This is a genomic window from Arenimonas metalli CF5-1, assembly GCF_000747155.1.
GTDB lineage: Bacteria > Pseudomonadota > Gammaproteobacteria > Xanthomonadales > Xanthomonadaceae > Arenimonas > Arenimonas metalli.
The window spans coordinates 1-57,671 of the sequence record NZ_AVCK01000044.1 but is presented as its reverse complement, the minus strand read 5'-3'; the positions used below and the strand labels follow the sequence as shown (position 1 = coordinate 57,671).

Genomic DNA, 57,671 nt, shown 5'->3' with positions numbered 1-57,671 from the left:
GCCCGTTCTACCTGGACAAGCCGTTCGATACAGAGCCGGGCTGGGCGGTCGCCAGCATCAATCTGGACCTTGCTGCTCTACTGAAGAGGGCAAAACGCAACATAAAATAGGACATTGCCTCGGACATGTTCGTGGAAAAGAAAGGCATAAATGTCTGTTTTAAAAAGCAAATAAGAAGATTTGTAGATAGACATTTCTAGGCCCATAATCCGGGGATGACTACACCCATCCTCCGAATCGAAACCGAACGCTTTGGCCCCTTCACGTTCCAAGTTGGGGTCGACCTGACCGCTATCGCCGTTCCTATGGTGCGGGCCGAAGATGCTTGGCGCCGGTTCAGCGCCTCCCCGCTGGCTCGGGTAGCCAACCAACTGCAGCGAGAGGTCCTGGTCCAATCCGTATTCGGTACAAACACCATTGAGGGCGCCAATCTCACTGAAGAGGAGACAGGGCGAGCTCTCGACCTCGATCCGGCAACGGTCCAAGCCGAGCAGGAGGTTCGGGTCAGGAACATTAAGGCTGCCTATGACCTCGCCGTAGCTTCCTCCGAAGATCCAGATTGGCGCTTCTCCGTCAACTACATTCGAGCCGTGCACTCAGAGATCTGTCGTGATCTCCCGCATCCTGATAATCGGCCTGGACTCCTTCGCGATAATCCAAAGGAACGGCCCACGTTCGTCGGTGACGTAGAGCATGGTGGACGGTACAAGCCGCCCCAAAACGGAAGGGACATCTCACGGTTGCTGGATGGATTGGTCAGCTGGCATCAAGATCTTGTTGATGCCGGAATATCCCCCTTGCTGCGCGCGCCTCTGGTGCATCTTTACTACGAGCTGATTCATCCGTTCTGGGACGGAAATGGCCGTGTAGGTCGCGTTCTCGAAGCAACTTTGCTGCGTCACGCAGGCTACAAGTACGCCCCCTTTGCGTTGGCAAAATATTACCAAGAGCATATCCACGAGTATTTCACCCTGTTCAATGCAGTGCGCAGGGCTGAGGAAAAGAAAGAAGAGTTCCCCAACACTACTTTCGTCGCATTCCATCTCGACGGGCTTCGCATCGTCATTGACCGGTTACATGATCGCGTCAACGAGATGGTCGGGATGCTTCTATTTGATGCTGTCGTCAGGCAGCACTTGGACAACAAGCAAATCAACCCGCGGCAATACGCTATCGTCAGACACGTCATTGAGCATGGTCGCCCATTGCCACTGACCGCCATGCGGGGGGATCCCCGTTACCAAGCCATGTATCTGAAGAAGACGGACAAGACTCGCCAAAGAGACCTTAAGCGGATCTTGGAGCTCGGCCTGCTGCGGGCTGATGGTCAGGGGCAGCTTTGGCCCGCCTTTACCGGAGTGCTCGGGGGCGGGAAATGAGGCCTCGGAACCCACAAAAAGAGACGCCCGCTTGTGGCGGGCGTCGGGCCGGAGATGCTATCTCCAGCGGGGTTAGGCCCATAGTGTCGCCTCTAGGCGTCGCCGGAGTCAATAGCGATCTGCCGGCTATTCAGGAGGCGGCATGACCCGGGTCATTGCCTATGTAGACGGCTTCAACCTGTACTTTGGATTGAAGAACTCTGGCTATAAACGACTCTACTGGCTGGATGCCAGAGCTCTTTCGACCAACCTGTTGAAGGAAGGTCAAACATTGTCTGCAGTCCACTACTTCACCGCACGTATCCGAGACAACGGAAAGAACCAAGAAGATCAGAAGCGTCAGAACACTTACATTGAAGCTCTGCAGTGTAGCGGCGCTCAGTGCCAGTTCGGACACTATCTTGAGAAGACAAGAACGTGCAGAAAGTGCCAGGCGAGTTGGCCGGACTACGAAGAAAAGATGACAGACGTGAACATTGCCATCCAAATGATGGCGGATGCCTTTGACGACGCTTTCGATACTGCGCTTGTTATTTCTGGCGATAGCGACCTTACAACGCCAATCCAAAAGATTCGCGAGAGATACCCGTCAAAACGAGTCATCATCGCATTTCCTCCGAAGAGACATTCTTCCGAACTCAAAAGAGTGGCGAATGGCCACCTAACGATTGGCGAAGACAAGTTGCGAGCAAGTCAATTTCCGGAGCAACTGACGAAGCCTGACGGCTTTGTCCTGTCGCGCCCAACAACATGGAAGTAACGATGCCCATTCGATCGCCAAAGAAACTTATTGAGGTTGCACTGCCATTGGCGGATATCAACGCCGAAGCCTCGTTGCGAAAGAGAAAAGCTCCATCGGGCTATCCGACTGCGCTACACAAGTGGTGGGCTCAGCGCCCACCCGCCGCGGCGCGCGCGGTGCTTTTTGCTCAGCTCGTCAACGACCCCGGGTATGAGTCCGGCCAAGGATTTCAACGGGGAATGAACAAGAAGGACGCTGCGCGTGAGCGAGAGCGGCTTTTTGAAATTATTCGGAAATTGGTCCTCTGGGAAAATACTAACGATCAAACGATCCTCAGGGCCGCACGCGAAGAGATACGACGCAGTTGGCAAGAAACGTGTCGTTTAAACGCGAGGCATCCGAACGCCACCGAACTTTTCAACCCGGAGAACCTCCCGGCTTTCTACGACCCGTTTGGAGGTAGTGGATCGATCCCGCTCGAGGCGCAACGCCTGGGCCTGGACTCACACGCATCCGATCTAAATCCGGTTGCGGTCGTACTCAACAAGGCAATGATTGAGATCCCGCCAAAGTTCGCAGGCCGCCCAGCCGTTGGGCCTCTGCCTCGGAACAAGGAGGCAACCGAACGCCGTACGCGAGAAATGCACGAGGACTGGTCAGGTGGCAAGGGGCTAGCCGAGGATATTCGGCGCTACGGGCACTGGATCAGGGACGAGGCGGAAAGGCGAATTGGACACCTATATCCCAGGATCAGAATAACTAAAGAGATGGCAGAGGCTAGGTCAGACCTAAAGTCGCTGGCTGGCCAGAATCTAACAATCGTAGCTTGGCTGTGGGCGCGCACAGTGAAGAGTCCGAACCCTGCGTACACGGAAGTCCAAGTACCACTGGCGTCAACGTTCTTGCTTTCCACTAAGCCAGGCAAAGAGGCATGGGTTCAGCCAGTAACAACTGGAGGCACCTACCGTTTTGAGGTCCGTACAGCTATCGCCGGTCACGGCAAGCCACCGGTTGGGGCGAAAGGGGGGACGAAAGTTTCTCAAGGCTCGTTCCGGTGCCTCATGTCGGATACGCCTATAAAGTATGAGTATGTGGATGAAGAAGCGAATGCTGGGCGCATGGGCGCAAGGCTGATGGCAATCGTTGCTGAAGGAAGCCGCGGCAGGGTCTACCTAGACCCGACCGATGACATGGAGGCTATCGCAAAATCGGCGGCACCGGGCTGGGCGCCAGACACGCCTTGCCGTGGAACTTTTGCCAGTAATGCGCTTGGCCGTAGATATGGTTTCAACGTCTTCGGCGATTACTTCACTGCACGCCAGTTGGTCGCGCTCTCCACACTCTCAGATCTAGTAAGTGAAGCAGGCGACCAAATCCGATCTGATGCGGTGAATGCAGGAATGCCAGATGACGGGGTCGGACTTGAGGCCGGCGGAACTGGCGCAACCGCATATGCAGAGGGTGTCGCCACCTACCTCGCCTTTGCGGCAAGCCGGGCGTACGACTATGGATGTTCAATTTCAACCTGGCGACCAAAAGACAGTGCTATGCGCTCCGGTATGTCCAAGCAAGCTGTGCCTATGACTTGGGACTTCGCAGAGGGCAATCCATTCGGAGAGTCGAGTGCTGGCTTTGTCGAGTGCGCGAACGTTGTCTCGAAAGTGGTTGCGACGTCCTTAGCACCCTTCGACAGCAGTCCGGGGCACGCCATGCAGCGAAACGCCGCAGGTGCCTTCCCCGATGGATGGCGAAAAATGCCTGTCATAAGCACCGATCCACCGTACTACGACAATATCGGTTATGCGGATCTTTCGGACTTCTTCTATGTTTGTATGCGAAGAATCCTTCGTGGTCAGTTCCCTGGCTTGTTCTCAACCTTAGTTGTGCCAAAAGCGGAAGAGCTAGTGGCGACCCCGTATCGTCATGGCGGGAAAAAGGAGGCTGAGAAGTTTTTTCTCGATGGCATGACTGACGCCATGCATCAGATTGCGGACGCATCACACCCTGCGTACCCGATAACCATCTACTACGCGTTCAAGCAATCTGAAACCAAGAGCAAAGGCACGGCTTCTACAGGCTGGGAGACTTTTCTGGCCGCGGTCATCCGGGCCGGACTTTCGATCTCGGGAACGTGGCCAATGCAAACTGAAGGTGACAATCGACAGGTTGGCGTCGGCAGTAACGCGCTAGCGTCGAGCATCATCCTTGTGTGTAGGCCAAGGCCAAAGGAAGCTATTTCGGTATCTCGCAAGGAATTTCTGCGGGAGCTCAAGGGTGAGCTTGAGGATGCACTTGTGGCGATGCTCGGCGGAGAAGGAAATCTATCCCCAATTGCGCCGGTTGATTTGGCCCAGGCTGCAATTGGACCGGGAATGGGTGTCTTCTCCAGATACTCAGCTGTATTGGAAGCGAACGGCGAGCCAATGTCAGTTCACACTGCGCTGACACTGATTAACAAGCAGGTCGATGAGGTTCTAGGCGGCGAAACGTTTGACGCTGGAACTAACTTCTGTCTTGGCTGGTTCCAGGATTTCGGATGGTCCGCAGGTGAGTTCGGAACAGCAAATACGCTAGCCCAGGCAAAAGCCACCTCTGTCCTTGCAGTGGAGCAGGCTGGAGTGATCACGGCGAAGGGCGGAAAGGTGAAGCTGTTGAGGCCTGCCGACTATCCCGCTGGTTGGGATCCGCAACACGACAATAGGACTCCCGCGTGGGAGGCTTTGCATCAGCTTGTGCGCGCGTTGAGCCAAGGTGGAGAAGCGGCAGCCGGCGCACTCTTGGCCCGCATGCCGGAAAGAAGCAGCGATATTCGACGACTGGCATTTTGGTTATATACGCTGTGTGAGCGAAAAGGCTGGGCAGAGGATGCGCGCGGATACAACGAACTTGTTGCCACGTGGCATGCGATCGAAGCCGCGTCTCATGATCTGGGACAACTGGGCGCACAATCTAGATTGGATATCTGAAACTGGTAGTCCAGCCAATCGAATGGGGTGAGATATGGTTGCCAAGAAGCAGGCCGAACGAAAGCACGAGGTGCGTGCGCAGCTTCAGAACGTCGAGCTGGTAAAGGCGAAGTCGTCTCTGCGGCTTGAGATATTCGCGAAAAAGGAAAAGCTTGGCGAACTTGAGGTCGGTCGTGGTGCCATTTACTGGTACGGAGCAAACCGGCAGAAAAGTAAGCGCATCAACTGGTCAACATTCGCCAGGATGATGGATGAGCTGGCCTACGGCGATAAAGCCTGATGCATGTCGAGCACGCACTAATCGACTGTCAGTTGGCATAACGAGATACGGAACCGACACCTATGACCCTGAAGCCGTGGCGCGAGATCGCCATTCCCCATGAAGACGTCCTCAAAGGAACGTTTCAACAGGCGGAGTTCGCAGCCGACATCACTCGCGTTCAGGCGCGAACCGCCACAGCGGAGTACCAAGATCCAGCGCTGTTCTTCCGGAGGACCTTCATTACCGAAGGCATGAGCCTGCTTCTCGACTCCGTGGTTCGCCGACTCAATGGGCAGGGCGGAGATCCGGTCATTCAGTTGCAGACTGCGTTCGGCGGTGGCAAGACGCACACCATGCTGGCTGTACTTCACCTATCGGCTGGCGAGGCGCCCGCGCGCGACCTCGAGGGCATTCCAGCGATCCTGGACAAGGCCGGGGTGCAAGACCTCCCCATGGCAACAGTCGTGGTGCTGGACGGCAACCAGCTGGCGCCGAACCAGCCACGCAAGGTCGAAGGCCATGAGATCCGCACTCTCTGGGGCGAACTGGCCTGGCAGCTCGGCAAGGCAGAGGGCTACGCGCTCATCGCCGAATCGGATCGCGCCGGTACCTCTCCCGGCAAAGATGTCCTGGCTGACCTGATCCGCAAGTACGCGCCATGCGTCATCCTGGTGGATGAGTTGGTGGCCTATATCCGTCAGTTCGAGCCCGGCAAGACCCTGGCCGGCGGCACCTACGACTCCAACTTGTCCTTCATTCAGGCCCTGACTGAGGCGCTCAAGGCGGTACCCAATGCCCTGATGCTGGCCTCCTTGCCTGAGTCTGAGCGTGAGGCCGGCAGTGACCGTGGCGTGGCGGCCCTGAAGACGCTCGAGCATTACTTCGGCCGCGTGCAGGCCATCTGGAAGCCGGTGGGCACGGAGGAAGCTTTCGAGATCGTCCGCCGCCGCCTCTTCGCGGAGATCCGGGACCGATCCGCCGCCGATGAGGTCTGCCGAGCGTTTGCGGACCTCTACGTGCAGCACGGAGGAGACCTTCCGAGTGAGACTCAAGAGGGGCAGTACCTCGCGCGGATGCAGAGCGCCTACCCGATTCATCCGGAGTACTTCGAGCGCCTCTACAAGGACTGGTCGTCCCTGCCCAGCTTCCAGCGGACCCGCGGCGTCCTGAAGCTCATGGCCAAGGTGATCCACCGGCTCTGGCAGGACGGCAACCAGGACCTCCTGCTCATGCCGGGCAGCACGCCCTTGTACGACGCCACGGTCCGGGCCGAGATGCTCAATTACCTCCCCCCGGGCTGGGATCCCGTCCTGGAGCGGGACGTCGACGGCGACCGCTCCGAGCCAGTGGACATTGAGCAGCGCGAACCAAAGTTCGGCTCCATCCAGGCCTGTCGTCGGACCGCCCGGTCCATCTTCTTGGGCAGCGCCCCGACCTCCGTCAACCAGATGACCCAGGGCCTGGAAACCGAGCGGATCCTGCTGGGCTGTCTGCAGCCAGGCCAGGCGCCCTACGTGTACCGGGATGCCTTGAGCCGCCTCGAAACCCGCCTCACCTACCTCAACAAGGGCAACGGCCGCTGGTGGCTGGACGTCCGGCCCAACCTGCGCCGTGAGATGGAAGACCGCAAACGCCGGTTCAAGGACGACGAAGATGTTATCCCCGCCATCCGCGAAACTCTTCAGCGGGTTATCGGCGGCGGCCCCTTGGACGCGACGCATATCTTCACGCCCAGCATCGACATACCCGACGACTGGGCGCTTCGCCTGGTCGTACTGCCGCCACGGGCGACCCATGCCCGAACCGGCGGCAGCCAAGCCATCTCGGCGGCCTTGGCCCTTCTGCGGAACCGGGGCGAACAACCGCGCCAGAAGCAGAACCGCCTCGTCTTCCTGGCGGCCGAAACGGACCAGCTTGGTCACCTGATGGACACCATGCGGACCCTGCTGGCCTGGAAGAGCATCGTCATAGACGTAAGGGACAACAGAATCACCCTCGACAACCTGCAGGCCAAACAGGCTGAGCAGAACGGGAACCAGGTCCAGGAGGCGGCCTATCGCCTGGTCAAGGAAACCTACCGCTGGCTGCTGACGCCGTTCCAGCAGGCGCAGGCCGGCGGCGGCGTGGGCGAGATCGAGTGGGAGTCGCTGCCGCTGAACCCCGCGGCCCAGAACATGACCAAGGAGATCGAGGGGGTCCTGCAAGACAACGAGCTCGTGATCTCCGAGTGGGCCCCCATCCACCTCAACCGGCTCTTGAAAGCTTGGTTCTGGAAGAACGCCGAGCCGGATTGCTCGGCAGCCGATCTGTGGCAGAAGTCCTGCAATTACCTCTATTTCCCGCGACTCCGGAAGTCGACCGTGGTGCAGAACGCGATCGCCGCCGGCGCCGCCAGCCGAGACTTTTTCGGGCTCGCGTACGGCAAGGAAGCCGGCGAGTATCGTGGGTTCACGTTTGGGAAGAACACGACACCCATGATGGACTCGCTGTTGCTGGTTGAGCCGGATCATGCTGCTGCCTATCAGGCGCAGCTTGATGCGGTCCAGGCGGCCGCGATCTCTGCGACCCCGCCAGGAACAACGCTCCCCACGCCCGGCACCCCTGGAGTTGGGCCTAGTCAAACGCCGCCTGTGTCGGCAACACCGGCCTCCAAGCCCAAGCACTTCTATGCAACCGTGGAACTTGACCCGGTCAAGGCCTCCTTGCAGTTCTCGAACATCGTCAACGAGGTTGTCGAGCTGTTTACCGCAGCGCCAGGCACCCGTGTCCGCATCAAGGTCGATATTGACGTTCTCAGCAATACCGGCTTCGAGGACGGCACTGTTCGCGCAGCAAAGGAAAACACGAAGACGCTGAAGTTTGACTCATCCGAGTTCGAGTGACTTCAAGTGATGAAATGGCTCGACAAGGGGATTGACGCATGAGCGACGCAGCCGAAACGAACACGCAGCTCGAAAAGGCGCTAATGGAAGTCGCCATTGAAAGCTGGCGACTCTCGAAGCTATTCATCCGAGCAATATCCAAGCTCGATGCGGGGGATGGCAGCAAGTACGCCAGTCAGCTCCGATACTTCCAAAAGCGCATAGAAGAAAGTCTCGAATCAGGCGGCCTCCGACTGGTGAATCTTGAGGGTCAGCCCTTTGACGCTGGCATGGCTGCGTCCGCCCTGAATGGCGGAGATTTCGGACCCGACGACGTGCTCATCGTGGATCAGATGGTCGAGCCAATCGTCATGGGGAAAGATGGCCTCAAGAAGGAAGGCACCGTTATGCTCAGGAAGGTGGTCGCATGAAGTACGTCGGCATTGATCTTGGAACCACCAACAGCGCCATCTGCTCATTCGATGGAGAAAACGTCCGGCTGTACAAGAGCCAGGACCAGCACGACGTTACGCCGTCGGCGATCTTCATCGATAAGCGCGGAAACAAATACATCGGCTCTCGCGCATACAACAACGCCGCGAAGAATCCGGATAACGCCGCCACCCTGTTCAAGCGCCTGATGGGTACCAGCACGCCCGTGAAACTCCCGGCCGTGAACTTGGTCATGACGCCGGAAGACTGCTCGGCTGAAGTGCTTCGGATGCTGTTTAGCTACTTGCCCGAAGAAATTAGGAATAGTGGCGAGACCGGCACCGTGATCACGGTCCCCGCCGCCTTCAATCAAATGCAGAAGGACGCAACCATGTCCGCCGCCGATGCGGCCGGCATTGGTCGCGTTGCGCTAATGCAGGAACCGGTGGCCGCAGTCATGAGTGTGATGCGCCAACGGAAGAACGACGGGATGTTCCTCGTCTACGATCTTGGCGGCGGAACCCTGGACGTCGCGTTGGCAGAGTGCGTCTCCGGTCGAGTCAGTCTGTTGGCGCACGGCGGCATTGCCATGTGTGGCGGGCGCGACTTCGATCGGATGCTCTTCGACAACGTTGTCAAACCGTGGCTTCTGAGAAAGTTCAAGCTTCCCGAAGAAATTGCTACGGATCCCAACTATCGTTCGCTCCTGCGGATGGCCACATGGGCGGCAGAGAAGGCAAAAATCGAACTTTCCCAAAAGGAATCGACTGTCATCAGTCTGCCGGAGACCGAACTGGGTGTTCGAGACTTGGCTGGCGAAGAGATCTACCTCGATATCCCGCTTGATCGAGCAACCTTTGACGAGCTGATTGCACCAAAGCTCGCTGAATCAGTTACGGCCACCAGGGAAACGATGGAGAAGGCCGGTCTAAGTCCACACGATATCGAACGCGTTGTTTTTGTGGGTGGTCCAACCCACTACAAGCCACTAAGGGACAAGGTCGCTTTCGAACTTGGCGTCGCGGCTTCCACCGAAGTGAATCCGATGACCGCGGTTGCCGAGGGCGCCGCCGTGTTCGCCGAATCAATCGACTGGTCCTCCATGGGCCGTGGACGAAAGTCATCCCGTGGCCAGTTGAGTGCAGGCGGTTCTCTGGATGTTTCGTTTAGCTACATAGCCAGAACGCCTGACTCGAAAGCAAAACTGGTAGTCAAGGTGGCCGGGAGCGTGGCATCGGGGTCCGAGTTCCAGGTCGACAGTCTGGACACCGGTTGGTCTTCGGGCCGAATACCGCTCAAGGATGGCGCAGGCATCGACTTGATGCTTTCGAAGCCCGGCGAGAACACTTTCAAGGTATTCGTTTTTGATAAGAGTGGCGGCCCAATCGCTCTTGGCGAAGACAAGATTGTTATCTCCCGGACCGCGGCCAGCATCGACGCTATCCCGGCCTCTCATTCGATCTCGGTTGAGGCACGCGACAAGATTGGCGGCCGCTTGGTGCTCGACTTCCTGGTTAGAGAGGGCGATCAGCTGCCAAAGAAAGGAAAGAAAACTTTCAAGGCAGAGGAATCGTTGAAAGCAGGCAGTGCCGGTTCGATCAAGTTCAAGCTTTGGGAAGGCGAGATTGCCGATCCGATAACGAGCAACCGGCCGATTGGCATGTTTGAGATCAAGGGGGCCGACTTCGAGGACGGCGTGATCGCCGCCGGGGCGGACTTGATTTGCGAGTACGAAGTGTTGGACTCCGGAAACATTGTCCTGGAGATCACTGTTCCATCGATCGGGGGCTCATTCCACAGCGGGCGGAACTTCTATTCCCGCCAGGATGGGCAGATCGACTACTCAGATGCATCGAAGTTGGTAATTGAGCAGGCTAACCAGGCCATAGCCCGCTTGGACGATATGGCATCCAAGGTTGAGGACGAAAGGCTTGACCAAGCGCGGGAGCGCCTGGAACAAGCGGCTGCCGTAACCCCGGGCGAGTCGGATCCGGAAACCACCAAGCAGGCAATGGATGATGTCCAGGAAGCGAAGCGGCTGCTGGCAATGGCCAGAAAAGAGCATCTGAAGGTGATGCGAAAGATGGAGCTAGACCACGTCGTTGGATTCTTCGATGAGGTTGTAAGACAGCATGCCAGGCCGACGGAAGAGACTACGTTCGACAATCTTGCAAAAACAGCTCAACGATCAATCGACAACAACAGCGGCGAGTTCGAAGCTCACCTTGATGATCTCCGGCACAAGAACTTCCAGATTCTCTGGCGTCAGGACTGGTTCGTGATCGACAGATTCAAAGGCCTCGCCCAGAGCCCCCACTTGTTCCAGGGTGGAGCCGAGCATGCCCAGCTCGTCGCTATGGGCCTTGAGGCACTGAAGCTAAACGACATTGATAAGTTGCGGGACGTCGTATCGCATCTGAACTCGATCCGGATCGGATCGCCAAGTGAGGACGACATGATATCCGGCGCCAACATCGTTAGGAGTTGACCGATGGCACTGGAGCCTTGGCTTCCGAGCGGGTACCTGCTTCCGGATGGAGCCTGCATCCAAGCGGTCAGGTTCGAGGGCAACGGCTGGCAGATAGTTGCGACCAGAGGAGGTGGCGCGGCGTTGATCGTCAAACCGGAATTGGCCGACCGTTGGGCCAACTCCAGACTAATCGCTGGCGGCGAACTGGCCCCATTCTCATTCGGCGAGAAGTCGCTTGTGTCGCTATCTTGTGGTCCGAGCCAGATTCTTTGTCCAGTGTCTGACGGAAAGTCGCCGGACTCGAAGAGCGAAGCGCTGGCGTTCGCACAAGCGCTCCGCGCGACTCGGGAGATCGATCAAGATGCAGCGCTGCAGGATGCCATTTACGTTGAGAAGATCAGCCGGCTGTTGCCAACGTATAGCATCAGCTCAAAAGTCGAAGATGACTTTGTACTAGGGTACTGGCTGACTGGTGGGGCACACGTCTCCGCACGGTCCTTCCGGCGTATGCGCCAGATGCTCAGTTGGCTCGGCGCCTCAAACCTGAGGGATGTGATCGAGGCTGGGGGCTTCAAGGTTGACGAAGCGCTCCCAAGGAGCCCTGCCCAAACGACTTCCGGGGGTTCATCGGGCGCTCAATCTCCCGAAGAAGACTCGCCAACGGACGCTCAGGAACAGCAAGCTGGCGAAAGGGTGTTCGAGCTTCCAGGTCGACCAGCCCTGGCCAGTTTCTTCAATGAACATATTGTCCATATCGTCCTAAATCGCGAACGATACAGCGCGCTAGGCATTGAATTTCCATCGGCACTGGTTCTCCATGGTCCGCCGGGCTGTGGAAAAACCTTTGCAGTAGAGAAGCTGATCGAGTTCCTCGGTTGGCCGAGCTTCTCGATTGACGCCTCCAGTGTTGCGAGCCCCTACATTCACGACACCAGCAAGAAGGTGGCGGAAGTGTTTGAGAAAGCCATGCAGAACGCACCATCGGTTCTGGTGATTGATGAAATGGAGGCCTTCCTCGCAGATCGTGAGATGGGTTCCGGGCATCATCGTGTCGAGGAGGTCGCTGAGTTCCTTAGGCGCATTCCGGAGGCTGCAAAGAATGAGGTACTCATCATCGCCATGACGAACCGAGTCGAAATGATCGATCCGGCCATCTTGCGGCGCGGCCGGTTCGACCATGTCATTCAGGTTGGTTTCGCCAGCGAAGACGAGATTGTTTCACTTCTTGAAAAACTGCTTTCTTCCATTCCAACGGCCGATGACGTGGTGGCTGGTCCCTTGGCCAAGGCACTAGCCGGCCGACCGCTGTCGGATGTTGCGTTCGTTGTCAGAGAGGGCGCGCGACTGGCCGCGAGAGCCGGCAAGAGCGAACTGGACAATAGCAGCCTGGTCACAGCATTGAACTCCGCGCCAGCGCGATCACGGGAGGGCTCAAATGTGCCAACCAGGAGAATTGGCTTCGTATAGCCCTGACGGGACTGTGGTGATAAGCCAGCTGATCTGCAGCAGCGGCTAGCCTAAATAATGCGATTGCTCTAATCAGGGGAACATCGGTGGCTGGGGAAGACGAGAATTCAAAGAAGGGGGACGGCAAGGGCTTTGCTGCTCTCTCCACGCTTGTATCCAACGTAGACACGTCATTGCCACCCACGGCCAAACCAGTTCCTACAAAGGAACCTGTTTCCAGCGCGAGCGCTAGGCAGCCGACGTCATCGGAGGCCACGAAGGCAAAGCCCCAACCACATCCAACTCAGAAAAATACTTACCAAGGTCCTCAGGACGCGTCTTCTGGCGGGTCGGTCGCCAAGTGGGTCCTCGGCATAGCAGCCGTGATTGGTGTGTTCTGGATAATCGGGGAAGCAGACAACAGCCGCCCGACGCGATCATACGACGGTAACTCTTCGGCGCCACCTCAGACACTATCGTCTTTAGTGGAGACGAAACCCCCTGTGGGTCAGAGCCTTGTCTTCACGAACGCACAGATCAACTATTGCTTGGCGGAGGAGATCCGCATGAACAGTGCGGAGGCGGTGCTAGACAACCGGAATGGCAGCGACGTTGATCTGTTCAACGGCATGGTGGCCGATTACAACAGTCGTTGCGGCAATTTCCGCTATCGCAGCGGCGCGCTAGAACGCGCGCGTCGAGAAGTTGAGTCGTATCGACTGCAGCTTGACGCCGCCGGCAGGAGCCGCTTCATGCCAGCGCCATCCGCGGCAGTAGATGCAACGCAGTCTTGGGGTCGAAACCCTTCATTCGATCCGACGATACGAGACATTCAAAGCAATCTTCGTCGGCTCGGATACGACGCAGGCGTAGCCGATGGGGTAATGGGTGCTCGGACGCGCTCGGCCATTATGGCTTTTCAAAGGGATTCGGGTATTGCACCCGACGGCCTACCAACGGCCAACTTACTAGGAAAACTAAGTACTACGGCAAACGCGACTTCAACAGCGCCTGCCTCAGTGCCCAGGTCTGTCGACACTTCGCCGCAAGCCTCTGCACCCACCACCAGCTCAGCTTGGGTATCTTCCCCTGCGGAGGACGTTCAACCAAAAGTGTCGAAAAGCGATCCAAAAAACCTGGAGCTATGCATGTCAGGACGTTATCCGTCTCTGTGCAAGCACGGATTGCTGACTCCGGGAGAAGCAGAGCAGGTCGCGTCTGCTGAGCGTCGAGCAAACTTCCAGACATGCTCTTCTGGAAATTACCCATCTCTGTGTAAGCGATCCCTACTCACGGAAAACGAAGCCCGCCAAGTTGAATCGGCGGAGCGGCGAGCAAATTTCCAAACCTGCATTTCCGGTAACTATCCATCACTGTGCAAGCAACATCTGCTTGCACCAGATGAAAAAATGCAAGTGGCTGATGCAGAGGCGAAAGCAAACTTTAGGACATGCATCTCCGGAAACTATCCATCGCTCTGCAAGCATCATCTTCTAACGGCGGATCAAGCTGCGCAGGTTTCCAATTCGGAGTACCGCGCCAATCTTCAGACGTGTCTATCGGGGAACTATCGGTCCTTATGCAAGCATGCGCTACTCACGCCGACGGATGCTGCGAGCGTCGCAGAGGCCGAACGTCGGGTAAATGTAAGGCGATGAATTGAAGGGACGCATGGGCCGTAGCGGAGTCGAGACAATGACAGACGTGACTATTTTCCAATGTGGCATGTTTAAATCAAGCGCACTCTCAACCCGTCAAAATCGCGGAGTGACTCCGGCAAGCATCTCAATTGACCAGGGGGCAGAACCGCTCCCCGCTCCGGGATCTGGGCGCGATTCGAAAATAGTTTTTTAGGAGTGATATGGGCATAGCAATTTGCTTTGCGTGCGGGTCAGAGAAAGCGAGCGCGCTCCTGCCGTGCGAGGGGTGCGGCAGGACGCCCCGAACCAGCAGCGAGCTCGCAATGTCCCTGGCGCTATCGGAGCACCTTTCGTCGAAGCCGCAATTGGCAAAGTACAGCCATGAACTTCGGAATCAATTGACGCTTTCGGTCCAACCGGCAACGTTAGTCCAGGCTCAGATTGCCCTGAAAGATCCTCAGCTTGTGGCAATGCTTGAGGTCAGACCGAATGACGACGCCCCAAAAAAAGTGGCGGCGTCTGTGGCGCCTGCCGGTACAGCTAAGGCGAACGGCGCTTCCGAGAGTAGCCTGACTGAAGGCGCGAGACTAAGAACAAAGTTGGCGTCAACTGTTTTGCATCAGAACGCTTTCGCACTGCTCGGAGTAAGCACTCGCGACGACCGACGTCGAATTGTTGCAATGGCTGAAGAAAAATCCCTGACGCTTGACCACGATGCCTGCCACAAGGCCAGGTCAGACTTGACTAACCCGCGAAACAGACTCAGTTGTGAGATCGCTTGGCTGCCTGGCGTCTCTCCGAAGAAAGCATCGCAGTTGGTTGACGGCATTCTCCAAGATCCGATGGGCCTCAGGGAGGACTTAAGCCTTCCCGCGCTCGCGCATCTAAACGTGCTGGCGTCCGTCTTCGAATCAGTAGATGCAGCCCACGATGCCGAAGATCTGGCGGACTTCATCCATGTGTTTGCGACCTTGACGGAGGAGCTGGATCCGGACGAAGTTCTTAGGGACATCAATGAAGACCGCGTAGTTGCTGGATTCCCTGAAGTCCGGGCTTTAGACCAGGTCGAGGCAGAGCTCGTCCAGCGCAAGCGTTACTACCGAAGCGCCATTAAGGATGCACTCAACAGACTTCCTCCGAAGACGCTGGTTAAGGTCATGACGCAAGCAGTAGACATGGCTACCTCCGGCGGAGATGAACATGCGCCCGAGCTGATCGATGATCTTGTAGACAGCTATGAGGTGGAAACGAAGGATTTTCTCGAGAAAGAAGAGGAGAACGTTCATAAGCTCATCAAGGCTACCCGCGATGCCGCCAAGTCTGGCGAGGCAGGCATTAAAGGCTACATTGACAAATTGGAGCTGGTTACTCGTAACTGGGACAGCGTCGCACAGCCAATCCAGCTCAGCTCCAAGGCGCGAGGCATGGAGCATGAGGCGAGTCTCGGCCTCGGATACGAGATCCGTAGTCTTGCTATCGATCTGTTCAATAAGCACGACATGATCAATCAGTCCCAGAGACTGATGAACCTACTTCAGGAACTTTTCGCGGAAATCCCTGACATCACTGAGCGAGTTGAGCAGGATGTCGATGCACTTGCGGACATATTTCATAAGCGTAAGCAGTCCGCTGCTCAAAGGGCGGAGTGGGACAGGGAGATTACCTACAGCGCAGAAATTGGTGTGATCTTCAAGGACACACTGAGCATTTCACCCAGTGGAGTCTCTTGGAAAGGCGTGAGCTTCCCCTTGGACGCAATCACTCGGGTTCGGTGGGGCGGGGTCAGCCACTCCGTTAATGGAATTCCCACCGGAACCACCTACACGATTGCTTTTGGTGATGGGCGTTCTGATGTGGTCGTTGAGCTGAAGAAAGAACAGATATATAGCACGTTCATCGACAAGCTTTGGCGAGCCGTCTGCGTCCGGTTGTTAGGTCAGGTACTTGAACTTGTGAAAGCCGGACGAACCATTCAGTTTGGCGAGTCAGTACTTCATGACGACGGAATTACATTGGTGAAGCACAAGTTCTTCGGAGCAAACGAGAACGTCAAGTGCTCTTGGGAGCAGATCCAGATCTGGAATGCGGATGGTTCCTTCTGCATTGGTTCGACGGAAGATAAAAAGACGAACGTCGCGCTTTCCTACATACACAACGCGAACACACACATTCTTGAACAGGTCCTTCGGATGGCGTTCAAGAAGCCAGGGCTGCGCCGACTGAGCGAGCTTCTGGACTGATCTGGTCGATTACGGCCTGGAGATTCAGCGATGGGTTTTCTATCAAACCTTTTTGGAGGCAACAAGGAAGACAAGGCTTTGCGCGAAGTATTCGCGCATATCAACCGCATTATTGATGACGAAAAGTACCAACTGGAGATAATCCATCCAGCAATGAAGGCAATCCTTGAGGCGGCTCCTGCTTACGACAAGGATCCGGATGGTACGGGTCCCTTCGGGTATACGGAAACCAATCCAATCCCGGTAAACGGCCCGATCGGTCAGTTGGCCTATCTCTCCAGGCTCGAAACAGTATCAGGCCAGCGGATCATGTTCCATCGGCTGGGAGCCATTGGCAACGTGGATGTTTTTGAGGCCGTTACGTTCAACGGTGGCGAGTGGTTCATCTTTTTTGTCGATTTCTACCATCCTAGGCGGTCACGGATCGCGCCAGACGGCTTCGGGTTCACCAAGGAGCTTGCTCAGTTCTCTGGCTTCCATAACTTCTGTGCTGACTTCCCTTACGACTTCATGGACAAGAAGGCGTCCGAACAGGAGTCAGGCCTTAGCTTGGCCTATATCGCGTTGAGCAAGGTGACTGGTCAAATTGAAAGCCGGGTCTTCAACCGCCCTCTTGCTCACAAGGCCAAGTTGGAGCTAGTTAAGAGTCGATTGTCTAGCCACCAAACATAGTTCCATGCCAATGGTCAGCTTGCCCACATCTCTTTAGGAGCAGGAATATGTCAAGAAGTGGAGCGGTGCTTCTGTGCGTCGGACTCGCTGTAGCTTCACTTGGCGTCGCTGCCCAGGGACGAGTTGAGAAGCCCCAAAGTACGTTGCGGCCATCCGAGACAAGCGCCGAGCAAGTTAAGCAATGCCTTCAGATTGCTCGGGAGATCGCCGAGCTATCAGATGCCGCAGATGCCGCGCGCGCGAGCGGGGATGTCAATTCCTTCAATGCTACGGTGGATCCCTATAACGCTGCCACGTCGCGTTGGAACGCGAGTTGTACTAGGCCGTACAACCCCGCGGATATGGTCCGAGCGGAGAATCAGGCTGGCTACCGACTGTGCCAATACACCCAGTCGCCCTGCCTGACCGAGACCGAGCGAGGCGAGATACTGCTGGAAGAAAAGCGGCAGCTTCAACAGGTTCAGAAGAGGGGCCAGTAGTTGATAGATTGGCAATTCTGAAAGTATCGAAGGGCAGTTAGTGTGCGAGTTAGGAGGAGCGGAATTATGAAAGTTGTTATTGCGGTAGTTCTAATGTTGCTGTGCGGCACGACTTTCGCTGCTGACTATGACGTTTCCGTTACCCGTAAGGGTTCCAACCTCTACAAGGTGGATGGAAAGGAAATGTACGTCCACACACGGTACTGCTACGAATACGTCTACAGCGAAGACTCGATGCTTCGGATGTCAGGTTCTAGTGGAAAGATCATCTTCCTTGATGAAGGTGAAAGTTGTGACGTGAAGGCCGTGTTTGGAGCAAGCGATGCGTCCCCAGGAAAGTACGATGTCACCGTAAGCCGAGAAGACGATGATTGGTACGAGGTCTTTGGAACCGATACTTTTATCAAGACCAGCTTATGCTTGAACTTGGCGTTGGGCGAGAGCGCTATTCTGAAGCTGAACGCGGGTGGATTCGGAACCCTGTTCTTTATCGACAGCGATGATCAGTGTTCAGTTGATGGCATCTATTCCAAGTTGCGTCTCTAAGTACGATGATCGTGTCACATGATGCTTGCGCCGGCGGACTAGGGCGCAGCCCAGCGTTCCCAGCGAAAGAGAGAGGCTCGGGACAACTACTGAATGTCCATCCATATTGAATCGATTACCGTCATTGCGCGAGTCGACGCTCTTGTAAATATTCCCGGTGCACTCGGGGCATTCGAGTGGGAGCTTGGCAATGGAACATATGCGACAGACGGATCTCTGGCGCGCGGCGCCTTCATGAATCCAAGTGATGTCGGCGCCTTCGTGGCTCGCATGGAGGAATTTGGTCTGGTGTATGAGCTGAACGGTGTTGCGGTTGATATTGCAATTGTGGATCAACTCGACGGGCTCGCGATTCCGGCTCCATGGTTGGGACTATCCGTCGCTCACCTCGGGCCGGACCAGTTCGTGAGTTGCGCAATGCTCATAAACGAACTCGTTGGACCTGTCGTATTTCCCGAGGGTTGGGTATACGAAGGCTCCCTCTATTTCGGTTCTCGTTTCATCGTGGTTGAAGACGGCCGTCGAACTGTGCAGGTAGGTGCGGTCGATGGCGTGGACAGTTTTGTCGACTTGGAGACGGGACAACTAATTCACCGTCCGTCGCAAGCTGTCACCGGTGAGTCACGGGACGCGCGTCCTGTGCTCTATCTCCCACTAAGCATCTCTGATCTTCAGCAACGCGAACAAGCTTGTATAGAGCTAGTTTGTCGCGATGCGGTTTCCAGAAAGGCCCGCCTTCCTGAGTTGATCGCAACTCCACGACCGTGGTGGCGCCCCTGGCCCTCTCGAAGAACACGCCCCTACCCAGCACCAACTAGGAAGACAGTTGGCGCCCTAGCTGAGATGTACGGTCAGGTTTACGAAAGTGATTTCGTTATTCGATGCATTGAACTTCTTTACGGAGATCAGGCGGGGCAGCACTATGATCAGTTGCTGCGCTTAATGCAGCAGCGTCAGGGTAACGCTACCCGCCAGTCGCTTGAACAAGACCCATACGGACCGCTTCCTACCAGACGGCCGGTTGCGGTTGATTGGCTGAATCTCGTCGATTGGCATCTGCCACGTTATGACGTCGTGGTTTTGGCGGGCTAACGCCCCACGCGCGCGATGCCCGCCAAGTGGAAGAAGAATGATCTTTGATGCCGCGTAGGTCCGGCGGAAAACTAATCCTGCAATCGTGTTCTTATCATCGTGAAGTCGACTCGACTAGGCCGCGGCCTGCCTTCGCGGTTCTTGGTTCTATCTCGGTTCCGTCACGGAAATGCTTTCAGCCAAGGAGCAAAGACTGATGACCGCGCTGACACACCGCTTTATCCAAGCGGTTGATTACGCCCGAATCGCCCACGCGGCTCAGTTCCGCAAAGGCTCGCGCATTCCCTACATCTATCACCTGCTCGGCGTCTCAAGCCTGGTGCTGGAGTACGGAGGCAGCGAAGACCAGGCCATCGCTGGTCTGCTGCACGACGTGCTCGAGGACTGCGGGGGTGACCACTTGGCCACCATTCGCGCCCAGTTTGGCGACGGCGTTGCCAAGATCGTCGATGACTGCACGGATGGCACGGCCGAATCCAAGGACAAGCCCAAGACTGACACGGACAAGTTCGCCAACTGGGTCGAGCGCAAGCTGGTCTATATCGCTCACATCGCAACCGAGGATAGGGGCTCGCTGCTGGTGTCGGCCTGCGACAAGCTCCACAACGCCCGCGCCATCCTAGCCGACCTGCAAGGCGATGCTGGCGACCTGGTTTTCAGTCGCTTCACTGCCGGCCGACTTGGCACACTGCAGTACTACGAGGCCATCGCCCGGGTGATGCTGGAGCGGGCCGACCCGGCTGATAGGCGCTTCCACGAACTGGCCCGTGAGTTCGACCGCGCTGTGGGACAGATGCACGCCCATGCCGGGGCCGAGGCACGGGTGCCGCTTGGAAAGGAAACCCTGGTTGCGTGATAAAAGACCGACGGCGTCCCGAAGAAGCTGCAAAGTGACCTCGCGTATCAACACCAAGCACACCAACGTCCCGACAACCTCATTTTCTCCTTAAGGGGAGCTATATCCATGGGTTTTTTCTCGATGCTTTTTGGCGGAAAGAAGAAAGAACCGTCAGTAGATGACCGCTTTCGCCATGTGCGAGGAATGGTAGAGGATGACGACTATCAGCTAGGTTTTTGTGGACCTTCGATCCGAGATGCCTTGAGGGCACTGCCTGCGTTGGACGAAATTCCTGGCGCTTTCGGTCCCTTTGGATTCACGGACACAAACCCCATCCCTCTTAACGGGTTGATTGGTCAACTGGCTTACTTTTCGAAACTTGAAACCGACGCTGGGCAGCGCATCCTTTTCCACCGGCTCGGGGTGATCAATATGGTGGACGTCTGGGAGGCTGTGACATTTGACGGAAGTGAGTGGTTCATTTTTTTCTCCGATCCCTGTCACCCGCGGCGCTCACGAAAAACGCCTAAAGGCTTCCGATTCACCAGCGATTTTGGGCAGTTCTCCGGTTTCCCCGCACGCTGTCAAGAGTTCCCTTACGATTTCGCTTCGCGAAGAGCGGCAATCGGAGAAGGATTGCGTCCGGCTTACATTGCTACCAGAGATATGTCTGAAAGACTTCAGCCTGGCGTATTCGCACGACCTGAGGAGCACGGGCGCAAGATTGAGTTAGTGAACTCCAGATTGACAGGCCAGTCGCATCTCGAGACCCGTTTTGACACCCGCACATGATTCGCGGCTTCCATGCTGCTGACGACGCCCCCCCGGGTTTTGAGTAGCGGATCTGTTTAGAGTCCGGATTTAGGGTGCGCGATCTCGGCCATCCGCTTGGAGTAGGCGGCGGGCTGCAGCCCGCTCATGGCTTTAGGCCTCCTACAGCTGCCCTTCGAACCATTAGTCTGCTGGCTGAGTGGGAGGGTAGTTCTAACCGGGTGGCTTCGATGTTCTGAGGGTGAACTGGATTTCAAACTCGTCGTCCGCAAATTTCTCCACGGACCCGACGAGATCCTTGCGAACGGCGAAGGTTTTGGGAATTTTGGACGCGTCTTCTCCGCGACGTACCGCGTCCGGATCACTGGCTTTGGCGATGACAAGGCTGATTGGCAGCTTGTTCTCATAGGCCAGTTGGAGGTGCTTCCGGAAGAGATTGTTGCCTGGTCCCCTCCAGCGGGACAACCTGTCCACGTAGCGCATTTCCCTCTTTCGGAACTCGCTTTCCCAGAGGCTCATGACGATGCCGCCAGGGATTTCGGCACTCACGGCCCACTGAGCATTTGCCAGCTTGGCACCGTACGTTCGGAAAGCCTCAACAATCCCGACCTTTGCCATGCGTTGCTGCTCCTCTCATGCGTTAAGTCGCGTGGCTTGCCTAGGGTTCGTGTCGCCTCTGGGCACAGGGCAGCCACATCCCCTCTGGGGAACTGTAGCCCGGCGGCCTAAATCAGTCTGGCCACGGCCACGAATCGGGGCTGGACGAGACCGAAGCCCTTCTTTGGGGCCACGGGAAGAGGCAGGTCAGGTGCTCTGCCCCGGTGACCTTGGCATGCCAGCGCCCGGGGCATCTGGTTGCCGGGCAGCAGTTCCTGTCAGTCCCCGGCGAAATTCAGTAGTCCGTGGCAATCCCCAGTCTCAGCCTTCCCCGATTTCGTGCCGATCGCAGGAAATACCGAGCCCTGACAATCACTTGCCGAACATGACATCAATTGCCTGACCCCGACAGAAGCGGCGAGGCACGCCCTCAGGGCATCACCGTTGGGCCGGGAACAGCGCTGGCCGGTGCCCAGGCCGACAGCCGGGACATTTGTCGGGACATCCTTTGCCGGTCGAGAACCCTAAGTGTTTGTTTGTAAAACCCTAAGGGCGGACGTTTCGCTGGACATTCCAATGCCCGCGGTCACGAGTCGGCCTCCCTGCATCCCTGGGGTCGCAGGGAAGGCGACCGGGGAAACGGGCCGAAACCTTGGTGACGAAGACCGGATAAGATCGCCGCCAATGAGTGATCTCGCGACGACACTGCGCGCCCGCCTCGGCCTGGCCGAGCCCGTGCCGGTGGCCTTCCAGCGCGGCGATGTCGTGGTGGGCGACGGCTACCACCGTGAGCGGATCGAATACCGCGGCCTCGAAGGCGACGGGATCCCTGCGTTCCTGTTCACGCCGCGCGGCCGCGAACCGGTTGGCGGCGTCGCGGTCTTCCACCAGCACAACGGCGAGTTCCACTTCGGCAAGAGCGAAGTGGCCGGCCTCGTGGGCAGTCCGTTCCAGGCCTTCGGCCCCGCGCTCGCGCGCAAGGGCCTCGCAGTGCTGGCGCCGGACGCCGTCTCCTTCGAAGACCGCCGCGCCGGCGTGACCGGCGTCGAGCCCGACACCTACGACTGGCTCCAGCACTACAACGCGCTGAACTACCGCCTGATCGACGGCGACACGCTGATGCGCAAATGCCTGGACGACGCGCAGCGCGCCGTGAGCGTGCTGCTGGGGTTACCCGGCATGGACCCGCGGCGGGTGGGCGTGGCGGGGCATTCGTACGGCGGCTACACGTCGCTCTACCACGCAGCCCTGGACCCGCGCTGCCAGTTCGCCTGCATCAGCGGCGCGGTGTGCAGCATCGAGACGCGGCGAAGGGCGGGCACCGGGTTCACGCTGTTCGAAGCGGTGCCGGGGCTGGCGCGCCTGCTCGACACGCACGATGTGCTCGCCGCCATCGGGCCGCGGCCGACGATGGTGGTGTCGGGGACGCAGGACAAGTATTCGCGCGATGCGGACGAGGTGGTGGCGAAGGTGGCCGGGCAACACATCACCGAGCGGCGCTTCGAGCGGGGGCACGCCCTCGACCAGGAAGGGTTTGACTCCATCATCGACTGGATCGTCGACCGCGCGTCCTGACCCTGGCTCAGGTCAATCCCAGGTCAGCCAGCACGCGGGGAATCTGCTGCCTCACCTTGAAGAAGCCCGCCGTAGCCAGGGGCCAGACCTCGGCATCCCATTCGCGCCGCCACTCGGCCAGCGCGATGCCGCTGGCGGCCAGGGCAGGCGTCGCCTCGCGCAGCCAGTCGTGCGTCGGGCCGCGCGTGGCGTAGGGCGTGACGATCTGCGTGACGCCCACCGACTGCGCCCATCGCGCCAGCTCGCCGGGATGACCGGCCCGCAGCGCAGCGGCGGACGCGCCCGCCCGCGCTGCGGTATCGGTGAGTGCGCCGGCTTCGAACCGGATCACGGCCTCCGAAACTTCCAGCGGCGAACGCAAATGGCTGGTCGCCAGCGTCGCCGCGGCGCGGACGTCGAGCGGCGACAGCGCGAAGTCCTCCAGCCGGCAGTCTTCGTCGGTGATGAGCAGTGCGGTGGGGACGCCGGGCTTCGGCGGGTTGAAGTCACGCAGTGCCAGCACGGGCGGCAGGCCCCCGGGCTCGGTCGCCTCCAGGCCCTGCGTCACCTCGGCCAACTCGCCCGCGCGCGGCGCGAAGCGGCCATTGGTGCAGGTCTTGATGTTGTCGGCGCGTGCCGGGTACGGCTTGCCAAGCGTGTGCAGCCCCGCCACCCAGCGCCAGCCCAGCGTGTTCGACGCCGCGTCGCCATCGAGCAGGTGCCGGTAGAAGAAGTCCGCACCCAGGCGCCAGGGCAGGCCAAGCGTGAAGATCCAGATCGACGCGAACCACATCCGCGCATGGTTATGTAGGTACCCGGTCTCGACTAGTTCGGTGGCCCAGGCATCGAAATACGCCAGCCCCGTGTTCCCCTCCATCGCGCGCTCGACGCGGTGGCGCAGCTTACGGTCGTCCTGCAGGGCGACAAGGTCGGATTGCAGGCCCTGCGTGTAGCTGGCCCAAACCTGCGGCCGCCGCTCCAGCCAGCCCTTGAAATAGGTCCGCCAGAACACTTCCTCGACGAACTTCTCAGCCGCCTCCAGGCCATGGGCTGCGAGCGCCGCGGCCACCACTTCCTGCTCGGTCACGAGCCGGCGGCGGATATAAGGCGACAGTTGCGAGACCGCCTTATGGGCGCCGCGGCCATGGTCGATGTTGCGGCCGTTGGCGTAACGCCGTCCCATGGCGGGGACGAACGCAGCCAACGCGTCGAGGCCGGCGGCGCGGCTGGCGGGGAAGTCGGTCATGGGTCCGGAGCCTGGGTTTCCGGAAAAAGTATGGGGCGCGGCCCGGATGGCCTTGTGAAATGGATGGCGCGGGCGCTGCCGGCCCAGCCTGCCCCACGCTCCCGCTCGCCGGGGGCCGCCACGGTCTGGCTCGGCATCTGGCCCGGTCTTTGCGCCCGCATGAATCCGCCGCGGCCGCGTTAGGATGCGCGCAAGGGGGGGGGACGATGACGGACGTAAGAAAGGTTGCCGCAGGCACCGCCGCCTGGCGGCCCTGGTTGCTGCACCCGCTCCTGCTTGCCCTTTGGCTCGGCAGTTTCCTGCTCGCGGCCGCGCTCGAGCACGCGCCGCACGCCAGCCTCTGGTTCCCGCCGGCGGCCGTCACCTTCGCCGGCCTGTTCAGCATCGGCTGGCGGGCGGTGCCGGCGGTGTTCGTGGCCTGCGTGCTGGGCACCTGGCTCACCGAGTCCGGCAATTCCGAAGGCGAGGTGCGCCTGGGCGTGTTCGCCGTGTCCAGCCTGGTTTTCGCGGTGATCCACATCGGCGCCTACGCGCTGCCGGCCATGGTGCTGCGGCGGCTGGCGCCGTCCGCGCCGGCCGAGCTGACGATGCGTCCGGTGTCGCAGTTCCTGCTGCTGGGGGCCTTGGGCGCACTGCTGGCCGCGGTGCTGGGGACGTTTGGCCTCAGCCGCACCGACCTGCTGGACGCGCCGGACCTGTTCGAAATCGCCTCGGCCTGGTGGATCGGCGACTACGCCGCGCTGGTGACGCTGGCGCCGTTCCTCGCGCTGGTGCTGCGCAAGGTCGGCGGTGATGCCGGCGTGCGGCGGTTCCCGCCCTTCGAGTGGGGCGAATGGCGCCTGGGCCGGTCGGCCGCGTCGAAGCTGGCGCTGTTGTTCGCGGTCACGCTGGCCATCCTGCTCGGTTACCTCGAGCTGTCCAACAGCCGCGCGCTGCTGGTGGTGCTGGTGCTGCCGGTGGTGCTGCAGCTGTGGATCGTGCACACCGAGTCGCTGGCCAGCTCGCAGCTGGGCCTGCTGGGCTTCAGCCTGCTCACGGTGGGCGCGGCGGCCGGTTTCGACGTCGGCGACGATGCGCTGGTGCTGCAGTTCGCGGCCATCAGCCTGGCCGCCAACACCTACCTCAGCCTGGCGGCGCCGGCGCTTTATGCCGCCAACGAACGCCTGCGCAACCAGGTCAGCCACGACGGCCTGACCGGCGCGCTCAGCCGCACGCATTTCGAAGACCGCGTGGCGATCGAACTGGCCCGCGCGCTGCGGCGCAGCCAGCCCGCTGCGATCGTGATGCTGGACCTCGACGGCCTGAAGGCGCTCAACGACACCCACGGCCACGCCGCGGGCGACCTCGCGCTGCGCGAGCTGGTGGTGCGCAGCAAGGCCTGCCTTGGCCCCGACGATTTCATGGCGCGCCTGAGCGGCGACGAGTTCGCCCTGTTCCTGCCGGGTGCGGACGCGGCGCGGGCGGGCCACGTCGTCGCCACGATCCGCCAGCGGCTGGCGGCCGAGCCGGTGCAGCCGCTGGGTTTCCACGTTGCCGCGAGCTTCGGCATCGCCACCACCTCGGGCGACGGCGCGTCCCTCTCGCAGCTCCTGCAGGCGGCCGACGGCGCGATGTACGCCGACAAGCGCGCCCGCCGGATTCAGAACGAGTAACGCAGGCCCAGGTTCCAAGTGGTGATCTTGCCGAGCTCGTAGCCGGTGACCAGCGCGAAGTTGGGGCGGAAGTTCCAGCGCCCGTTCACGCCGACCAGGATGTCGTCGTCGAACGCATCGGAACCACTGTCCGCGACTTCGCCGACCGACGTGTAGCGCACGTGGCCCTGCAGGTCGATGGTCGGCGTCGCCGCCCAGATCAGGCCGATCTCGCCGCCCGCGCCACTGCCGTCGGCATCGGTGTCGAGGTCGAAGCCCGCCACCTGCACGTCCTTGAACTCCAGGCTGTCGTAGCTGAGCCGGCCGTAGAAGGTCGTCCGGTCCGAGATCGGGTGCGCGTAACCGACGCCGAGGCGCCAGCGCACCACGTCGAACTCGCCTTCGATGGTATCGACGCCATCGCTGACCTCGAGCTCCTGGCCGATCAGCGCATACTCGCCGAACAGGTGGAACGTCTCGCTGACCTCGAACGCGCCGCCGATGAAGCCGCCACCGCCGGCGTCGGTCTCGAGCTCGAACGGGCCGGCGCCGGCCACCGTGCCGGACGTCTCCACGTCGTTGACGAAGCCGGCGACGATCCCGCCCTCGATGTAGTTGAAGCGGGAATCCTGTGCCGCGGCAGCCATCGGCGCGCAAAGCGCGGCCGCCACGGCCAGAGCGATCACCCTGTGGCGAGTAAACATGGGAACACCTCTGTGTAAGGGGATTAGGCAGATGCGGCCGGACATTGCTGCCGGGCCCGCCGGGGTCGGTCCGTCGGAAGGGCCTCGGCTTTGACAATCCTGAACGGGCCGGTGTGGAGGGCTTGTGACATCAGAATAGCGTTCCGGCGGCGGCGGCGTAGCCCGCCCCGTCCCGGCGCTTCCCGGTCCCCGATGGGGCGGGCCGTCCAGCGCCCGCTCAGGCCGCCAACAGCCGCGTCACCAGCCAGGCCGGCACGCCCACGTAGTAGGCCAGCTGCATCGCCCAGGCCAGGACGCGCCGCGTCGCGATGGCGCGGGATTCGCCCAGCGGCATCGACAAGGCGGTAACCACCTCGACGCACACGCGCAGCACCGCCGCGAACAGCATCAAACCCAGCGCCCACGAAGCCCACCACACGCCCAGCCCCAGCAGCCAGGCGCCGAGGCCGTAGGTGTAGGCCTCGCCGAAGAACCCGCCGAAGGTGATCACCTGGTGCAGCCGGAACGCGACCAGCGCCGGCAGCAGCGGGAAGGCGATGAACTTGATCGCGGCGTGGTCCAGCCAGCCGCCGCCGGTCGACGCGCGCACGGTGGCCCAACGGGCGGCGAACTGCTCGGGTGGCGCCAGCGGCGCCCCTGCATCCGCGAGCGCACGCGCCAGCGCCGCGGGATCGCGCACCGCGAGTCCGTGCGGGAACCGCCGGCCCGACGCCAGCACCAGGTCCCCGCCGCTGCCGGGCCAGGGCAGGCGCCACGCGTGCAGCGCGGCGATCGAGGCCAGCGGCACGGCGGTGCGCTGGTGGCGCTGGTCGAGCACCAGGTCGCGGCCTTCGATGCGCGCTTCGGCGGTGAACCATCGCCGCAGTGCCCACGCCGCCAGCAGCGGCAGCGCCACGCCCCAGCCGAACCCCTGCAATTGTTTGATCGACTGCACCTGGAAGCCCATGCGCAGCCACATGTCGAGCACCAGCCAGGCCAGGCCCAGCGCCGCCGCGATGCGCAGCGCAGCCACGACCCATCGCAGGACCGGCGTCAGCAGCACCACGCGTCCCGGAAGCGCGGGCGCCCGAACGGCGGCGCGCGCCGCGAACCGCGCCATCACCGCCAGCATCGCCAGCACGCCCAGAAGCGCCAGCCCCGCGCCGCCCACCCAGTCGCCCCAGCGCACCATCAGCGTCGGCGCCGGGTCGCGGGCCGCCAGCTCGGCGGTGAGCACGGCCTGGTCGCCCATCGCGGTGTTCACTAGCACCTGGCCGGTGTCGTCGATCACGGCGCTCAGGCCATTCGTGGTCACGCGCACCTGCGGCAGCCTGGTCTCGATGCTGCGGAACGCCGCCGTGGAAAGATGCAGCCGCGCGCCCGCCGGGTAGCCGGTGAACCAGGAATCGTTCGACATGCCGACGATGGCCTGCGCGCCCAGCCGCGCGCCGTCGATCGCCAGCCGGCCGCGCGTGTCGTCCAGGCAGATCAGCGGCAGCACGTTCACTTCGCGGCCATCGGCGGTGCGCAGCGGCATCACGCGGACGCCATCGCCGGGGCGCCAGCTGCCGGTCCAGGGCAGCAGGCGGCGCAGCCAGGCATGGTCGAGCCAGGCCGGCACGTGTTCCGTGAGCGGGAACGGGGTGGCCTTGCGATAGAAGCCCAGCAGCCCGCGGCCAGGCTCGAGGAAGGCGGCGGCGTTGTACTCGCCGGCCTCGTCGAGGTCGTAGGTGCCGAACACCAGCGGCACGCCGGCCGCGTCCACGAAGCCCTGGATCTCGCGGTCCAGCGCCGCGCCGTCCTCGCTGCGCGGATGCGCGAAGGTGGTGGGATAAACGGTCTCCGACCACAGCAGCACGTCGGCGCCGTGGTCGCGCAGGGCCGACCACGACAGTTCGTAGTGGGTGTCGAGCACCTTTCGCACCACGCCGTAGGCACCGATCTCCTGGCGCAGCTGTTCGTAGTTCGTGATGCTGGCCTGGATCATCGCCACCTTGAGGCGCGGCACTTCCGGGCCCGGCGCAGGCAGGGTGCCGAGGCGCCACTGGCCGTAGCCGGCCATCGCCACCAGCACCGCCATCGCGGCCGCGAGCGGTTTGCCGAAGGCGCGCACGCCCTCGCGGCGGCGCGTGATCGCCAGCGCGATCGCTTCGTTCACCAGCAGCAGAAACACCGTCAGCAGCGCGGCGCCGCCCAGGTCGGCCGCCTGCCGCAGCGTGGCCGAGGGCTGCAGCCCGTGGCCCAGCGTGTCGCCCAGCAGCTTCGGCAGCGCCCACTCCACGCCCACCCACGCCGCGGCGCCAGCCAGCACGCGCAGGACCGGCCCGTGGCGCCGCCCCGCGAGATGCCGAACCAGCGCAAAGGCCACGATCTGCGGCTGCATCACCGGCGCCAGCACGACCAGCACCGCCGTGCCCACGCCCGCGCCGATGCCGGTGTAGGCGCCGATCGCCGCGCCGAACCACACGAACACGGCCGCGACGAAGGCCAGGCTCATCAGCACGCCGCTGGCCAGCGCGCCGCGCACCGTGCGCACGCCATCCATCGCCAGCAGCCACGGCACCAGCGCCACGAACCCGACCGTCCAGGCCAGTCCGCCGCGCGCATAAAGCCCCAGCAGCAGGGCACTGAGCAGCACCCCGGCCCAGCCGCGCCAGCGCGGCGAAACCCACGACACGAGATTCAAATCAGCGCGCTCCCCTCACGGCCTCAGCCAGCCGGCGGGACGCGAACCCGCCGGATCGGCAGGTCGGGCGGCGCCAGCTCGGGCGGGACCACGCGGTCGGCGGGCAGCGCGATCGGCCGGCCGTCGGCGTCGTACAGGACGAAGTCCGGCGCGAACATCAGGATCGGCTCGATCGCCACGCCTTCATCGGTGACCTGGTGGTGGCGCGCGTAGCCTTCGGGCAGCGCGTAGTCGGCGGGCACGGCCAGGCCCTCCAGCGGCGGGCTGGTGCCGGGCGGATCGAAGGCGCCCAGGCCGGTGCGGATGCCGAGGTCGTGCAGGGCGCCGATCACTTCGGCGCCAGTCGGCTCGGGGTCGCCGGGCCGGAAATAGGTGGAGAGGTCATTCGGGTCATCGGAAGGCAACTCGGCCACTTCGACCGGCGCCGCCGTCGCGGGACGCGCCGCCGGGACCGGCGCGGGGCCGGCCGGGGAAGCCCTTCCTGATGAAGCCACCGGAACCGGCGCCGACGGCGCGGCGGGGGCCAGCAGCAGCCAGCCCCCCACGAACACCGCCAGCACCAGCACGGCCACCGCCAGCCCCGGCAGCAGGAACCGCAGCGCGGCTCCTGCCTTCGGGCTCACCCGCACGCCGTCGCCGTCCGGTGCGGACGGCGGGGCAGGCGGCTGGCGGTCGTGGGTCACGGCGCGGCCGGGTTGTAGACCGAGATGGCCCAGCCCATGCGCTCATGGCCCAGCTGGTTCCAGATCGGGCTGCGGCCGTTGGTGAAGCTGGTGTAGCGCGCCGCGCCGGTGCCGGTGGTGCCGCCCCAGAGGCCGGCGCTGACCGTGCCGCCGGTGTAGGTCGGGTGCACGTTGTCGGACTGGATGTAGTCGAAGCTGCTCGAGGACGACACGAAGTGCGTGTTGGCATCGCGGATCGTGCCGCGCAGGGTCACCGAGACGCGGTTGACGTAGCTGGCCTCGCTCTCGCCCGGCACGTAGCGCAGGGCCTCGGAGTCGATCTGGCCGTCGCCGTTGCTGTCGTAGTCCGCGCCCATGTACTGGGCGAAGCTGTCGGCGCACTGGAAGCCCTTCAGCCGCGCCTGGTCGCACATCGACCAGTTCATCTTGGCGATCGCGGGCAGGAAGCGGTCCTGCATCTTCACCGTGGCGCCGGTGGTCGCGTCGCGGCAGCTGCTCTGCACGTTGTCGGCCGCGTAGCCCGGGTAGTACAGGTTGGAGATGACCTTCAGGCGCGTGTTCGGGCTGGCGTTGGCGTTGATGAAGTCCATCGCGCGGCCCACGTACAGGCGGCAGTTGGCGACCGCGGTGTCGAGCACGCCGTAGTTGCAGGTGCCGGTCTGGCCCTTGAAGCTGGTGCGGGCCTGCAGGCCGTCGTTGCCGCACATCTCGAAGGTCACCACGCGGGTGTTGGTGGACTGCATGTACGAGCGTTCGGCGACGATCTTGTTGTTGTACACGTCGCTGGCGATGGCGCCGGACTTGGTGCGGCGCACGCTCTCGATGTCGGCGTTCCAGCGGGCGGCCAGGTACTCGGCATCCACGGTGGGCGCGGCGTACTTGGCGGCATTGCTGACCGAGCCGTTGTAGCCGGCGTAGATCGAGTCGCCGTAGGCAACGATGCGGTACTTGGCGGTGGTGCCGGACCGGTCGATGGTCCAGGACACGTTCTGGTTCAGCGTGTTCGCCAGGGCCGGGCCGCCAACGGCCAGCAGGACGGCCGCCGACAGGCACCGCATCGCGGTGCCGCGGTTGTGCATGTTCATCAATGTCTCCCCTTCGAGTGGTGTACGCCACGGACGCCGGACGGCGCCCGACTTGTTCGACGAAACCTGACGCGATGGGGACGACCACTGGACACGGGTTCGTCCTTCCCCTTTCCACCGCCCGCCGGACGCTAGCGTACGGTCAGGGGGTGCGCAATGTGCGGTGCAGCACGTTTTCGGCCCGGCCCCGCGCCCCGGGGGGCCGCCGGGGCGAGAAAACACGTACTACCGGGTTGCATTGGCGACAGGTAGAGTCGGGGCATCGCGGCGTCGTTCAGGCTTTCGGGGGAAAGGCATGGGTTTGGCGGGTTTGACCATCCTGCTGGTCGAGGACCACGGCTTCCAGCGCCGGCTGGGCCTGCGCCTGCTCGCCGACCTGGGGCTGACCCGCCTGCACGAGGCCGCCGACGGCTTCCAGGCCCTCGACCTGCTGCGCGCCCTGCCCGACCCGCCCGACGTGGTGCTGGTGGACCTGGACATGCCCGGCATGGACGGCGTCGAGTTCATCGGCATCGTCGCCCAGGAGCGGCTGGCGCATTCCATCGCCGTGGTCAGCGCGATGGAGCCGGCCCTGCTGCACACCGTGCAGGTGATGGCCAAGGCCTCGGGCCTGCGCGTGCTGGGCTGCATCGAGAAGCCGCTGACGCCGGGCAAGCTCACCACCGTGCTGTCGCTCTACGAAGCCGAGGTGATCGGCGGCCAGGTCGCGCTCGACATCGAAGTGACGCTCGACGAGGCGCGGGAAGCGCTGGCGCGCGGCGAGATCGTGCCCTGGTTCCAGCCGCAGGCCGAGTTCGGCAACGGCAAGATCATCGGCGTCGAAGCGCTGGCGCGCTGGCGCCTGGCCGATGGCCGCATGGTGCCGCCGGCGGTGTTCGTGCCGGTGATGGAGGCGGGCGGCCTGATCGACGAGCTGACCAGCCTGATGCTGGTCCAGTCCTGCGCCTGGTGGAAGCGCTGGCAGGCCCGCGGCCTGGACCTGAAGATCTCGGTCAACGTCTCGGCCCAGAACCTCACCGGCCCGGAAGTGGCCGACCGCTACGAAGCGGTGCTGCGCGAGCACGGCCTCAGACCCGAGCACGTCATCCTGGAGATCACCGAAAGCTCGGTGATGAGCGACACCGCCCGCGGCCTGGGCATGCTGGCGCGGCTGCGGCTCAAGGGCTTCGGCCTGAGCGTGGACGATTTCGGCACCGGCTACTCCTCGCTGTCCCAGCTCTCGCAGATCCCGTTCACCGAACTCAAGATCGACCGCGGCTTCGTCAGCGGCGCACCGACCCAGCCGCGCAAGCGCGCCATGATCGAAACCAGCCTGGACCTGGCCCGCAAGCTCGACCTCAAGGTCGTCGCCGAGGGCGTGGAAACCATCGAGGAATGGCAGCTGCTGGCCCAGCTGGGCTGCGATTTCGCGCAGGGCTACCTGATCTCGGCGCCGGTGCCGGGCGAACAGCTCCCGGACGCCATCCAGCGCTGGCGCCAGACCCATCACTGACCCGGCGATGCCGCGCCCGGGCCAGAAGTTCGGCATCCGCATCCAGCTGCTGGGCCTGTTCGGCCTGCTCCTGCTGACCGGCGCCGGCGTGCTCGCCCTGGACGAGTACGAGCGCCAGCAAAGCCAGCAGGCGCTGGAATCGCTCAAGGACGAATCGCTGGCCGGCCTGCGCCGCATCAAGGCAGTGTCCGATGCCTACGGCCTGGACATCGTCGACACCACCTTCCGCGTCCGCAACGACCTGATCACCTGGGAAGAAGGCGTGCAGGTCATCGACCACGCCCGCCTGCGCATCCGCGAGCACTGGGCCGCGCTCGAGCAGATGCCGCTCACGCCCGACCAGAAGAAGCTCTACGAGCAGATCACCCGCGCCCGCACCCGCGCCGACACCGCGGCGCAGACCCTGCGCGGCATCCTGGTGCAGAAGGACATCGTGGCGCTGGCGCGGTTCGCCGACACCGAGCTGTACCCGGCCATCGACCCGGTGACCACGCGCATGAAGCACCTGGGCGACCTCGAGATGATCGAGGCCGAGCAGAAGGTGCGCGCCCAGGAGGCCCGCGCCGTGCGCGCCGCCTGGATCCGCACGCTGCTGAGCCTGTTCACGCTGGTGGTGGTGGCGGTGGTCGGCAGCAAGCTGGTGCGCAACGTCTACAAGGGCGTGGAAAGCCTGACCGCGCTGGCGCAGCAGATGCGGCGGCACGACTACCAGGCCATGCCGCGCTTCCAGCCCGAGGGCGAGCTGGGCGAGGTGATGGACGTGTTCCTGGTGATGCGCGACGACGTGCGCAAGTTCGAGAACGAGCTCAACCAGCAGCTGCTGCGCAACGAGCAGGTGCGCGAGGCGCTGCAGGAGCGCGAGGTGTTCCAGCGCTCGCTGTTCGCGGCGGCGCGGGTGGCGATCATCTCGCTGGACCTCGACGCGCGCTTCTCCACCTTCAATCCCTACGCCGAGCGGCTCACGGGCTACCGCGCCGAGGAGATCCTCGGCCAGCTCAGCACCAACCGCCTGCTGCTGCCGGCCGAAGTGGCCAGGGTCGCGGCCGAGCTCACCCAGGCGCTGGACCGGCCGGTGCAGGCCGACGCCAGCCTGATCCCGCTGCTGATCGAGTCGGGCTCGCCGCCGCGGGAATGGACCTTCGTGCGCAAGGACGGCAGCCACGTGCCGGTGCTGCTGGCGACCTCGGCCATGCGCGACGGCAGCGGCAAGACCGTCGGCTACATCGCGGTCGGCACCGACCTCACCCAGATCAAGCAGCTCGAGCAGCAGCTGCGCGCCAGCGAGGCGCGCTCGCGCGAAGCCAGCGAGGCCAAGTCCAGCTTCGTGGCGGCGATGAGCCACGAGATCCGCACGCCGATGATCGGCGTCACCGGCATGCTGGAGGTGCTCTCGCACAGCGAACTCGACGACGACCAGCGCCGCACCATCCAGGTCATCCAGCAGTCGGCGCGCTCGCTGCTGCAGATCATCGGCGACATCCTCGATTTCTCGAAGGTCGAGGCCGGGCGGCTGGAGCTGTCGCCGACCACGGTCTCGCTGCCGGCGCTGCTGCGCTCCACGGTGGCGAACTACAGCGGCTCTGCCTCCAGCAAGGGCCTGGTGCTGAACTGCGAAGTGGACGACCGCATCGGGCCCGCGCACGTGGCCGACGGCCTGCGCCTGCGGCAGGTGCTGGGCAATTTCCTGTCGAACGCGATCAAGTTCACCGAGTCGGGCATGGTCGAGGCCGCGCTGGAGTGGAAGGGCCGCGCCGGCGATGGCGACCGCGTCTGCTTCCGCGTCACCGACACCGGCATCGGCGTCACGCCCGAGCAGCAGGCTCGCCTGTTCCAACCCTTTTCGCAGGCGGAAGGCAGCACCACGCGGCGCTTCGGCGGCACCGGACTGGGCCTGGTGATCTCGCGCCGGCTGGCCGAGCTGATGGAGGGCGACGTGCGGATGGAGAGCACGCCGGGCGCGGGCACCACGCTGCGGCTGGAGATCACGCTGCCGCGCGGACGGGTCGAGGACCTCGAGCCCGAGGCCGTGCCCGAAGCCGGCAAGGGCTTCCTGGCGCGGCCGCTGCCGTCGGTGGCGCAGGCGCTGGCCGAGCGCAGCCTGGTGCTGATCGTCGACGACCATCCCACCAACCGCCTCGTGGTGGCGCGCCAGCTGGCGCTGGCCGGCTACGCCAGCGAATCGGCCGAGGACGGCGTCAAGGGCCTGGCCGCCTGGCGCACGGGCCGCTATGCGCTGGTGCTGTCCGACGTGCACATGCCCGAGATGGATGGCTACGAAATGGCGCGCGCGCTGCGCGAGGAAGAATCCCGGAGCGGCAAGCCGCGCACGCCGGTGATCGCGCTCACCGCGGCGGCCCTGAAGGGCGAGGCCGAGCGCTGCCTGGCGGCAGGCATGGACGAATTCCTGGCCAAGCCCGTCAGCATCCCCGAGCTGGTGGGCTGCCTGCGCCGCTGGCTGCCGCACACCGTGCCGATGGCCGGCCAGGTCGTGCCTTCCTCGCTGCCGCAGGCGCACGACGACCCAACGCCGCTGGATGCCTCGGTGCTGGACCTGATCACCGGCGGCAACCCGAACGAGGCCCGCGCGGTGATGGACGATTTCCTCGGCGCGACCGCCGGCGACCTGCAGGGCCTGTCAGCGGCGCGCGCGGCCGGCGACCTCGAGAGGCTGGCGCGGCAGGCGCACAAGATCAAGGGCGCCGCGCGCCTGGTGGGCGCGCACCCGCTGGCCGAGGCGGCCGCCGCGGCCGAAGCCGCGGCCAAGTCCGCCGACTGGTCGCAGGTGCTGCCGCATTGCGCCGACGTCGAGACCGCGGTCGAGCGCCTCAAGCGGCACGTCGCCGAACGCTGGGGCTGAGCGCCGTCAGTAGCCGGCGGCCTGGCCGTCCTTGCGGCTTTCGCTGGCGCCGACGTACACGCCGTTGGCGTGGTCGCGCATGATCGCCTGGTAGCCGCCGTAGGGGCCGTCCGCGAATTCGATGGCGTGGCCCTTGCGCATCAGTGCGCGGATCACCTCGTAGTCGAAGCCGGTTTCCAGGTTCAGCACGCCGCCGTCGGTCATCTCCACCGCCTGGCCGGCCGGGTCGGTGCTGCCGTCGTGCTGGATGCGCGGCGCATCGCCGGCTTCCTGCAGGTTCATGCCAAAATCCACCAGGTTCATGATGATCTGGGCGTGGCCCTGCGGCTGCATCGCGCCGCCCATCAGGCCGAAGCTGATCCAGGGCTTGCCGTCCTTCGTCGCGAACGCCGGGATGATGGTGTGGAACGGACGCTTGCCCGGCGCGAAGGAATTCGGGTGGCCGGCCTTGAGCACGAACTGCTCGCCGCGGTCCTGGAAGATGAAGCCCAGCCCCGGCGGCGCCATGCCGCTGCCCATGCCGCGGTAGTTGGACTGGATCAGCGAGACCATCATGCCGTCCTTGTCGGCGGTGGTGAGGTAGATGGTGTCGCCCTGCTGCAGCGCGCCGGCGTCCACGGCGCGCGCGGCGCGGTCGGGGTTGATCAGCTTGCGGCGCTCGGCGGCGTAGTCCTCGGAAATCAGGCGCGCGGTCAGTGCGGCCGCGGCCTGGGCCTGGGTCTGGCCGCGGGCCGGCGCCGGGAAGAAGGCCGGGTCGGCGTACCAGCGCGCGCGGTCGGCGAAGGCCAGCTTCTTGGCCTCGGTGAACAGGTGGATGTGCTCGGCGCTGCCGAACGCAATCTTCGAGAAATCGTAGCCCTCGAGGATGTTGAGGATCTGCAGCGCGGCGATGCCCTGCCCGTTCGGCGGGATCTCCCACACGTCCACGCCGCGGTAGTTGGTGCTCACCGGCTCGACCCACTCGCCGGTGTGCGCGGCCATGTCCTCGTAGCTGAGGAAGCCGCCGTTGGCCTTGAAGTAGTCGCCGATGGTGCGGGCGATGTCGCCCTTGTAGAAGGCATCGCGGCCTTCGCGGCCGATCGTCTCGAGCGTGTTGGCGAGGTTCGGGTTGCGCCACATCTCGTTCTTGCGCGGCGCGCGCCCGTCCACGGTGAACTGCTCCTTGAAGCCCGGCCACTTCGACAGCACCGGCACGCTGCGGTTCCAGTAGTAGGCGATGGTCTCGTGGATCGGGTGGCCGTTGCGGGCGTAGTCGACGGTGGGCTTGAGCACCTCGGCCATCGGCAGCTTGCCGAAGCGGCCATGCAGCGCGAACCAGCCATCCACCGCGCCCGGCACCGTGACCGGCAGCGGGCCGTGCGGCGGGATGTCGGTGTAGCCCTTGTCCTGGAACCACTCCAGGCTCAGCGACTTCGGCGAGCGGCCCGAGCCGTTGTAGCCATGCAGTTTCGCCGTCTTCGGGTCCCAGACGATGGCGAAGAAATCGCCGCCGATGCCGTTGCCGGTCGGCTCCATCAGGCCCAGCGCGGCGTTGGCGGCGATCGCCGCGTCCACGGCGCTGCCGCCGCGACGCATCACGTCCAGCGCGATCTGCGTGGCCAGCGGGTGCGAGGTGGCGGCCATGGCTTCGGGCGCGATCACTTCCGAGCGCATGGCGAAGGACGGGCCGGTGATCCGGTCGGCGCCGTGGCTGGCGGGGGCGGCCAGGACCGCGCCGAGGGCGGCGGTCAGCAGCAGGCTGGTGGGCAGTACTTTCATCAGTAGGCTCCGGGCGGCGACTGGGGGAAGATAGCGCAACCCCCACCCCGCGAAAGCGAAGGAACCGTGATGCGTGCCTCCGTCCTGTTGATTTCCTGCGTGCTGGCCGTCGCTGGCTGCAGCCGCGAGCCGGCCGCGCCCGAAGCGCCCGCCGCCGTCCAGGCCGACCCGGCCGCCGTCGCCGCCGAGCTCGACGCCCTGCTCGCCGAGTGGCACGAGTCCGAACTCAAGGCCAACCCGATCTTCGCCACCGCGCTGGGCGACCTGCGCTACAACGACCAGCTGCCGGACATGTTCTCGGCCAGCTACCGCGCCGAGCAGGAGGCCCGCGAGCGCGATTTCCTCGCCCGCGTGCAGGGCCTGGACCGCAACGCGCTCAGCGGGCAGCACCGCCTGAGCTACGACATCTTCATCGCCGACCGCGAGTCCTCGCTGGCCGGCAACCGGTTCCCGGCGTGGATGCTGCCGGTGAACCAGTTCGGCAACTACGGCAGCTTCATGGCCCAGCTGGGCTCGGGCCAGGGTCTGCAGCCGTTCAAGGAGGTCAGGCACTACGACGACTTCCTGGCTCGTATCGCCCGCTTCCCGGTGCTCAACGACAGCGCCATCGCCAACATGCGCGAAGGCATCGCCGCCGGCGTGGTGCAGCCGGTGCCGGTGGTCGAGAAGGCCATTCCGCAGTTCGGCGCGCACGCGGTGGACGACGTCGAGCAGAGCGTGTTCTGGGGCCCGATCAGGAACATGCCGGCGGACTTCCCGGAAGCCGAGCGCGAGCGCCTCACCGCTGCGTATCGCGAAGCGATTGCCAACACGCTGGTCCCGGCTTACGCCAAGATGCGCGACTTCCTGCGCGACGAATACCTGCCCAAGGCCCGCACCGGCGTCGGCCAGATGCACCTGCCGGACGGCAAGGCCTGGTACGCGCACAACGTGCGGGTGAACACCACCACCGACCTGACGCCGGAGGAGATCCACCAGTTCGGCCTGGAGGAAGTGGCGCGGATCCTGGCCGAGATGAACGCGGTGCGCGAGCAGGTCGGCTTCAAGGGCGACCTGCCGGCCTTCTTCGAGCACCTGGGCACGGACGACCAGTTCTACTTCAAGACCGAGGAAGAGGCGCTGCAGGCTTATCGCGACGTGCAGCAGAAGATCAACCCGCGCCTGGAGCAGCTGTTCGACATCTTCCCGAAGGCGGACTACGAGGTGCGGCCGGTCGAGGCCTTCCGCGCGGCGTCCGAGGCCGGCGCGTCCTACCAGTCGCCGTCGCCGGATGGCTCGCGCCCCGGCGTGTTCTACCTCAACACCCACAACCTGCGCGCGCAGCCGAACTTCCTGGTCGAGACCCTGTCGATCCACGAGGCTTCGCCGGGCCACCACTTCCAGATCTCGATCCAGCAGGAAGTGGAGTCGCTGCCGGCCTTCCGTCGTTTCGGCGGCTATACGGCGTACTCCGAGGGCTGGGCGCTGTACGCCGAGTCGCTGGGCAAGGAGATGGGCCTCTTCACCGATCCCTACCAGTGGTACGGCCGCCTGAGCGACGAGCAGCTGCGCGCGATGCGCCTGGTCGTGGACACCGGCCTGCACTACTACGGCTGGGACCGGCAGCAGGCGATCGACTACATGCTGGCCAATTCCTCGATGGCCGAGTCCGATGTCATCGCCGAGGTCGAGCGCTATATCGTGATCCCGGGCCAGGCCCTGGCCTACAAGGTCGGCCAGCGCGTGATCCGCGAGCTGCGCAATGAAGCCGAGGCCGAGCTGGGCGAGAAGTTCGACGTACGCGCCTTCCACCGCCAGGTGCTGGTGGACGGCGCGCTGCCGATGGGCGTGCTGCAGACCAAGATCCGCGAGTGGATCGCGGCCGAGAAGGCGAAGGCGGGCGCGTGATGCGCATTGCGTTCCGTTCTCGCACCGGCGCCGTTTTCGGCGCCGGGTTGCCCGGCCTGGCGCACGGGGCCTGAGGCGTGGCCTTCGACGCGTTCGCGCTGATCCTTTCGATGCTGGCGCTGGGACTGCTGTTCCAGCGCCTGCGGCTGTTCCCCGACAACGCCGCCGAGGTGTTGAACAAGGTCGTGCTGTACGTGTGCCTGCCGGCCTCGGTGCTGATCTACGCGCCGCGGCTGGAGCTGGGCCCGCAGGTGTTGGCGGTGGCGGCGGTGCCGTGGCTGCTGCTGGTCGCCACCGTGCTGCTGGTCACCGGCGTGACGCGCGCGTTGAAGCTGCGGCCGGACGAACACGCCGTGCTGCTGCTGTGCGTGGCGCTGGGCAACACCAGTTTCCTCGGCTACCCGCTGGTGCGTGCGCTGCTGGGCGAGGACGCGCTGCCTTACGCGGTGATCTACGACCAGTTCGGCGCCTTCCTGATCCTGTCCACGTTCGGGCTTTACGTGCTGGCGCGCTACGGCGGCGACGCCACGCCCACGGCCGCGATGATCGGCCGCCGCATCGCGACCTTCCCGCCCTTCCTCGCGCTGGTGCTCGGCCTGACGGTGATGCCCGAAGCGCCGCCCGCCTGGATCGCCGGCGGCCTGCAGCGCCTGGCGGACGCGCTGCTGCCGCTGGTGGTGCTGGCCATCGGCCTGAGCCTGAAGCTGGCCCTGCCGCGCGACGAGCTCAAGCCGCTGGCGGCCGGCCTCGCGCTGAAGCTCGCGGTGATGCCCGCGTTGGCGCTGGGCATCGCTTGGACGTTCGGAATGACCGGGGTAATGCACGACGCGGTGGTGCTGGAGTCGGCGATGCCGCCGATGATCACCGCCGCGGCGCTGGCGATTTCGCACCGCCTGGCCCCCGGCCTCGCGGCCGCGATGGTCGGCTATGGCATCCTCCTCTCACTGACGACGCTCCCCGCCTGGGCCTGGCTCCTCCAACGACTTCTGTAGGAGGGCCTTCAGGCCCGAACCCCTCAGCTCCTTGTGGGAGGGACTTTAGTCCCGATGCTTCTCGCCCAGAAGCATCGGGACTAAAGTCCCTCCCACAGAAAGCGGTCCGAGGATCTTGTGATGAGCGAGCCAAAAGCAAACCCCGGCGTCCGCTTCCCGCCGCCCCTGATCTTCGCGATCGGCCTGGGCATCGGCCTGGCGTTGGAGTATTTCCACGTCTCGCTGCCGCTGCTGGACCCCGCCCGCGCCTGGTGGCTGGACCTGCACGCGGCCGCGATCGGCGTGGTCGCGATCTGGCTGATCGGCAGCGCCCTCGGCGGTTTCCGTCGCAAGGGCACCGACCCGCGGCCCTGGCGCGAGGACAGCGCGCTGGTGGTCGAAGGCATCTACCGGCACACGCGCAACCCGATGTACCTGGGCATGGCCCTGGCCTACGGCGCGATCACGCTGGCGCTCAACACCCTGTGGCCGCTGCTGACGCTGGTGCCGGCGCTGCTGCTGATCCGCTACTACGTCATCGCCCGCGAGGAACGCTACCTGGCGCAGCTCTTCGGCGACGCCTACCGCGACTACTGCCGCCAGGTCCGCCGCTGGTTCTGACGCTCCTGTAGGAGGGCCTTCAGGCCCGAAGCTTTTCGGCGAACAGCTTCGGGCCTGAAGGCCCTCCTACAAGAGGCAAGAAGCCGGTGGCGGCTAGTCGGCGGGGACGGTGCGGCTTCGGGCCCAGTCGCGCAGGGCCTTGACCTGCTCGGCCATCAGCACGCTCAGCGGGCGGGTGTTGCGGACTTCCTCGAGCACGCGGGCTTCGTCCACCGGCGCCTGCGCGGCGTGGGCGGCGTAGAGCGAGCTGACGACGGCCTGTTCGATCTCGGCGCCGGAAAAACCATTGGCCGCCTCGGCCAGCGAGTCCAGCGAGAAGCCCTCCCAGTCCACTTCGCGCTTGGCCAGGTGGATGCGGAAGATCTCGGCGCGGGCGCCGTGGTCGGGCAGGTCGACGAAGAAGATCTCGTCGAAGCGGCCCTTGCGCAGCAGCTCGGGCGGCAGGTCGTTGACCGCGTTGGCCGTGGCGACCAGGAACACCTTCGACTTGCGCTCGGCCATCCAAGTCAGGAAGTAGCCGAGCACGCGCCGCGACACGCCGCCGTCGTCGCTGCCGCCGGCGCTGGCCAGGCCCTTCTCCAGCTCGTCGATCCACAGCACGCAGGGCGAGATCTGCTCGGCCGAGGCCAGCGCGTCGCGCAGGTTCTTCTCGGTTTCGCCGTGGTACTTGTTGTACAGCGTGCCGAAGTCCAGCCGCACCAGCGGTACGTTGAAGCCGCCCGCCACCGCCTTGGCCGCCAGCGATTTGCCGCAGCCCTGCACGCCCAGCAGCAGGATGCCCTTCGGCGGGTCCAGGCCGACCGGCAGGGCCACGTCGCCGGTGAAGGCGGCGCGGCGCTGGCCGACCCAGGCCTTCAGGCGCGCCAGGCCCGCCACGTCGCTGAAGCGCGCGGTGTCGTATTCGAAATGCAGGTTGCCGGACTTGTTGAGCAGCTCGAACTTGAGCTTGGCCAGCTCGGGCAGGTCGCCGGCGCAGATCACGCCGTCGCGGAAGATCAGGTGCCGCGCCAGCCGGCGGGCATCCACCAGCGACAGCCCGCGCAGGTTGCGCACGATCGCCGCCAGCGCGTCATTGTCCACCTCCACGCGCTTGCCGCCGTGCTCGCGCATGTACAGCGCGGCCTCGTCCTGCACCAGCTTCAGCAGCGCCTTCTCGTCGGGCAGCCGCAGCGAGAAGCGCACGGCCAGGTGCTCGAGGTCCGGCGGCAGCTCGATCTTCGCGCCTACCAGCACGATGCTGTGGTCCTTGCAGTCGCGGCGGTCGATCATCTCGCGCAGCATGCGCTGCGTGGTGGCGTAGCCGAGGTAAGGGTGGAAATCGAGCAGCAGGTGGATGCCGCGCTGGTCCATCTCGCGGATGGTGCGCAGGGTGGTGGTGGCGTCCGGCGGCGCCAGCGGCGCGTCCTCGCCGTCGAGGTCGATGCGGCGCAGGCCCTCGGTGATCGACCAGCGGTACAGCGGCCGCCACACGTTCATCAGCAGGTGCCGGAACAGGTCCACCACCCGCCCTTCATCCGGCGTTTCGATCACGATCAGCGCCGTGTTGGCGCGGATCAGGGAGGTGAGGTCCTGCAGCTCGCTCATCGTTGGTCCTTCGGTACGAAGGCTGGATGATACCGGAGTCGATTCACTCCCCGTGCAGCAACCGCCGCGCGATGGCCACGCCCGCCTCGCGGCCGTCGTGCACGGCGGTCACCACCAGGTCGGCGCCGCGCACGTTGTCGCCGCCGGCGAAGAACTTCGGATGCGAGGTGGCGCCGGTGGCGTCGGTGCGTACGCGGCCTTCCGGCGTGAGTTCCAGCCCGAAATCCGCCCACCACGCCGCGGGGCTGGCGCGGAAGCCGAAGGCCAGGATCACCACGTCGGCCGGCAGCACCGCTTCGCTACCCGGCACCGGCTCGGCCGGCTGGCCGCGGCCGCCGCTGGCGCGGGTCTCGACCACGCGCACGCCAACCACCTGCTGGCCGCCGTCGATGCGCCGTCCCGATTCAATCGCCAGCGGCTGGCGGTTGAACAGGAAGCGCACGCCTTCCTCGCGCGCATTCTTCACTTCGCGGCGGGAGCCGGGCATGTCTTCTTCGCCGCGCCGGTAAGCACAGCTAACCTCGGCCGCGCCGAGCCGGATCGCCGAGCGCACGCAGTCCATCGCGGTATCGCCGCCGCCAAGCACCAGCACGCGCTTGCCGCCGAGCTCCACCGCCGGGTCGTCGGGCGACGGCATGCCCAGCTGCTTGCGGGCGTTGCCCACCAGAAAGGGCAGGGCCGGCAGCACGCCGGGCAGGTCCTGGCCGGGCAGGCGGCCATCCACCGGGGTGTAGGCGCCGGTGCCCAGGAACACCGCATCGAAATCGCGCACGAGTTCGGCACCCTTGGCCGCGTCCACGTCCACGCCGAGGTGGAAGCGCACGCCCATCGCCTCGAGCACGCCGCGCCGCGTCGCGACCACGTGCTTCTCCAGCTTGAAGGCCGGGATGCCGAAGCTCAGCAGCCCGCCGATCTCGGGATAGCGGTCGAACACATGCGCCTCGATGCCCGCGCGCGCCAGCCGGTCGGCGCAGGCCAGGCCCGCGGGCCCGGCGCCGATGATGGCCACGCGCCGGCCGCTGGGCTTCACGGCGGAAAGATCGGGCCGCCAGCCGAGCCGGAAGGCCTCGTCGACGATGTACTTCTCGATCGATCCGATCGTCACCGCCTCGAAGCCGGTGTTGAGCGTGCAGTCGCCTTCGCACAGGCGATCCTGCGGGCAGACGCGGCCGCAGATCTCGGGCAGCGGGTTGGTGGAATGCGCCAATTCCGCGGCCTCGAACAGCCGCCCCTCGCGCACCAGCGCCAGCCAGTCCGGGATCGGGTTGTGCACCGGACACTTCCACTCGCAGTACGGATTGCCGCAGTCGAGGCAACGCGCGCTCTGGTCGGCGGCCTCGGGCGCGGCGAACTGGCCGTAGATTTCCTGCCAGCCCAGCACGCGCGTGTTCGCCGGCAACTCGCGCGGCATCTTGCGGGGCAGCTCCAGGAACTGGAACGGCCGCGCCTTCATGCCGCGCTCCGCGACGACCGGGACAAGATTTTCATGCCGCGTTCCTCAGCGTCTCGGCCAGCTGCTCGAGCGAGGCGGCCTTGGGCTTGACCAGCCAGAATCGCCCGGCCACGTCGCGGAAATCCTCGAGCAGCGATTCGGCCAGCACGCTGCCGGTGTACTCGACGTGTGCCCGCAGCAGGCCGCGAAGATGATGGCGATGGTGCTCCATGCCCTCGGGCGTGATCCGCAGCACGTCGATCAGCTCGTGGTTGTAGCGGTCGACGAAGTCGCGCTCCATGTCCAGCACGTAGGCCAGGCCACCGGTGAGGCCGGCGCCGAAGTTCAGGCCGGTGCGGCCCAGCACCACCACCACGCCGCCGGTCATGTACTCGCAGCCGTGGTCGCCAATGCCTTCGACCACCGCCAATGCGCCGGAGTTGCGCACCGCGAAGCGCTCGCCCGCGGTGCCCGCCGCGTACAGCTCGCCTCCGGTGGCCCCGTACAAACAGGTGTTGCCCATGATCGGCGCCTGCGCCGCGGCGTAGCGCGCGGCCGACGGCGGCTTCAGCACGAGGCGTCCGCCGGCCATGCCCTTGCCGACGTAATCGTTGGCGTCGCCGGTGAGGTGCAGGTGCAGACCGCCCGCATTCCAGGCGCCGAAACTCTGGCCGGCGTGGCCGCGCAGGTGCACGGCCAGCGGCGCATCGGCCATGCCGGCGTCGCCGTGCACGCGGGCGATTTCGCCGGAAATCCGGGCGCCCACGCTGCGGTCGGCATTGCCGATGTCGAAGTGGAACTCGCCGCCGGCACCGGCGTGGATCGCGGCGCGCATCTCGCCCAGCATGCGTTCGGCCAGCCGGCCGGTGTCGCGGGGCGGGTTGCGCGCCTCGGTGCAGGAGCGCGCCGCGTCGCCCCGTCCGTCCGCGGCGGCCAGGATCGGCGAGAGGTCGAGCTTGCGCTGGCGGTCGGTGATGCCTTCCGCCTGCACCAACAGGTCGGTGCGGCCGATCAGGTCCTCGAGCCGCGCCACGCCGAGCTTCGCCAGCCAGCGTCGCACGTCCTCCGCCACGAAACGGAAGAAGTTCATCGCCATTTCCGGCAGGCCGATGAAGTGGTGCGCGCGCAGCCGCGGGTCCTGGGTGGCGACGCCGGTGGCGCAGTTGTTGAGATGGCAGATGCGCAGGTACTTGCAGCCCAGCGCCACCATCGGCGCGGTGCCGAAGCCGAAGCTCTCGGCGCCCAGGATCGCCGCCTTCACCACGTCCAGGCCGGTCTTGAGGCCACCGTCGGCCTGCAGGCGCACGCGGTGCCGCAGCTCGTTCATGCGCAGCGTCTGCTGCACTTCGGCCAGGCCCAGCTCCCAGGGCGTGCCGGCGTGGTGGATGGACGAGATCGGCGAGGCGCCGGTGCCGCCGTCGTGGCCCGAGATCGTCACCAGGTCGGCGTAGGCCTTCACCACGCCGGCCGCGATCGTGCCCACGCCGGCGTGCGAGACCAGCTTCACCGACACCAGCGCGGACGGGTTCACTTCCTTGAGGTCGAAGATCAGCTGGGCCAGGTCTTCGATCGAATAGATGTCGTGGTGCGGCGGCGGCGAGATCAGGCCGATGCCGGGCCGCGCGTGGCGCAGGCGCGCGATCATCGCGTTGACCTTGTGGCCGGGCAGCTGGCCGCCTTCGCCGGGCTTGGCGCCCTGGGCGATCTTGATCTGCAGCACCTCGGCGTTGACCAAATATTCCGGCGTGACGCCGAAGCGGCCGCTGGCGACCTGCTTGATCTTGCTGCGCTTCTCGGTGCCGTGGCGGGCCGGGTCTTCGCCGCCTTCGCCGGAATTGCTGCGGCCACCGAGCCGGTTCATCGCGATCGCCAGCGCCTCGTGCGCCTCGGGCGACAGCGCGCCCAGCGACATGCCGGCGGAGTCGAAGCGGGCGAGGATGGCTTCGGCGGGCTCGACGTCTTCCAGCGGAATCGGCGTGATGCCGGCGCGCGGCACCAGCAGGTCGCGCAGCGCCGAAGGCGGGCGGCGGTCGACGTGCTCGGCGTAGGCGAAGTAATCCGCGGGGTCCCCGCTGCGCACCGCGCGCTGCAGGCCGGCGATCACGTCCGGGTTGTACATGTGGTACTCGCCGCCGACCACCAGCTTGTGGCGGCCACCCGGCGAGATGTCGGTGGTCTCGGTCCAGGCCTCCGCCGCCATCGCCCGGGCCTCGGCCTCGAGCTCGGCGAAGCCTGCGCCCTGCAGCCGGCTCACCATGCCCGGGAAACAGCGCGCGACCACTTCATCCGCCAGGCCGACGATCTCGAACAGCTGCGCGCCGCGATAGCTGGCCACCGTGCTGATGCCCATCTTCGACAGGATCTTCAGCAGGCCCTTCTTGATGCCGCGCCGGTAGCTGCGGCCCAGCTCGGCCGGCTCGTTGCCGAGCTTGCCGTCCACCACGCCCGCGCGACCCAGCGCCGACAGCGTCTGGTAGGCGAGGTAGGGATAGACCGCGGTGGCGCCGACGCCGATCAGGCAGGCCATCTGGTGCGCGTCGCGGGCGCTGCCGGTTTCGACCAGCAGGTTGGCGCGGCAGCGCAGGCCGGCGGCGGAAAGATGGTGGTGCACGGCGCCCGTGGCCAGCAGCGCCGGCACTGCGGCCGCGCCCTCGCGCGGGTAGCGGTCGCTGAGCAGCACGAGTACCGCGCCCTGGCGGACCGCCGCCTCGGCTTCCGCGCACAGCCGGTCCAGCGCGGCCGCCAGCGTTTCCGAAGCCTCGAAGTAAAGGTGCAGCAGGGCGTGCGCGTCTGCGAACTGCTCCAGCGCCAGCAGCTGCCGAAGTTTTCGCTGCGACAGGATCGGCGAGTTCAGCATCACCTGCACCGCGTTGGCCGGACTGTCCTCGAATACGTTGCCTTCCGGGCCCAGCTGCGTAGCCAGCGACATCACCAGCTGTTCGCGCAGCGGGTCGATCGGCGGGTTGGTCACCTGCGCGAAGGCCTGGCGGAAATAGTCGTACACCGGCCGGATCTGTCGCGACATCACCGCCACCGGGGTGTCGTCGCCCATCGAGCCGGTGGCCTCCTGCTCGGTCTCGGCCAGCACGCGCAGCTCGGCCTCGCGCTCCTCGCGCGTGAGCTGGAACAGCTTCTGGAAGCGGCGCAGCGTCGGCGCGTCGAAGGGCTCGGCGGCCAGTGACGGATCCACCAGGCTGGTGCTCAGGTAGGTCACGCCCTGCTTCAGCCACGCTTTGTACGGGGCGCGCGACTTGTTGACGTCGTCGATGGCGTGGGTGTCGAGCAGTTTGCCGCGCTGCAGGTCCACTGCGAGCATCTCGCCGGGACCCAGCTTGCCCTTGGCCACCACCTCGTCGTCGGCCACGTCGTAAACGCCGGTTTCCGACGCCACTACCAGCGTGCGGTCGGCGGTGAGCAGCCAGCGCGCCGGGCGCAGGCCGTTGCGGTCGAGCGTGCAGGCGGCGTAGCGCGCATCGCACATCACGATGCCGGCCGGCCCGTCCCAGGGATCGAGCGAGAGGCCGTAGTACTCGTAGAACGCCGCGAGGTCCGGATCCTTGTATTCCAGCGACGCGGTGGCCGGCGGCACCAGGATGCGGATCGCCTGCAGCAGGTCCATGCCGCCGGCCAGCAGCAGCTCCAGCAGGTTGTCCAGGCTCTGCGAATCCGACCCGTGCTCGCTGACCAGCGGCTGCAGGGCCTTCAGGTCCAGGTGCGGCGACGACCAGTGCGCCGCGCGGGCGCGGGCCCAGGCACGGTTGCCTTCGATGGTGTTGATCTCGCCGTTGTGCGCCAGCAGGCGGAACGGCTGCGCCAGCTTCCAGGCCGGCGCCGTGTTGGTCGAGAAGCGCTGGTGGAACACCACCACCGACGAGGCTAGCTCGGGCCGCGCCAGGTCGGGGTACAGCGAGGCCAGCTGGTCCGGCAGCACCATGGCCTTGTAGCCCAGCGTCGCCGCCGACAGTGTCACCACGTAGAACTCGTCCTGCGCCGCCAGCGCCTGCTCGGCCGCGCGCCGCGCCAGGAACAGCGCCCGCTCGAAGCCCGCCACGTCCAGCCCGCCGGGCGTCCGCACGAATACCTGCTCGATCCGCGGCAGCCCGCGCAGCGCGATCTCGCCGCAGCCTTCGCGCACCACCGGCACCTCGCGCCAGCCGCCCACGGCCAGGCCACGCGCCTCAAGCGCCGCCGACAGTCCGGCGCGGCAGACCGCGGCCGCGTCGGCAGCGTGCGGCAGGAACACCATCCCGCAGGCGTCGCCATCGGCGTAGGCAATGCCGGCCTCGTGCGCAATCGCCGCCAGGAACACCCGCGGCCGCCGCAGCAGCAGCCCGCAGCCGTCGCCGCTCAGGCCGTCGGCGCCGACCGCGCCGCGATGCACCAGGCGCGCCAGCGCCTGCAGCCCCGCGTCGACCAGGGCCCGCGAAGGCCGGTCGTCCAGCTGGGCGATCAGCCCGAACCCGCAGCTGTCGCGCTCGAAATCCGGGGAATGCAGGCCCGGGACCGGGGGAGCCGGCATGCGCCCTCCGTAGTGAAGTGGGCTTTCCCCACCGTCACACAGCCCAATAGAGTTTCTGCTCGGTTGCGGGTTAGAGTGAGCCCTCTTCCCGATGTGGAGGTCCGGCATGCGCACGATCCTGGTCGCCAGCTCGAAGGGAGGCGCCGGCAAGACCACGGTGTCGACCAACCTCGCCGCCCACTTCGCCGTCGAGGGCAAGGCCACCGCCATCCTCGACGCCGACCGGCAGAAGTCGTCCACCCACTGGTGCGAGAAGCGCGCCGCCCTCGACACCGCCGTGCTGCCGATCGACGGCAGCAAGCGCGGCTGGGACAAGCACATCCCGGAAGGCGTGCAGCGCCTGGTGGTGGACGCCCCGGCCGGCGCCATGGGCGAGGACCTCACCGCCTTCCTCGACATCGCCGATGCCGTGATCGTCCCGGTCCTGCCCTCGATCATCGACCTCGAGGCCACCGTGCCCTTCCTCAACACCCTGGTGCAGCATCCGCGGGTGAAGAAGGGCAAGCTGCCGGTCGGCATCGTCGGCAACCGGCTCAAGCCCTGGACCAGCAACTCCCAGCAGGCCCTCGACCAGCTCAAGGCCTGGCCCTACCCGCTGGTGGCCGAGCTGCGCGACACCCAGGCCTACGTGCTGATGGCGGCGCTGGGCAAATCGGTGTTCGACTACCACTCCGAACAGATTCGCAGCCACCAGGACGACTGGGCGCCGCTGCTGAAGTGGCTCAAGAAGTCACTCTGACCCGGCTTCCATCGCAACACGCCCACTTCAAGGAAGACCATGCGCGAACTGATCCTGCTCCGACACGCCCACGCCGAACCGGCCGCCCCCGGCCAGGACGACTTCGACCGCCCGCTGTCCCTGCAGGGCCAGGCCGAGGCCGAGGCCGCCGGGCGCTGGCTGCGCGACCACGGCTACCTGCCCGACCGCGTGGTCACCTCGCCGGCGCGCCGCGCCCGCGAGACCACCGAGCAGGCCATGGCTGCCCTGGGCTACGTCGAGCTGCGCCAGGAAAAGCGCATCTACGACGCCACCCCGGGCATGCTGATGCAGGTGGCCGATGAACACCGCGACATCGCCCGGGTGCTGCTGGTCGGCCACAACCCCGGCTTCGAACAGCTGGCGGCCCTGCTGAGCTCGGGCCAGTCCGGCGATTTCCGCGGCATGCCCGCGGGTGGCGTGGCCGTGCTGTCGATGCCGGCCGACGCCGACCTCGAGCCGGGCATCGCCCGCCTGGCCGCCTTCTGGTGGCCGTGAGCGGATGACGTGGGCCTGGCTGGGCGCGCTCTGCCTGGCCTGCGCGGTGGGTAAGGCCGCCGCCAGCGGTCCCGCCCGGGAGCAATTCGACCCGGCGGCCTCCCGCGCCACCTTCGAAGTCACCGTGCGGGTCACGGGGCCGGCCACCGGCCGTTTCCGCCGCATCGAGGGCGAGCTGGTCGAGGACGACCGCGGCCGCTGGCGCGTCCAGGTGCGGGTCGACGCCGAGGGCCTGGAGCTGGACGGCCCCGGCTGGATGCTCCGCAGCACCCGCTCCCGCAACTTCCTCGACGTGGAAAACCACCCCGAGATCCGCTTCCGCTCGGCGCTGTTCGCGCGCGACCTGCTGGCCACCGGCGGTCCCCTGCGCGGCCGGCTCGACCTGCGCGGCGCCTCCCGGGGCGTGACCTTCACGCTGCTGCCGGCCGCCTGCGAGCGCCCCGGCCGCGACTGCGACATCGTGGTGAAGGGCGAGGTCAGCCGCCGCGCCTTCGGCATGACCAGCCAGCGGGTGTGGGTGAAGGACGAAGTGGGCTTCGACTTCCGGGTGAGATTGCGCGACCCTGTTGCCCCATGAGCCCCACCCATCGCCTGTTCACCGCCCTGCTGGTCCTGCTGCTGGCAGGGTGCTCCACCCTGTCCGTGCGCGAGCGCCGCGACGCCGCCGACCTGGCCCTGGCCGCCCGCAGCACCGAGGTTGGCTGCCGCGAGGGCGTGGACTGCGCCGTCGATTCGCCGCTGCTGGCGCTGGGCCATGCCGCGGTCGCCGCGTCCACGCCTGAGGCGCCGCGGCACGAGGTGGTGCTGCTCGACCGCGGCCAGGATTCGCTGCTGGCCCGCCTGCACCTGATCCGCGCCGCGCGCACGAGCATCGAGCTGCAGATGTTCATCTTCGACAAGGACGACAGCGGCGTGCTCGTGCTCGAGGAGCTGCTGGCCGCCGCCCGCCGCGGCGTGAAGGTGCGCGTGCTGCTCGACCAGCTCTACGGCCTGCCCGACCCGAACCTGCAGGCCAGCCTCGCCGGCCACCACGCCAACTTCGAGCTGCGCCTTTACAACCCCACCTTCGACGAAGCCAAGACCCAGAAGCTGCAGTACGCCGCCGGCATCCTGTGCTGCTTCATGAAGTTCAACCAGCGCATGCACACCAAGCTGGTGCTGGTGGACGGCGTGGCGGGCATCACCGGCGGCCGCAACATCCAGGACCGCTACTTCGACTGGGCCGAGGGCTACAACTACCGCGACCGCGACATCCTGGTGATGGGCCCGGTGGCGAAGGCGATGGCGGCGAACTTCGACGCCTTCTGGGACTACGAGCGCTCGCGCCCGGCCGAGGAGCTCAAGGACGTCGCCGAACGCCTGCACCGCAACGGTGGCCCGCCGCCGAGCTGGCTGTTCGACCCGGAGCGGCCGCCGCCGGCGCCGCGCGTCACCGCCATGCGCGACGAGGCCGGCGACGGCGCCGCCGTGATGGCGAGGATGGAGCCGCTGCGGCTCGCGGTCGGCCGGGTGGATTTCTTCGCCGACCTGCCCGAGAAGCACGGCGGCGAGCTGCGCGCCGAGGAAGACGCCTCGCTGGCCATGCACGACCTGGTGGAAAGCACGCAGGACGAACTGGTGATCCAGACGCCCTACCTCGTGCTCTCGCGCGAGGCGCGCAAGGTCTTCCGCGGCCTGCAGAAGCGCGCGGCCAAGCCGGCGGTGTGGGTGTCCACCAACTCGCTGGCGGCCACGGATGCCTTCCCCGTCTACGCGATGAGCCACAAGTACAAGCGCCTGTATCTGCGCGAGCTCGGCTTCCGCATCTTCGAGTACAAGCCCTATCCGACCGACGCGCCGATCAACGTCGCCGCCACCGGCGTGCTCGGCGAGGAGCGGGCCGCGCACCTGCCGATGTTCGGCTCGGGCTCCTCGGGCTCGTCGAGCGGGCCGGTGCCGCTCAAGCGCGCCGGCATCCGGGTCGGCCTGCACGCGAAGTCGCTGGTGGTGGACGGCAGCATCGGCGTCGTGGGCAGCCACAACTTCGACCCGCGTTCGGACAACCTCAACACCGAGTCGATGGTGGTGGTGCACGACCCGCAGTTCGCCGGCGCGCTGCTGGCCAGCATCCGGCGCGACATGACCCCGGAGAACGCCTGGCTGATCGCGCCCCAGGAGAAGCCACCGGTGCTGTCGGGCCTGAACTACAGCCTGGGCAAGCTCTCCGAGAAGCTGCCGATCTTCGACATCTGGCCCTTCCCCTACGCCACCAGCTACGAGCTGGTGCCGGGCTGCAACCCGATCCCGCCGGGCCAGCCGGGCTTTTACGACTGCTACGAGGACGTCGGCGCCTTCCCCGAGGTCGACCTGCCGCTCAAGACCGTCTACACCCGCATCCTCACGGCCTTCGGCGCCGGCCTGGTGCCCATCCTCTGAGCCGCGTGGCCGGTGTTGCGCCGGCCTGCGTTCGATTGACGCCGCCTTCGCCCCGGCCTAGGCTGCTTGCTCTTGCAAACCCCCGCCGGACACGCCCGCATGCCCCTCGCCATCAGCTTCGAACTCTCCGACCGCGACCTCGAACACTTCAACCAGGCCCTGGCCAAGGCCCGCGCCTCCGCCGGCAGCAAGAGCGCCGACGAGATCATCGCCGCCGCGTCCAAGCTGCTGGTCGAAGCCAACAAGGTCGAGGTCCCGGACTTCATCGCCGAGCGCCTGGACCGGCTCGACGCGCTGATCGCGATGTCGCGCGACGAGGGCTGGCACCTGCCCGAGGAAGACCGCCAGCGCGTGCTGTCGGCCCTGGTCTACTTCGCCGATCCGTCCGACGTGATCCCGGACAACGTGCCGGTGCTGGGCTACTTCGACGACGCCATCGCCATCGAGATGTGCGTCAAGGAGCTCAAGCACGAGATCGAGGCCTACGACGAGTTCTGCGAATACCGCCAGGGCGAGGCCGAGCGCCGCGGCCTGGATCCGGCCACCGTCGGCCGCGCCGACTGGCTCGAGGCCCGTCGCGACGAGCTGGTGGACCGCATGCACCGCCGCCGCAACCGCCAGGCCGGCGGCAGCGGCTACGGCGACAGCTCGGGCTACGCGCGCAAGGGCTACACCAGCGCCTTCCGCCCGGGCCTGCTGCGCGTCCGCTGAGCCCCGTCGCCGTGGCCGGCCCGTTCCGTCGCCGGCCGGCCGTGGCCGACATCAACCGGATGCTCGTGGGCACCGCCCCCGGGCACCTGGGCATCGAGATCACCGAGCTGGGCGAGGATTTCCTGCGCGCCACGATGCCGGTGGATGAACGCACGAAGCAGCCCTTCGGCCTGCTGCACGGCGGTTCGTCCGTGCTGCTGGCCGAGACCCTGGCCAGCCTGGCCGGCTGGCTTTGCCTGGACCCCGAACTCAAGCAGCAGTCGGCCGGCATCGAGATCAACGCCAACCACCTGCGCGCCGTCACCGAAGGCCTCGTCACCGGCACCGCGCGCCCGATCCACCTCGGCCGCGCCACCCAGGTCTGGGAAATCCGCATCGAGGACGCGCAGGGGCGCCTCACCTGCATTTCGCGCATGACCGCGGCGGTGATCGGCGCCTGAAGCGCGCCGCGTCGCTTGCGTACCGCGGCGTCGGGTGTTTACTCGGCCCGCCTGCGGCACAATGCCGCCAATGTCCACCCAAACCCAAACGGCCAGGCCCGCCCAGGATTGGCGCCGCCCGCTGCGCTACCTCTGGCGCGGGCCGCTGCTCAGCCTGCACCTGCTGGTCGGGCTGCCGCTGACCCTGCTGATGATCAACCCGGTCTCGGCGCGGATCGAGCTGCGCGGCGAACGGCTCGACCACCGCATCATCCGCTGGTGGTCCGGCACGCTGATGCGCATCTTCGGCTTCCGCCTGCGCCGCTACGGCACGCCGCTGCCGGGCGCCGCGCTGTTCGTGGCCAACCACGTCAGCTGGATCGACATCGAGCTGATGCACAGCCAGCGCATGATGGGTTTCGTGGCCAAGGCCGAGATCGCGCGCTGGCCGCTGGTGGGCTGGGTCGCCAGCCGCGGCGGCACCATCTACCACCACCGCGGCAGCAACGATTCGCTGCACGGCGTGATGCACCAGATGGTGCAGCGCCTGGAGCAGGGGCTGGCGGTCGGCGTGTTCCCGGAAGGGCGCACCACCGGCGGCGACGCCATCGGCACCTTCCACGCGCGCATCTTCCAGCCGGCGGTGCTGGCGAACGTGCCGGCGCAGCCGGTGGCGCTCAAGTACGGCGCGCGCGGCGACGCCCAGACCATCGTCGCGTTCGGCCCGCGCGAGAACTTCCTGCAGAACTTCCTGCGCCTGCTGGGCGAGCCCGGCCGGGTGGCCGAGGTGCACTTCCTCGAGCCCGTCGCGGCCAGCGAAGACGGCCGCCGCCGCATGGCCGAGACCTGCCGCGAGCGCATCATCGCGGCCATGGCGGGCTGAGATGGGCAGCGCCTACCGGCCGCCGCGCTGGCTTCGCAACCCGCACGTGCAGTCGGTGCTGAGTTCGATGCCGCTGCGGCGCGCGGCGGGCCTGCGCGAGCTGCGGCGGCTGGGCGCGGAGACCACCGAACACATCATCACCGTCGAGGACGGCGTGCGGCTGCAGGGCTTCCACACCCGGCTGCCGGGGCGCGAGGCGCAGGGGCTGGTGCTGCTGCTGCACGGCTGGGAAGGCAGCAGCGAGTCGAGCTACATGCGCCACACCGCGGCGCAGCTGCTGGCGCGCGGCTTCGAGGTGTTCCGGCTCAACTTCCGCGACCACGGCGACACCCACCACCTCAACGAAGGCCTGTTCCATTCCTGCCGCCTGGGCGAGGTGGTGCAGGCCGCGGCGGAAGTGTCGCGGCGCTTCCCTGCGCGGCCGATGCTGGCGGCGGGCTACTCGCTGGGCGGCAACTTTGCGCTGCGGCTGGCGCTGGCGGCGCCCGGCGCGGGCATCCCGCTGGTGCACGCGGCGGCGGTGTGCCCGGCCATCGACCCGTCGGCGGTGATGCGCACGCTGGAGTCGGGCCAGCCTTTCTACCACTGGTACTTCATGAAGAAGTGGCGGCGCTCGCTGACGATCAAGCGCGCCCTGTTCCCGCAGCAGCACGATTTCGACGACAGCATCCTGGCCAAGGACATGCGCAGCCTGACCCACTGGCTGGTGGAGCGGCACACCACGATGGCCGGAGTCGAGGAGTACTTCGACGGCTACGCGGTGGCCGGCGAGCGCCTGGCCGGGCTGCAGGTGCCGGTGAGCGTGCTGGCCGCGGCCGACGACCCGGTGATCCCGGTGGACGGGTTCCCGCGGCTGTCGCTGCCGGCGCACTCGACCCTCGAGATCGCCGATTTCGGCGGCCACTGCGGCTTCCTCGAGGGTGCGCACCTGCGCGGCTACGCCGAGCGCTGGGTCGCCGACCGGCTGGCGGCCGCCGCCGCGCCCGCGCGGGCTACAATCGGGGTTTCCGCCTAGAAACCCCGTCCCCATGCTCGATCGGATCAATGCCGCCATGCGCGAAGGCGACTTCGCCACGGCCCTCGCCACGGCCCGCGAACTCGTCGCCGCCGAACCCGCCAATGCCGACGCCTGGCACCTGCTCGGCATCGCCGCGATGGCCACCGGCGAGTCCGCCGCCGCCCGCGAGGCGCTCGATCGCGCGGTCGGGCTCGATCCCGAACAGGCCGCCTTCCACGCCACCCGCGCCGCCCTCGACATGACCGAGGGCAAGCCGACCGACGGCCTGCGCGAGGCGCTGTCGCTCAACCCCAACACGCTCAGCGCCTACATCCTGCAGGTGCACGCGGCCCTGGCCCGCGGCGACTTGCCCGAAGCCCGGCGCCGCCTGCGCCTGGCGCAGCGCGTGGACGCCGGCCATCCGCAGGTCTCGATGGCCGAGGGCTACGTGGCCGACGCCAGCGGCGACCGCGACCTGGCCCTGCGCTGCTTCACCGCCGCCGCCACCGCGCGCCCGAACATGGCCTCGGCCCAGCTCGCGCTCGGCCTGGCCTACCTGCAGCGCCAGACCTGGGCCTTCGCCGAACAGGCGCTGTCGAACGCGCTGCGGCTCGACCCTTCGCGCCCGCGCATCGCCCTGCGCGGCCTGGTCGAGGCGCAGCGCCGCCAGGACGACCGCGCCGGCGCCCTGAAGTCGCTGGACGAACTGGTCGAACGCTTCCCCGCGGAGCTCGACGCCATCGTGCTGCGCGCCGACCTGCGCCTGCAGTCGGGCGACCGCGACGGCGCGATCGCCGACCTCGAACACGTGCTCGCGCGCCAGCCGCGCTACATCGCCGCCCTGCGCCGCATGGCGCTGCTGCTGGCCGGCGACGGCCGCGCCCCGGACGCCCGCGCGCTCATCGACAAGGCCCTGGCGGACGCGCCCGCCGACCGCGACACCTGGCAGCTGCGCATGAACCTGTGCGGTCCCCTGGGCGAGTCCCCGGTGGACGTGCTGCAGCAGTGGCACGCCGCCGACCCGGGCAGCGCCGACTGCATGGAGCTGATGGCCGACTTCCACCGCAGCCGCGGCGACATCGCCCAGGCCGCGGCCTGGGCCGAACGCGCGCTGGCCGTCGACGGCAACCTGTTCCACAGCAACATGATCATGCTCGAGGTCGAGCAGGCCCGTGACCTCGACCTCGCGCTGGTGCGCGCCGACCGGCTGCTGGTGCAGCAGACCGACGTCCAGCGCCAGCGCCAGGTGCTGGCCTGGGCTGGCCTCGCGCTGGACCAGGCGGGTCGCCACGCCGAGGCGACCCTGTGCTGGAAGAACATGCTGCAGCGGGTCTCGCGCCAGTCGCCGCTGGTGCCGCCGCCGTCCGTGGCGCCGGCCGACCAGGTGCCCGAGGGCACCATCGAGGCGACCCTGGTGTGGGCGCCGGTGGGCGTGCGCGGCGAGGCCGTGCTGATGGCGGCCAAACAGCAGCTCGGCAACCGCCTCGACCTGGGGCGCGCCAGCGTGGTCGCGGCCGGCGACGGCTTCGGCCTCGTGCGCTTCCCGCCGGGCGACCCGCGCGCCGGCAGCGCCGAGCGCTGGGCGCAGGCCGTCACGGCCGCGGGCCTGGACCCGGCCACCCTGGTCGACTGGATGCCGCACCTGGATCCGTACACGCTGGCGGCGCTGCGCGGCGCCCGCGTGCTCTGCCTGCTGGCCGATCCGCGCGATGCGCTGCTCAACTGGTTCGTGTTCGGCAGCCTGCAGAACTACCTGCCCTCGCCCGATCCGGTGGCGGCCGCCGACTGGCTGGCGCGCACGCTCGACGCGGTGGCCGACCATCGCGACGCGCATCCGGACCGCGTGGTCTTCGCCCGCCTGGACGGCGACGCGGCCGAAGCGGCCGCGGCCATCGAGCAGGCCTTGGGCCTGCCGCAGCCCCTGCCCGGCCTGCACGGCCGCGGCGCGCGGCTGCCGTCCGGCCATTGGCGCCACTACCGCGAGGGCTTCGCGGAGGCGTTCGAGCGGCTGGCGCCGGTGGCGGCGCGCCTGGGTTACCCGGCCGCTTAACTGCCGGCCGGCAGGCCCAGCAGCAGGGCCACCCCGAGGCCGATGCGGTACCAGGCGAAGGGCCGGAAGCTGTGGGTGGCGATGTAGCCCAGCAGCCAGCGCACGGCCGCGAACCCGGTGAGGGTCGCGGCCACGAAGGCAACGCCGAGGCTGGCCCAGTCCTCGTCGCCAGCGCCGCCGTCGAGCACGGTTTCCATCAGCGCCCAGCCGCTGGCGGCGAACATGGTCGGGATGCCGACCAGGAACACGAATTCGGCCGCCGCCGGCTTGCGGTTCATGCCCAGCAGCAGCGCCATGAAGATCGCCGCCGCCGAGCGCGAGGTGCCCGGGAACACGCCGGCCAACACCTGCGCCAGGCCCACGGCCACGACCACTTTCCAGGTCAGCGCGTCCGAGGGCGGCTTGCCCTCCGAAATGCGCTCGGCGATGAGCATCCACACGCCGCCGAGCACCAGCGCCCAGGCGATCGGGGTCACCGTGTCCGGCAGCTCCCAGCCCAGCAGGCGCACCGGCAGGCCGACGACGGCGGTGACCGCGAAGGCCACGGCGATCTTCAGCGCGTAGAGGCGGGTCGCGGCCTCGCCCAGCCCCGTGGCCAGCTGCCAGAGCCGTTGCCGGTAGACCAGGGTGATGGCCAGGATCGCGCCGGCCTGGATGCTGATGTTGAACAGGTCCGAGCGCGCGCCCAGCCAGTGCTGGGCGATCAGCAGGTGGCCGGTGCTGGAGATCGGCAGGAACTCGGTCAGGCCTTCGATGATGCCCAGCAGGAGGGCGGACAGCAGGTCGTTCAAGGGCGGGGCCGGTGTGTGGGGGCGTTGG

43 protein-coding genes (1 of these 43 running past the window's edge) are annotated in these 57,671 nt (G+C 65.6%); 32 read left to right on the top strand and 11 right to left on the bottom strand.

Annotation, left to right across the window (positions count from 1 at the left end):
* From N787_RS11325 to N787_RS15055, 16 genes are all read left to right on the top strand, one after another.
* A protein-coding gene (locus N787_RS11325; protein WP_034214105.1) for a helicase-related protein crosses the window boundary here: on the top strand, positions 1-110 show its 3' portion. The gene continues 3,412 nt to the left of window position 1, outside the view; the window shows 110 of its 3,522 coding nt (coding positions 3,413-3,522); its start codon lies off the left edge, out of view; its stop codon occupies positions 108-110.
* A 105-nt stretch (positions 111-215) separates the two neighbouring features.
* Positions 216-1,379 carry a Fic family protein gene (locus N787_RS11320; RefSeq protein WP_034214104.1) on the top strand — a complete coding sequence of 388 codons (1,164 nt, stop codon included), beginning with the start codon at positions 216-218 and terminating at the stop codon, positions 1,377-1,379.
* 142 nt (positions 1,380-1,521) lie between these two features.
* Positions 1,522-2,139: an NYN domain-containing protein gene (locus tag N787_RS14790; protein ID WP_084590777.1), complete on the top strand. Its 618-nt coding sequence runs from the start codon at positions 1,522-1,524 to the stop codon at positions 2,137-2,139.
* Positions 2,130-5,087: a DUF1156 domain-containing protein gene (locus N787_RS14785; protein ID WP_211252163.1), complete on the top strand. Its 2,958-nt coding sequence runs from the start codon at positions 2,130-2,132 to the stop codon at positions 5,085-5,087. The genes N787_RS14790 and N787_RS14785 overlap by 10 nt, the downstream gene beginning before the upstream one ends.
* A 34-nt stretch (positions 5,088-5,121) precedes the next feature.
* Positions 5,122-5,367 (top strand): hypothetical protein, encoded by a 246-nt coding sequence (locus N787_RS11315; RefSeq protein ID WP_034214100.1) that lies wholly within the window; start codon positions 5,122-5,124, stop codon positions 5,365-5,367.
* 62 nt (positions 5,368-5,429) lie between these two features.
* On the top strand, positions 5,430-8,231 hold the full coding sequence (locus N787_RS11310) for an ATP-binding protein (RefSeq protein WP_034214097.1): 2,802 nt from the start codon (positions 5,430-5,432) through the stop codon (positions 8,229-8,231).
* 38 nt (positions 8,232-8,269) lie between these two features.
* Positions 8,270-8,641, top strand: coding sequence for a hypothetical protein (locus N787_RS11305; RefSeq protein WP_034214094.1), 372 nt, complete (start codon positions 8,270-8,272; stop codon positions 8,639-8,641).
* Positions 8,638-11,130 (top strand): Hsp70 family protein, encoded by a 2,493-nt coding sequence (locus N787_RS11300; protein WP_034214091.1) that lies wholly within the window; start codon positions 8,638-8,640, stop codon positions 11,128-11,130. Before N787_RS11305 ends, N787_RS11300 begins: the two co-directional genes overlap by 4 nt.
* A 3-nt stretch (positions 11,131-11,133) precedes the next feature.
* Positions 11,134-12,579: an ATP-binding protein gene (locus tag N787_RS14780; RefSeq protein WP_084590776.1), complete on the top strand. Its 1,446-nt coding sequence runs from the start codon at positions 11,134-11,136 to the stop codon at positions 12,577-12,579.
* Between the two features lie 545 nt (positions 12,580-13,124).
* Complete coding sequence (locus N787_RS14775) at positions 13,125-14,216, top strand: peptidoglycan-binding domain-containing protein (protein WP_084590783.1); 1,092 nt, start codon at positions 13,125-13,127, stop codon at positions 14,214-14,216.
* Positions 14,217-14,521: 305 nt separating this feature from the next.
* Positions 14,522-16,438 carry a hypothetical protein gene (locus N787_RS11295; RefSeq protein WP_211252162.1) on the top strand — a complete coding sequence of 639 codons (1,917 nt, stop codon included), beginning with the start codon at positions 14,522-14,524 and terminating at the stop codon, positions 16,436-16,438.
* A 30-nt stretch (positions 16,439-16,468) separates the two neighbouring features.
* The gene (locus tag N787_RS15065; protein ID WP_156969012.1) at positions 16,469-17,110 is read left to right on the top strand and encodes a hypothetical protein; all 642 of its coding nucleotides are present in this window, start codon (positions 16,469-16,471) and stop codon (positions 17,108-17,110) included.
* 545 nt (positions 17,111-17,655) lie between these two features.
* A complete protein-coding gene (locus N787_RS11285; protein ID WP_034214084.1) occupies positions 17,656-18,135 on the top strand; it encodes a hypothetical protein in 480 nt (159 codons plus the stop codon).
* Between the two features lie 93 nt (positions 18,136-18,228).
* Positions 18,229-19,227 (top strand): hypothetical protein, encoded by a 999-nt coding sequence (locus N787_RS15060; protein ID WP_156969011.1) that lies wholly within the window; start codon positions 18,229-18,231, stop codon positions 19,225-19,227.
* Between the two features lie 196 nt (positions 19,228-19,423).
* A complete protein-coding gene (locus N787_RS11280) occupies positions 19,424-20,083 on the top strand; it encodes an HD domain-containing protein (RefSeq protein WP_034214082.1) in 660 nt (219 codons plus the stop codon).
* Between the two features lie 108 nt (positions 20,084-20,191).
* Complete coding sequence (locus N787_RS15055; RefSeq protein WP_156969010.1) at positions 20,192-20,857, top strand: hypothetical protein; 666 nt, start codon at positions 20,192-20,194, stop codon at positions 20,855-20,857.
* A gap of 192 nt (positions 20,858-21,049) precedes the next feature.
* Here N787_RS15055 and N787_RS15050 read toward each other — a convergent pair whose 3' ends face one another.
* A complete protein-coding gene (locus N787_RS15050; RefSeq protein WP_156969009.1) occupies positions 21,050-21,454 on the bottom strand; it encodes a hypothetical protein in 405 nt (134 codons plus the stop codon).
* A gap of 663 nt (positions 21,455-22,117) precedes the next feature.
* Here N787_RS15050 and N787_RS11275 point away from each other — a divergent pair.
* A complete protein-coding gene (locus N787_RS11275; RefSeq protein WP_034214079.1) occupies positions 22,118-23,008 on the top strand; it encodes a dienelactone hydrolase family protein in 891 nt (296 codons plus the stop codon).
* 7 nt (positions 23,009-23,015) lie between these two features.
* Here the strand turns inward: N787_RS11275 and N787_RS11270 are convergent, their stop codons facing one another.
* The gene (locus tag N787_RS11270; protein WP_034214076.1) at positions 23,016-24,233 is read right to left on the bottom strand and encodes an FAD-binding domain-containing protein; all 1,218 of its coding nucleotides are present in this window, start codon (positions 24,231-24,233) and stop codon (positions 23,016-23,018) included.
* 206 nt (positions 24,234-24,439) lie between these two features.
* Between N787_RS11270 and N787_RS11265 the strand changes: the two genes are divergently transcribed.
* Entirely contained in the window at positions 24,440-25,885 is a 1,446-nt protein-coding gene (locus tag N787_RS11265) for a sensor domain-containing diguanylate cyclase (RefSeq protein WP_034214073.1), read from the top strand.
* Here N787_RS11265 and N787_RS11260 read toward each other — a convergent pair.
* From N787_RS11260 to N787_RS11245, 4 genes are all read right to left on the bottom strand, one after another.
* Complete coding sequence (locus N787_RS11260; RefSeq protein WP_034214070.1) at positions 25,873-26,568, bottom strand: outer membrane beta-barrel protein; 696 nt, start codon at positions 26,566-26,568, stop codon at positions 25,873-25,875. The genes N787_RS11265 and N787_RS11260 overlap by 13 nt on opposite strands.
* 217 nt (positions 26,569-26,785) lie before the next feature.
* Positions 26,786-29,224, bottom strand: coding sequence for an apolipoprotein N-acyltransferase (gene lnt, locus N787_RS11255; RefSeq protein WP_034214067.1), 2,439 nt, complete (start codon positions 29,222-29,224; stop codon positions 26,786-26,788).
* Between the two features lie 32 nt (positions 29,225-29,256).
* Positions 29,257-29,916 carry a hypothetical protein gene (locus N787_RS11250; protein WP_156969008.1) on the bottom strand — a complete coding sequence of 220 codons (660 nt, stop codon included), beginning with the start codon at positions 29,914-29,916 and terminating at the stop codon, positions 29,257-29,259.
* Positions 29,913-31,001 carry an SGNH/GDSL hydrolase family protein gene (locus N787_RS11245; protein ID WP_156969007.1) on the bottom strand — a complete coding sequence of 363 codons (1,089 nt, stop codon included), beginning with the start codon at positions 30,999-31,001 and terminating at the stop codon, positions 29,913-29,915. Before N787_RS11245 ends, N787_RS11250 begins: the two co-directional genes overlap by 4 nt.
* Positions 31,002-31,296: 295 nt before the next feature.
* Between N787_RS11245 and N787_RS11240 the strand changes: the two genes are divergently transcribed.
* On the top strand, positions 31,297-32,493 hold the full coding sequence (locus N787_RS11240; protein WP_034214065.1) for an EAL domain-containing response regulator: 1,197 nt from the start codon (positions 31,297-31,299) through the stop codon (positions 32,491-32,493).
* 7 nt (positions 32,494-32,500) lie between these two features.
* Positions 32,501-35,350, top strand: a complete 2,850-nt coding sequence (locus tag N787_RS14445; protein ID WP_052575405.1) for an ATP-binding protein — start codon at positions 32,501-32,503, stop codon at positions 35,348-35,350.
* A 6-nt stretch (positions 35,351-35,356) separates the two neighbouring features.
* On the opposite strand, the gene ggt is transcribed toward N787_RS14445, so the two are convergent.
* Positions 35,357-37,108: a gamma-glutamyltransferase gene (gene ggt, locus N787_RS11230; protein WP_034214061.1), complete on the bottom strand. Its 1,752-nt coding sequence runs from the start codon at positions 37,106-37,108 to the stop codon at positions 35,357-35,359.
* Positions 37,109-37,177: 69 nt separating this feature from the next.
* Between ggt and N787_RS11225 the strand changes: the two genes are divergently transcribed.
* From N787_RS11225 to N787_RS11215, 3 genes are all read left to right on the top strand, one after another.
* A complete protein-coding gene (locus N787_RS11225; RefSeq protein WP_034214245.1) occupies positions 37,178-38,995 on the top strand; it encodes a DUF885 domain-containing protein in 1,818 nt (605 codons plus the stop codon).
* A gap of 77 nt (positions 38,996-39,072) precedes the next feature.
* Entirely contained in the window at positions 39,073-39,987 is a 915-nt protein-coding gene (locus N787_RS11220; protein WP_034214060.1) for an AEC family transporter, read from the top strand.
* A 120-nt stretch (positions 39,988-40,107) separates the two neighbouring features.
* Positions 40,108-40,587 carry a methyltransferase family protein gene (locus N787_RS11215; RefSeq protein WP_034214056.1) on the top strand — a complete coding sequence of 160 codons (480 nt, stop codon included), beginning with the start codon at positions 40,108-40,110 and terminating at the stop codon, positions 40,585-40,587.
* Between the two features lie 93 nt (positions 40,588-40,680).
* On the opposite strand, the gene N787_RS11210 is transcribed toward N787_RS11215, so the two are convergent.
* The 3 genes from N787_RS11210 to gltB are packed head-to-tail and all read right to left on the bottom strand — an operon-like array spanning position 40,681 to position 48,122.
* Entirely contained in the window at positions 40,681-42,171 is a 1,491-nt protein-coding gene (locus tag N787_RS11210) for an AAA family ATPase (RefSeq protein ID WP_034214053.1), read from the bottom strand.
* A gap of 43 nt (positions 42,172-42,214) precedes the next feature.
* On the bottom strand, positions 42,215-43,624 hold the full coding sequence (locus N787_RS11205) for an FAD-dependent oxidoreductase (RefSeq protein ID WP_034214051.1): 1,410 nt from the start codon (positions 43,622-43,624) through the stop codon (positions 42,215-42,217).
* A 31-nt stretch (positions 43,625-43,655) separates the two neighbouring features.
* A complete protein-coding gene (gltB, locus tag N787_RS11200; RefSeq protein ID WP_034214048.1) occupies positions 43,656-48,122 on the bottom strand; it encodes a glutamate synthase large subunit in 4,467 nt (1,488 codons plus the stop codon).
* 106 nt (positions 48,123-48,228) lie between these two features.
* Between gltB and N787_RS11195 the strand changes: the two genes are divergently transcribed.
* The 9 genes from N787_RS11195 to N787_RS11155 all read left to right on the top strand — a co-directional run bounded on the left by N787_RS11195 (position 48,229) and on the right by N787_RS11155 (position 56,852).
* Complete coding sequence (locus N787_RS11195) at positions 48,229-48,861, top strand: ParA family protein (RefSeq protein ID WP_034214045.1); 633 nt, start codon at positions 48,229-48,231, stop codon at positions 48,859-48,861.
* Positions 48,862-48,900: 39 nt separating this feature from the next.
* Positions 48,901-49,377: a SixA phosphatase family protein gene (locus N787_RS11190; RefSeq protein ID WP_034214042.1), complete on the top strand. Its 477-nt coding sequence runs from the start codon at positions 48,901-48,903 to the stop codon at positions 49,375-49,377.
* Between the two features lie 4 nt (positions 49,378-49,381).
* Positions 49,382-49,954, top strand: coding sequence for a YceI family protein (locus N787_RS14440; protein ID WP_052575404.1), 573 nt, complete (start codon positions 49,382-49,384; stop codon positions 49,952-49,954).
* Positions 49,951-51,792 carry a phospholipase D-like domain-containing protein gene (locus N787_RS11180; RefSeq protein ID WP_034214040.1) on the top strand — a complete coding sequence of 614 codons (1,842 nt, stop codon included), beginning with the start codon at positions 49,951-49,953 and terminating at the stop codon, positions 51,790-51,792. Before N787_RS14440 ends, N787_RS11180 begins: the two co-directional genes overlap by 4 nt.
* A gap of 99 nt (positions 51,793-51,891) precedes the next feature.
* Positions 51,892-52,503, top strand: a complete 612-nt coding sequence (locus tag N787_RS11175; RefSeq protein WP_052575403.1) for a YkvA family protein — start codon at positions 51,892-51,894, stop codon at positions 52,501-52,503.
* A gap of 59 nt (positions 52,504-52,562) precedes the next feature.
* Positions 52,563-52,943 (top strand): hotdog fold thioesterase, encoded by a 381-nt coding sequence (locus N787_RS11170; protein ID WP_052575422.1) that lies wholly within the window; start codon positions 52,563-52,565, stop codon positions 52,941-52,943.
* 61 nt (positions 52,944-53,004) lie between these two features.
* Complete coding sequence (locus N787_RS11165; RefSeq protein ID WP_425387873.1) at positions 53,005-53,805, top strand: lysophospholipid acyltransferase family protein; 801 nt, start codon at positions 53,005-53,007, stop codon at positions 53,803-53,805.
* Between the two features lies 1 nt (position 53,806).
* Complete coding sequence (locus N787_RS11160; RefSeq protein WP_034214036.1) at positions 53,807-54,820, top strand: YheT family hydrolase; 1,014 nt, start codon at positions 53,807-53,809, stop codon at positions 54,818-54,820.
* Between the two features lie 13 nt (positions 54,821-54,833).
* Positions 54,834-56,852: a tetratricopeptide repeat protein gene (locus N787_RS11155; protein ID WP_034214034.1), complete on the top strand. Its 2,019-nt coding sequence runs from the start codon at positions 54,834-54,836 to the stop codon at positions 56,850-56,852.
* On the opposite strand, the gene N787_RS11150 is transcribed toward N787_RS11155, so the two are convergent.
* On the bottom strand, positions 56,849-57,643 hold the full coding sequence (locus N787_RS11150; RefSeq protein ID WP_052575402.1) for an undecaprenyl-diphosphate phosphatase: 795 nt from the start codon (positions 57,641-57,643) through the stop codon (positions 56,849-56,851). The genes N787_RS11155 and N787_RS11150 overlap by 4 nt on opposite strands.
* Between the last annotated feature and the right edge of the window lie 28 nt (positions 57,644-57,671).

What these genes read in the sequence shown, in the direction of transcription:
- N787_RS11215 (WP_034214056.1), top strand. Translation starts at nt 40,108, where the DNA reads ATGAGCGAGCCAAAAGCAAACCCCGGCGTCCGCTTCCCGCCGCCCCTG.
- N787_RS14445 (WP_052575405.1), top strand. Translation starts at nt 32,501, where the DNA reads ATGCCGCGCCCGGGCCAGAAGTTCGGCATCCGCATCCAGCTGCTGGGC.
- N787_RS14775 (WP_084590783.1), top strand. Translation starts at nt 13,125, where the DNA reads ATGAACAGTGCGGAGGCGGTGCTAGACAACCGGAATGGCAGCGACGTT.
- N787_RS11280 (WP_034214082.1), top strand. Translation starts at nt 19,424, where the DNA reads ATGACCGCGCTGACACACCGCTTTATCCAAGCGGTTGATTACGCCCGA.
- N787_RS14440 (WP_052575404.1), top strand. Translation starts at nt 49,382, where the DNA reads ATGACGTGGGCCTGGCTGGGCGCGCTCTGCCTGGCCTGCGCGGTGGGT.
- N787_RS11275 (WP_034214079.1), top strand. Translation starts at nt 22,118, where the DNA reads ATGAGTGATCTCGCGACGACACTGCGCGCCCGCCTCGGCCTGGCCGAG.
- N787_RS11245 (WP_156969007.1), bottom strand. Translation starts at nt 31,001, where the DNA reads ATGAACATGCACAACCGCGGCACCGCGATGCGGTGCCTGTCGGCGGCC.
- N787_RS11170 (WP_052575422.1), top strand. Translation starts at nt 52,563, where the DNA reads ATGCTCGTGGGCACCGCCCCCGGGCACCTGGGCATCGAGATCACCGAG.
- N787_RS11260 (WP_034214070.1), bottom strand. Translation starts at nt 26,568, where the DNA reads ATGTTTACTCGCCACAGGGTGATCGCTCTGGCCGTGGCGGCCGCGCTT.
- N787_RS14790 (WP_084590777.1), top strand. Translation starts at nt 1,522, where the DNA reads ATGACCCGGGTCATTGCCTATGTAGACGGCTTCAACCTGTACTTTGGA.
- N787_RS11210 (WP_034214053.1), bottom strand. Translation starts at nt 42,171, where the DNA reads ATGAGCGAGCTGCAGGACCTCACCTCCCTGATCCGCGCCAACACGGCG.
- N787_RS15060 (WP_156969011.1), top strand. Translation starts at nt 18,229, where the DNA reads ATGTCCATCCATATTGAATCGATTACCGTCATTGCGCGAGTCGACGCT.
- N787_RS11295 (WP_211252162.1), top strand. Translation starts at nt 14,522, where the DNA reads ATGTCCCTGGCGCTATCGGAGCACCTTTCGTCGAAGCCGCAATTGGCA.
- ggt (WP_034214061.1), bottom strand. Translation starts at nt 37,108, where the DNA reads ATGAAAGTACTGCCCACCAGCCTGCTGCTGACCGCCGCCCTCGGCGCG.
- N787_RS11320 (WP_034214104.1), top strand. Translation starts at nt 216, where the DNA reads ATGACTACACCCATCCTCCGAATCGAAACCGAACGCTTTGGCCCCTTC.
- N787_RS11310 (WP_034214097.1), top strand. Translation starts at nt 5,430, where the DNA reads ATGACCCTGAAGCCGTGGCGCGAGATCGCCATTCCCCATGAAGACGTC.
- N787_RS11300 (WP_034214091.1), top strand. Translation starts at nt 8,638, where the DNA reads ATGAAGTACGTCGGCATTGATCTTGGAACCACCAACAGCGCCATCTGC.
- N787_RS11190 (WP_034214042.1), top strand. Translation starts at nt 48,901, where the DNA reads ATGCGCGAACTGATCCTGCTCCGACACGCCCACGCCGAACCGGCCGCC.
- gltB (WP_034214048.1), bottom strand. Translation starts at nt 48,122, where the DNA reads ATGCCGGCTCCCCCGGTCCCGGGCCTGCATTCCCCGGATTTCGAGCGC.
- N787_RS15050 (WP_156969009.1), bottom strand. Translation starts at nt 21,454, where the DNA reads ATGGCAAAGGTCGGGATTGTTGAGGCTTTCCGAACGTACGGTGCCAAG.
- N787_RS15055 (WP_156969010.1), top strand. Translation starts at nt 20,192, where the DNA reads ATGGGTTTTTTCTCGATGCTTTTTGGCGGAAAGAAGAAAGAACCGTCA.
- N787_RS11195 (WP_034214045.1), top strand. Translation starts at nt 48,229, where the DNA reads ATGCGCACGATCCTGGTCGCCAGCTCGAAGGGAGGCGCCGGCAAGACC.
- N787_RS11155 (WP_034214034.1), top strand. Translation starts at nt 54,834, where the DNA reads ATGCTCGATCGGATCAATGCCGCCATGCGCGAAGGCGACTTCGCCACG.
- N787_RS11225 (WP_034214245.1), top strand. Translation starts at nt 37,178, where the DNA reads ATGCGTGCCTCCGTCCTGTTGATTTCCTGCGTGCTGGCCGTCGCTGGC.
- N787_RS15065 (WP_156969012.1), top strand. Translation starts at nt 16,469, where the DNA reads ATGGGTTTTCTATCAAACCTTTTTGGAGGCAACAAGGAAGACAAGGCT.
- N787_RS11160 (WP_034214036.1), top strand. Translation starts at nt 53,807, where the DNA reads ATGGGCAGCGCCTACCGGCCGCCGCGCTGGCTTCGCAACCCGCACGTG.
- N787_RS11305 (WP_034214094.1), top strand. Translation starts at nt 8,270, where the DNA reads ATGAGCGACGCAGCCGAAACGAACACGCAGCTCGAAAAGGCGCTAATG.
- N787_RS11240 (WP_034214065.1), top strand. Translation starts at nt 31,297, where the DNA reads ATGGGTTTGGCGGGTTTGACCATCCTGCTGGTCGAGGACCACGGCTTC.
- N787_RS11180 (WP_034214040.1), top strand. Translation starts at nt 49,951, where the DNA reads ATGAGCCCCACCCATCGCCTGTTCACCGCCCTGCTGGTCCTGCTGCTG.
- N787_RS11315 (WP_034214100.1), top strand. Translation starts at nt 5,122, where the DNA reads ATGGTTGCCAAGAAGCAGGCCGAACGAAAGCACGAGGTGCGTGCGCAG.
- N787_RS11175 (WP_052575403.1), top strand. Translation starts at nt 51,892, where the DNA reads ATGCCCCTCGCCATCAGCTTCGAACTCTCCGACCGCGACCTCGAACAC.
- N787_RS14785 (WP_211252163.1), top strand. Translation starts at nt 2,130, where the DNA reads ATGGAAGTAACGATGCCCATTCGATCGCCAAAGAAACTTATTGAGGTT.
- N787_RS11205 (WP_034214051.1), bottom strand. Translation starts at nt 43,624, where the DNA reads ATGAAGGCGCGGCCGTTCCAGTTCCTGGAGCTGCCCCGCAAGATGCCG.
- N787_RS11285 (WP_034214084.1), top strand. Translation starts at nt 17,656, where the DNA reads ATGAAAGTTGTTATTGCGGTAGTTCTAATGTTGCTGTGCGGCACGACT.
- N787_RS11265 (WP_034214073.1), top strand. Translation starts at nt 24,440, where the DNA reads ATGACGGACGTAAGAAAGGTTGCCGCAGGCACCGCCGCCTGGCGGCCC.
- N787_RS14780 (WP_084590776.1), top strand. Translation starts at nt 11,134, where the DNA reads ATGGCACTGGAGCCTTGGCTTCCGAGCGGGTACCTGCTTCCGGATGGA.
- N787_RS11270 (WP_034214076.1), bottom strand. Translation starts at nt 24,233, where the DNA reads ATGACCGACTTCCCCGCCAGCCGCGCCGCCGGCCTCGACGCGTTGGCT.
- N787_RS11165 (WP_425387873.1), top strand. Translation starts at nt 53,005, where the DNA reads ATGCCGCCAATGTCCACCCAAACCCAAACGGCCAGGCCCGCCCAGGAT.